Raw genomic sequence first — 57,075 nt, 5'->3', positions numbered from 1 at the left:
GTAATTCCTTGAATGCTTAGCGTGTGGTGCACCCGTTGGTGCGCCCCTCTTGGCCCGGCCAACCGGATCACGAGCCTCCCCGACTGTCGCCTCCCAAGCATCCGAGGGTTGCCCATGCGTTCGACGCATCGTCCTGGCCGGTATCCGACGACCCGAGGCACCGACGGCGATGCCGGCCCTGTCGGCATCCCGATCCGGCCCGGCACCCCGCTGCCACCCGGCACGGTGTTCCCCCGATCCGATCGCCCGGCCGCGATGGCCACCCAGGCATCGCCGTCCGGGCCGATCCGCCCCTCAAGCACCACCCCGGTTCGCCGGACGGACGCCGCCGGCCACGCCCCCCGCCACCGGTCCTGCCCGGCCAGGCCGGCCAGGCCGGCGCTCGCGATACCGCTGCCCCGACGGTTGCTGAGCGTCGCCGCCCTCACCGCCGCCACGCTGGCCATGTCCGGCACCGCCGGCGTCGCCCAGGGGGCGACCCCCGCGCCGTTGTGGCCACGCGGGGTCGACGTGGCCTCGTGGCAGCATCCGGGTGGCGGGCCGATTGACTGGAACGCGGCTCACGGCTCCGGCCTCAGCTTTGCGATCATCAAGGCCACCGAGGGGACGAACTACACCAACCCGTTCTTCGCCGCCGACCGCGCTGCCGCGACAAAGGCCGGATTCGTGGTCGGCGCCTACCACTACGCACGCCCGGCACAGTCGCTGTCGACCGCGGTGGAACAGGCCCGGCACTTCATCGCCGTCACCGGGTTGACGCGCACGGCGGGCCACCTCGCGCCCGTGCTGGATCTGGAGGACACCGGCGGACTCGATCCCCGGACGCTCGCGGCCTGGACCCGGGCGTTCCTGGAGGAAGTCGAGTCCGAGACGGGACGGATCCCCATCATCTACACCTACCGGTCGTTCTGGACCGGGAAGATGGCGGATACCCACGACTTCGTGAAGTACCCGTTCTGGTTCGCGATCTACAACGACCAGGCGACCCCCGGCTGGCTACCCGGCGGCTGGTCGAAATGGGCGCTGTGGCAGTACACCTCGGGCGGCGCGGTGCCCGGGATCGCCGGCAACGTGGACACGAACGTGCTGTGCTGCACGTCGAGCGCGCTCACCACGCAGGCGGACGGCACCCACAGCGAGATCGAGAAGTGGTACGCGGCCGCGGGGCCGGCCCGGGCCAGCCTCGGTGCCCCGGTCGGGATCGAGAATCCGGCGGGCGGCGGGGGGCGTTGGCAGCAGTACGGCAACGGCCTGGCCTTCTGGTCCGTCGCCACCGGGGTGCACGCGCTGTATGGCCCGATCTCGACGAAGTACCTCGGCACCGGCGGGTCGAACAGCTTCCTGCGCCGCCCGGTGAGTGACATCGAGATTGCCAGCGCACCCGGCGCCCAGCAGGCCCGTTTTCAGGGCGGCTGGATCTACTGGCACCCGGCGACCGGCGCCCACGAGGTCCACGGCCGGATCCTGCAGACCTACCTGACCCTCGGCGGCTCGGCGTCCAGCCTCGGCCTGCCCACGACCGACGAGTACTCGGTGCCGGGCGGACGGGAGAGCACCTTCCAGCACGGCCGGCTGCACTGGGACGCCGCCACGAACAAGATCACGACGCTGCCATCCATCGGCTGAACCCAGTAGGGGTGACGTCGGTACAGGACGGGTATCGCACCTAAGCGGCGGACGGTAGTTGTCTGACTACCGAATAGCGACCGGGCCACACGGTGCCGGTATCGACCCGCCGCGACCACGAGGTCGTGCCCCGCCCGATCCCGGTGGCCCCCTCACCGGGGCGTGGCGGTTCACCGGTTGGGCGAGGCATCGACGTCGAACGGGAGGAAGAGATGGCAGGAAATCGGGCAGTTCGCCCGCTGAGCGGATGGCTCACCTTCGCCGCCGTGATCATGTTCATCGTCGGATTCCACAACCTGATCTACGGCATCGCGGCCCTGCGCGACTACACGGTGGTCGTGAACAACCTCAACGGTGGCGCGAACGTCCTCTACGCCGACACCAACTTCTGGGGCGCGCTGTGGATCGCGATCGGCATCGTCGAGATGGCGCTCGCCTACGGTATCTACATCCGCAATGACTACGCACGGTGGGCCGGCATCGCCATCGCGGCGATCAACGCAATCGGCCAGCTCGCCTTCGTGGCGGCGTTCCCGGTGTGGTCGGTCATCATCATCGTGATCGACATCCTGGTGATCTACGCACTGTGCACCTATGACAGCGCCCACGGCCGCTTCGAGGAGCCGTACCCGGACGACCGAGCCGGCGTGGGTGAGGCCGCCGGCCGCGGCGCGGGCGTCGGCAACCGGGCCACGGAGACCGCAGGCGTCCGCCCAGGCTCCGGCGGATTCACCGGCCGAGGCGGACGGGGGGAACCGCGCGGCGGCGGACACGGCGACGAAGGGCTCCCGCCCACGGTCAACCGCTAAGACAACGGGCTGGCCGGAGCAACCGGTCAGCCCGCCGAAAGTGATACGAATCTGCATCGAAGGTGATGCGGTTCAGAGCTCTGAATCGGTCAGTCGAGCCCGCCAGGCCGCGCACCACAGAACGTAGTCGCCGAGGTGCTGGCCGGCGAACGCACTGGCGTCCCAGTCCTCGGCGGTTGCCTCGGCGGCGTCGAGCCAGAGGTACGCGACCGCCGGGCGACCATCGGCCAGGACGAGCGGGCCGGCCACATAGGCCGAGCCCTCGAAGGCGTCGAGGACCGCACGTTCCGTCGGATCGAGGCCGACGAGCACCTGGCCCGTGGCCGGCGACTCCTCCCGAGTCACCTGATCCACAACCACCCGGCGCACCAGCCCCGGGTAGAGGCGGTCACGCAGCCGGGCGGCCCGCCGTCCGAGGGCGGCGGCGGACTCCATCGGCGGCACCCGACCGATCAGCGTCGAGACCACTTCGGGGAACATCAGCGTCCCGTAGACGAACAGCAGAGGACCGGGGCCGTCCGCCGGGACCGGCGGAACCGGCGGGCGACGTTCCTCGGCAGATCGCGGCATGGGGGCACCTTGACATCCTCTCCGCCCTGATGGGTCGAGTTTCCCGGCACTAGAGTGCACCCCGTGAGCGACGACGCGGCGTTGGCCGCCCGAGTCCGGGCCGCCTCCCATCTGACCGGCACCTTCCTGCTCCGGTCGGGCAAGACGAGCACCGAGTACTTCGACAAGTATCTGTTCGAGGCCGACCCGGAGCTGCTCGCCGCGATCGTCGACGGCCTGACCGGGCTCGTGCCCGCGGGCACCGAGATCCTGGCCGGGCTCGAGCTCGGCGGCGTGCCCCTGGCCACCCTGCTCTCCCAGCGCACCGGCCTGCCCGCGCGGTTCGTGCGCAAGAAGGCCAAGGAGTACGGCACCCGGCGGATCGCCGAGGGCGGCGAGGTCACCGGCCGCCGCGTCGTCCTCGTGGAGGACGTCGTCACCTCCGGTGGCGCGGTGCTCGACGCGACGAAGGTCCTGCGCGACGACGGCGCACTCGTCGAGGACGTGCTCTGCGTGATCGACCGCAGCGAGGGCGGGCGCGAACGGCTGGCCGAGCTCGGCCTGACCCTGCGCCCGCTGCTGACCCGCGCCGAGCTGGACGCCGCCGCGGCCCGCTGAGCGGCGAGCGCCCATAGCCGCGGCGTAGCCCGGAAAGCGGTCAGTCCCGAAGCGAAGCTTCGGGACTGACCGGACGTACGAATCCCCGGGGCACGCCCGGGGATAGTGGCAGGTGATGGATTCGAACCATCGTAGGCTGAGCCGACGGTTTTACAGACCGTTCCCTTTGGCCGCTCGGGCAACCTGCCTTCGTAGAGGAGCATACCTGTCCCGCTGGACCACCGGGACGGTGGACCGCTCCTGCAAGGCGGTCGTCGATCGAATACAACGGTGAGTAGTCACCCCCCGGGGCGGGTACCGCCCCCGATGGCCACGTACGGTGGTCAACTCGACACCCTCACTCAACCGGACATCCCCGCACCGAACCGAACTGGAGGTCCGCGCACGTGGCAGACCCATCCTTCGACATCGTCAGCAAAGTCGACGAACAGGAGATAGACAACGCCGTCAACCAGACGGCCAAGGAGATCCGGACCCGCTTCGACTTCCGCGACACGGGCGCGTCAGCCGCCCTGTCCGTGGAGTCGATTCTGCTGATAGCGAACACAGATGAGCGGGTCAAGGCAGTACTCGACGTCCTGCAGGAGAAGTTCGTCAAGCGCGGCATCTCGCTCAAGGCGCTGTCGTTCGACGAGCCCAAGCCGTCGGGCAAGGAGTTCCGCCTGTCGGTGACTGTCCAGCAGGGCATCGCGGACGACAAAGCCCGCGCGATCGCGAAGAAGATCCGGACCGATGGCCCAAAGGGTGTACAAGCCCAGATTCAGGGCGACCAGCTCCGAGTCACCGGGAAGAAGCGGGACGACCTGCAGCGGGTGATCCAGCTGCTGAAGGCCGAGGACTTCGAGGTCCCGCTCCAGTTCGTCAACTATCGTTGAGGCCCGCACCTGGAAACGGCGCACCCCGCCCGATGGGGGGTTTCGGGCGGGGTGCCTGCGGCGGAACCTGGGGGGTTCGCTCCGCCGCCGTCGTGGCCGTGAGACGTTTCCGCTCCCGGCTACCGTCCCGCGAAACGCGGGCGACGGCAAAATTCTACTCCGAGTTCCCGACCGTAATATGGCTGCGTCAGAGTGGACAACACCGTGGTCGGTTGCCGGTCACCGATACGGGTTCATGCGAGCGAGCTGTTCCAAGCAGGCGATCCGCTCGTTCATGGGCGGATGGGTCGAGAACAGCCGGCCGACGCCGCCGCCGCGGAACGGATTGGCAATCATCAGCGCGGCCGCGGGGCCCAGCTTCGAGTTCTGCGGCAACGGGCGGGCAGTAGCACCCACCTCCAGCTTGCGCAGCGCGCTGGCCAGCCCGAGCGGGTCGCCGGTGAGCGTCGCGCCCGATTCGTCGGCCTGATACTCCCGGGATCGGCTGATGGAAAGCTGAATGACCGTCGCCGCCACCGGCCCCAGAATCATCAGCAACAGCAGCTCGAAGATGCCCGGCCCGTTCTCCTCGTCCCGTCCGCCGAAGATGGCCAGGAACTGGGCCATATTCGCCAGGTACACGATGACACTGGCGAGGGCACCGGCGACCGAGGCGATAAGAATGTCGCGATTGTACACATGACTGAGCTCGTGCCCGAGAACGCCGCGCAACTCGCGATCGTCCATCAGTTCCATGATGCCCTCGGTACAGCAGACCGCCGCATTGCGCGGATTGCGGCCGGTGGCGAAGGCGTTGGGCGAGCCGGTCGGGCTCAGGTACAGCCGCGGCATCGGCATGCGGGCATTGCGGGCAAGCTCCCCGACGATGGCGTAGAGCCGGGGCTGCTCTACCTGTGTGACCGGGTAGGCCCGCATTGCCTGTAGGGCGATGCGATCCGAGAAGAAGTAGGAGAAACCGTTCATCGCGAGCGCGAGCACCAAGGCGATGAGCAGTCCACCCCGCCCGAACAGCGAACCCACCAGCAGGATGGCGGCAGAGAGCACGCCCAGCAGCAGCGCGGTCTTCAGACCGTTGAGGTGGCGGTGCGGCATGGCGATCGGGTGTCCGTCCTGTCGAGCCAGTACGGCTGTTCAACGCGGGGACTCCGGGCCAACGTTCCCGGCCACCGTGTGGCCGATGCCTCCCCCGGTCATCGGCGAGCTGCCGCGGTCTCCCGAGCTCTCACCCAGCTGGCCGTCACGTCGAGCCCGACCCACATCGCCGGCACCGCCGGCACCGCCCGCACCACCGGCACCGCCCGCCCGGGGCGGATCCGCGACAGCGCCCGCACGCAGCCGGTCGGCCACGGGCGCATCGAGCAGGCCGGCCCGTTCGAGCCCACCGGTGGTATAGGCCACCAGTGCCCGGTAAACGGCCGCGACGGCGGGGTCCGCGGCATCCAGCGCCCGCAGATGGGCCTGGACGGTGCCGAGATCGCCGCGGCGGACCGGTCCCGTGGCCGCCGGCCAGCCCCGGGTGAGGGCGTTGTCCAGGGAGGCCCGCAGCAGTGGGGCGAGGGCGGCGCCCGGATCGGCGACGCCCGCCGCCGCGAGCGTTTCCCGGGCGGCCACGGTCAGGCTGGTCAGGAAATTGCCACCGAGGACCAGCGCGGCGTGATAGAGATCACGCCTACCATCTTCGATCGATAGCGGGATGCCGCCGACGTCCGCGACGAGCCGCCGCGCCAGGGCCTCGGCGACGGAGTCCGCGGTGATGCCGAACGGCACCCCGGCGAACACACCCGGGTCCCCCACCGTTCCGGGCAACGTCATGATCGGATGTAGCGCCATCCGAGCCGCGCCCACAGCCGAACCGGCGGCGAGCGCCCCCAGTCCGTGCCGGCCGCTGAGGTGCGCGAGGGTCTGCCCCGCCCGCACCGCGCCCGCGGCCACGAGCTCGGCCGTCACCGGCGCGATCGCGTCGTCCGGGACGGCGATGAGCACCGCCTCGGCCGCCCGCAGCCGCGTCACCACCTGCGGCACCGTGCCGATCCGCGCACCCGGGAACCGGCCCGCCGCACGTTCGCGGCCGACGGCCGACCTGCTACTCACCGCCACCACCGAGTGTCCCGCGGCGGCCAGGGCGAGCGCGACGGCGCTGCCGGCCCGGCCTGCTCCGACGAGCCCGATCGTCTCCCGACGATCGCCGCCGCCGGGGTCGCGCTCCGACCGATCCGGCACCGGGCGGGGGCGAGAGGCCATGGCTGCGATGCTGCTCCCCCGCCAGTCGCCAGTCGCGATGGCACCCCGGCACCATCCGGCCAGTGCCTCGCGCCCGATACGCTGCGTGGTGCGGCTCCCACCGCAGCGGCAACGGAAGATAGCGAGTCGCATACATGGAGTAATCGAAACACGTTGCGAATGTGTCTATTCGCCGACAGGCCGCTCGGCCGGAGCCATCCGAAAAGCCACTCGGAAGCGCATTGAATACGCACCGCCCACACCCATCGGCAGGCGACGCATCCCGAACCGCCCGGACACGGATGGCATCAGCCGACCGCCGGGACGGGGGCATACGTACACAGAGTTGACAGGGCATCACTCTACGCCAGGGCACCCCGAGATCAACAGATTCGGGTCTGATCGTCGGGCCACCGCGTGCGATCGGTCGGCCCGGCACGCCACACGCGTCCCATTGCTACAGCCGGTAGGCTGGTGTGGTACCCGAGGAGGTTACTGAAGGTGTCTGAGCAGGTCAGGGAGAGGGAGACCCGCCGGCTCGACCGGGTGGTCGTGCGCTTTGCGGGCGACTCCGGCGACGGTATGCAGCTCACCGGAGAGCAGTTCACCAGCGAGACGGCCACGTTCGGCAACGACCTGTCGACGCTCCCGGACTTTCCCGCCGAAATCCGCGCCCCAGCCGGTACCCCGGCCGGAGTATCCGGATTCCAACTACATTATTCCGATCACGACATCCTCACTCCGGGTGACGCACCAGACGTCCTGGTTGCGATGAATCCCGCCGCGTTGAAGGCGAATCTCAAGAATCTGCCTCCCGGTGCCAGTCTCATCGTCAACACTGATGCGTTCACGGGCGGAAACCTCAAGAAGGCGGGTTATGCGACGGACCCGTTGACCGACGGCACGCTCGACCCCTACCTGGTGCATCGGGTCCCCCTGACCTCGATGACCATCAACGCGGTGCACGCCGCGGAGGGGACCGGCTCGGTCAACAAAAAGGAGGCCGAGCGAGCGAAGAACATGTTCGCCCTCGGTCTCATGAGCTGGCTGTACCACCGGCCGACGGAGGGCACCGTCGGTTTCCTGGAGAAGAAGTTCGCGAAGCACCCGGAAATCGCCGCCGCGAACGTCGCCGCGTTCCGCGCCGGCTTCAACTACGGCGAGACGACGGAGTCCTTCACCGTCACCTACGAGGTGGCCCCGGCCCGGATGAGGTCCGGCACCTACCGGCGCATCACCGGCAACCTGGCGCTGTCCTACGGACTGGTGGCGGCCGGCGAGTTGATCGGGTTGCCGCTGTTCCTCGGGTCCTACCCGATCACCCCCGCCTCCGACATCCTGCACGAACTGAGCAAGCACAAGCGGTTCGGCGTGCGGACGTTCCAGGCGGAGGACGAGATCGCGGGGATCGGTGCCGCGTTGGGCGCCTCCTTCGGCGGCTCGCTCGGGATCACGACCACCTCAGGTCCAGGGGTCGCGCTCAAGAGCGAGACGATCGGTCTGGCGGTGAGCCTGGAGCTGCCGCTGGTCATCGTCGACATTCAGCGTGGCGGGCCGTCCACCGGGCTGCCGACCAAGACCGAGCAATCCGACCTGCTGCAGGCGATGTTCGGCCGCAACGGTGAGGCACCGGTGCCGATCGTGGCGCCCCGCTCGCCCGGGGACTGCTTCGACGCCGCGATCGAGGCTGCTCGGCTCGCGACGAAGTACCGCACGCCGGTGTTCCTGCTCTCCGACGGCTACCTCGCCAACGGCTCCGAGCCGTGGCTGCTGCCGATCCGCGAGATGCTGCCGGACCTGAAGGTCGCCTTCACCACCGAGCCCAACCACACCGGGCCGAAGGGGCCGGAGTTCTGGCCCTACCTGCGCGACCCGGAGACCCTCGCCCGGCCGTGGGCGGTTCCCGGGACGCCGGGCCTCGAGCACCGCATCGGCGGCATCGAGAAGTCCGACGGCCAGGGGAACATCTCCTACGACCCGGCCAACCACGACCGGATGGTCCGCCTGCGTGCGGCCAAGGTCGCCGGCATCGCGAACGACATCCCCCCGCTGGAGGTGGAGGATCCCTCCGGGCAGGCACGTGTGCTCCTGCTCGGCTGGGGCTCCACCTACGGCCCGATCGCAGCCGGCTGCCGGCGGGTCCGCGCCAAGGGCCTCCACGTCGCTCAGGCGCACCTGCGCCATCTCAACCCCTTCCCGGCCAACACCGGGGAAATCCTGCGGTCGTACGACAAGGTACTGATCCCCGAGATGAACCTCGGCCAGCTTCGGACGCTGATCCGGGCCGAGTTCCTTGTCGATGCGATCGGTTACAACCAGGTCCGCGGGCTGCCGTTCAAGGCGGCGGAGCTGGCCGGCGTCTTGGAGGACGTGATCAACCAGTGACCGTCACAACGAATCACACCGGAATCAGCAACCGTCTACTCGACCTGGTGCCGGTCGCCCCGGCCCAGCAGAGCCGCAAGGACTTCACCTCCGACCAGGAGGTGCGCTGGTGCCCGGGCTGCGGTGACTACGCCATCCTCGCCACCGTCCAGGGCTTCCTTCCCGAGCTCGGGATCGCCCGCGAGAACATCGCCTTCATCTCCGGGATCGGCTGCTCCTCGCGGTTCCCGTACTACCTGCAGACCTACGGGATGCACTCCATCCACGGCCGCGCGCCAGCGATCGCCACCGGCCTCGCCACCTCGCGGCCGGACCTGTCGGTCTGGGTCGTCACCGGTGACGGCGACGCGCTGTCCATCGGCGGCAATCACCTGCTGCACGCGCTGCGCCGCAACGTCAACCTCAAGATCCTCATGTTCAACAACCGGATCTATGGTCTGACCAAGGGCCAGTACTCGCCCACCTCCGAGATCGGCAAGATCACCAAGTCGACACCGTTCGGCTCGCTGGACCGGCCGTACAACCCGGTGTCGCTGGCGCTCGGTGCGGAAGCCACCTTCGTCGGGCGATCGATCGACTCGGACCGGACGCATCTGACCTCGGTGCTGCGCGCCGCAGCGGAGCACCCTGGGACCGCGTTCGTCGAGATCTTCCAGAACTGCAACATCTTCAACGACGGCGCCTTCGACACGCTCAAGGACCGATCGAGCCGCGACGACGTGACGCTGAAGCTGGCGCACGGCGAGCCGCTCGTCTTCGGCGCCGAGGGCGACAAGGCGATCCGCCGCGCGGATGACGGCAGCCTGGAGGTCGTGCCCGCGGGCAGCCCGGGGGTCCTCGTGCACGCCGCCACCGCGGCGGACCCGAGCCAGTCCTTCGCGCTGTCCCGGCTCACCGGCGACACGCACGGGGTCACGCCCATCGGGATCTTCCGCAGCGTCGACGCACCCACGTACGACGAGGCACTCAACACCCAGATCAGCGATGCTCGGGAAAAGCAGGGCGCCGGCGACCTGATGTCGCTGATCTCCGGCGGGGAGACCTGGACCATCGACTGACCCAGGTGTGGACGACCGGGTCGCCCGGCCACCGCCGGCCGGTATTCGCCGGCCGGCCTGGACGACCCGGTCCGGTCCCCGCCGGAGACTACCCGGGCCACCTCGCCAGCGGAGCGGTCCGGCCTAACAGGCGACCGGCATGAAGGCCGGGGCGCGCGCATCGGCGCCGCCCCGGCCTTTCCGCGTTCCAGGGGACCCCGGGGGCACCCGAATTCTCGTCCGGGGAGCTGCCGGGGGACCCCCGAAAGCGCCACCCACGGTCCGCCCGCCCAGCGACCCGCCTGTCCCACCAGCCCGGCGAGCCACGGCGCACCGACCCCCGGCCGAGCGCGGCCGGCATGGGGCCTCAAAGCCGGCTGCAGGCCCGGTGAGTCCGGCCCGAGCCGGCCATGGTGGGACGCGGCTCAGCCGTGAGAATACGGCGCGGACCTCCCGGCGGCGCCGTTCCGGCCACGGAACATCTCCCTCGCACCGACAATTAACTAGTTACTTCGGATAAGTCCGGTATTTGCTGCTCCGCGCAGGTCGGGTAAGGTGATGTTGCGCGTGGGGGTGCCGTGTAGCCCGGGGGGGCTCACAACACCAATGCAGCCGGAGGCGTAGTGCGGGGTCATCGAACCCTCAGCCCGCGGTCCGCGGCCAGTCCGCGTTCGTCGGTGGGCACCGTCCATGCCGCCGAGGCGGCCTGTTTGCAACTGCCCTGCTCCCGGGTGAACCGTGCCCGGCTGGCCGGGTCCGAAGCGCCGCTGCCCGCCGGAGGCAGCCGTGGGTAGCCACTCCGCCGGTCGGCATTCCCGCAGCCCCGCCCCGCGCAGCCAGGCAGCCGCGCGGATCCCACCGCGCCCCCCGTTCGCCCCACCCGGCGAGCTCGACACCCTCACCGGCCCGCTGTCGGTCAGCACCACCGCCCGCCAGGCTCGGCAATCCGCGCCGGCCTGGGACGGCCACGCCGCCGCCCGGCAGCAGCGCGACCGCGGCGAGGACCCGACCGATCCGATGCGCCGCGCGCCCGTCGGGCGGGGCTGGCCACGACACGACCGGTTGGCCGCCGACGACGGAAACACCGACGACCGGTACGACGATGACCGGTTCGACACGGACGACCAATACGATACGGATGATCGGTACGACACGAACAACCGGTACGAAGCAGACAAAAGGTACGACTCGGACGACTCGTACCGGTACGACGACGATGACCAGTACGGCGACGATGACCGGTACCGCGACGAGCGGTGGTCGGACTCCCCCGCTCACGGCGCCGTGTCCTGGGAGCGGGGTTCCCACTTCGCCGGCGCAGCTCGGGTGGTGAGCCCCTCCTCCGGGGCGTCCTTCGCCGCCAGCAGGATGCCCACCACTGGCCGGATGCCCGTCGGCCCCCGGCGCGGCCGACCGGCCCCGGCTGCTGCGCGGGACCGTCTCGCTGGCCGGGCTGTCAGCCCTCGTCGCCGGGGTGGCCTTCGGGGGCGACGGGGGGCTGGCGGCACGGCGGTCCCGAACGCCGGTAAGGCACCGCGGATCCAGTACACCGGCGGCACGGAGGCGTTCGCGTACGGCGCGGCGCAGACCCAGGCGTCGCGAGACCGCGCCCTGAGCACGCCGCCGCGGGCCGAGCTCGCGCCGAGCGCCGATCAGGCGGGTACCGGGTCGAGCGGCTCCGGTTCGTCGAGTGGCGGCAGGTCAGCCGGTCGGCCGGTCTCAGCACGGTCGCGCTGGGCCCCACCACCGCGCCGATCCCGATCATCTCGCTGATCCCACGCGACCAGCCCGCCACCGGGCCGACCGACCTGCGCTCCATCGCGCCGAGCACCGGCGCCGCGACCACGGCGGGCACCACCGCCACGTCAGCCCCGACGACCACCGCGACTCCGTCGGAATCCGCCGGCGGCGAAGCCACGAGCCCGGCGACTGCGCCGGCCGCCACCGCGTCCCCGGGCACGGGCTCGCTGCCGTTCCACCCGACCCCGATCGACGTGGAACCGCTGCTCGGTTCCTGGTTCAACGAGTCGAGTGGCGCCGCCACGACCCACGACACGTCCACGACGTCCACGGTTCCGTCGCAGCGGTCGAGCGGCACGCCGAGCGCGTCCCAGGCCGCTCACCACTGACCCACCCGCCGTCCCCGGGGCGGCCGCGCCGTCCCTCCCGGTGCGCCGCCCCGCTGCTGTCCCGGGACACGGCGTCCGCTCCCGGGCGACCGGGTGGCGGCGTGGCCGGGGAGCGCCTCAGCCGGTGCGGTCGATGACGAAGTCGGCGAGGGACTCCAGGGCCGTCTTCGCCGCGTTGTCCGGCAGCGGGGCCAGGCATTCCCGGGCACGGGTCGACCAGGCCACGAGCTCCCGGCGGGCCCGCGCCATCCCGTCGTGCGCACGCAGCAGCTCGATCGCCTCGGCGACGCCCTCATCCGGGTTCCCGCCCCCGGCGGCGAAGCCCGAGTTGATGAGCTCTCGCAGCCGCCCGGCGGCCCGGTCCTCGGCCTGCAGCGCGTAGAGGACCGGCAGGGTGGGGATGCCCTCCCGCAGGTCGGTGCCGGGGGTCTTCCCGGAGTCGGCGGGGTCGGAGGCGACGTCGATGATGTCGTCGGAGAGTTGGAAGGCCACCCCGAACAGCTCGCCGAAGGTTGCCAGGGTGTCGACGGTGACCGGGTCCGCGCCGGCGAGCATGGCGCCGAGGCGGCCGGAGGTGGCGATCAGCGAGGCGGTCTTCTCCGTGACCACTCGCAGGTAGTGCTCGACCGGGTCCTGGTCGGGCGCGGGGCCGACGGTCTCGCGGATCTGACCTTCGCACAGGGTCGCGATCGTCCGGGCCAGGATCCGGGTCGCCGCGGGGCCCAGGTCCGCGGTGATGTCGGAGGCGCGGGCGAACAGGTAGTCACCGGTGAGGATCGCGACCGTGTTCGTCCACCGGGCGTTGGCGGACGCCGCCCCCCGGCGCCGGGGGGCCTCGTCCATCACGTCGTCGTGGTACAGCGTCGACAGATGGGTGAGTTCGATCGCGACAGCCGCCGGCACCACCCCGGGGGCGTGCGGATCGGCGAAGTGTGCGGCCAGCAGCACGACGATCGGGCGGAAGCGTTTACCCCCCGCGTCGACGAGATGCCGCGAGGTCTCGGTCACGAAGGAGAACTCGCTGCGCACAGATGTGCGTAGCAGCTTCTCCACCTGACCAAGCCCATCTCGCACGGCTTTTTCCAGATCAGGATCGGTCCTGATCCCCACGACGTCCAGCCCGATAGCGCTCATACCACCGTCAGCGTACGAAGCCAGACGTCGCCGCGGTATTGGCGAGGTCCAGAAGGGGCTGTGGCGCTACTCCCAGGACAAGTGTCGCGACGGTGCCGATGCCGACCGTGCCGAAGGTCAGGGTCGGTCGGGTGACCACGACGGGCCCCTCGGCGAGCGGCTCCGAGAAGAACATCAGCACGATCACGCGCACGTAGAAGAAGGCTGCGATCGCGCTGCACACCAGGGCCACGATCACGAGCGGGGTCGCGTCGCCCTCGATCGCCGCCTGGAACACGGCGAACTTCCCGGTGAATCCGCTGGTCAGCGGGATGCCGGCGAGCGCCAGCAGGAGGAAGGAGAACGTGCCGGCCAGCAGCGGCGAGGAGCGGCCGAGCCCCCGCCACTGGGACAGGTCGCTGGCCTCGCCGTCGCCGGTGCGTACCAGCGAGACCGCGGCGAACGCGGCGATCGTGGTGAAGCCGTAGGTGACCAGGTAGAACATCGAGCCGCGCAGGCCGTCGGTGTTGGTGCCGGCGAGCCCGACGAGCAGGAAGCCGGCGTGGGCGACCGCCGAGTAGGCCAGCATCCGCTTGATGTCGCGCTGGGTCAGCGCCAGCACCGCGCCGACGACCATCGTGAGGATCGCCACGGTCCACAGCACCGGCCGCCAGTCCCAGCGCAGGCCGCCGAAGGCGACGTAGAAGACGCGCAGCAGGGCGCCGAAGGCTGCGACCTTGGTCCCGGCAGCCATGAACGCGGTCACCGGGGTCGGGGAGCCCTGGTAGACGTCGGGCGTCCACGAGTGGAACGGCGCTGCGCCGATCTTGAAGAACAGGCCGACGGCGAGCAGGCCGAGCGAGAGGTAGAGGTAGGTGTCGTTCTTCCCCACCGCACCGACCGCGTCGGCGACCTTGCCGAGCTCCACGCTGCCGGCAAACCCGTAGGCGAACGCGACCCCGTAGAGAAAAAACGCCGAGGAGAATGCTCCGAGCAGGAAATATTTCATCGCCGCCTCCTGCGAGAGCAGGCGCCGACGGCGAGCGAGCCCGGCCAGCAGGTACAGCGGCAGCGACAAAATCTCCAGCGCCACGAACATCACCAGCAGGTTGTTCGAGGCGACGAAAAGCATCATGCCGGTGACCGAGAAGACCATCAGCGGGTATGCCTCGGTCTGCATGTGCGCGGAGGTCTGCTGCGCGGTCGAGCCCTTCGAGCCGGGCGTGATCGCCGCCGAGGCGACGATCACGCCGCCGGAGGAGTCGAGCTGGCGCTCGGCCACGAGCAGCACCGACAGCAGCGCAAAGACCAGGATCGTGCCCTGCATGAACAGCGTCGGCGCGTCGATCGCCACCGCGCCCGAGGCGAGCACCGCGTGCCGGCCGTGCAGCACCGCTACCGCGACCAGCGCGGCGATGAAGCCACCGCCGGCCAGGACCGGCTGGATGACCCGGCGCGCCCGGCGAGTGGCGAAGGCGTCGACGAGCACCCCGACCAGCGCCACCACGAAAACGATGAGCAGTGGGCTCAGCGAGGAGTACTCGATCGACGGCGGCGTGATCTTCTGTGTCTGCGCCAGCAGGATGATCGGATCGGCGCTCACGAATGGCCTCCGGGCTGCGTGGCGACGGGCTGCGTGGCCCCGGGATGGGCAGCCCCGGGATGCGCGGCCGCTGGATGGGTCGGTGCCGGATCGGACTTGCCGATGTCGGCGTAGGTCGCCGTCACCGTGGGCGTAATGATGTCAAGCAGCGGCTTCGGGTACACCCCGAGGGCGACGATAAGCGCGACGATCGGGGCCACGACGAGCTTCTCGCGCAGGCTGAGATCGTGCAGGACCTTGTTATCCGGGTGGACGATCGGACCGGTCATCGTCCGCTGGTACAGGTACAGGACGTAGATCGCCGCGAGCACGATGCCGCAGGTCGCCACGATCGCCAGCGGCTTGTTCGCCGTGAACGTGCCGACCAGGACGAGGAACTCGCTGACGAAGCTGTTCGTCCCGGGCAGCGCCAGCGACGACAGCCCGGCGAGGAGGAAGACCCCGGCGAGCACCGGCGTCACCTTCGCCAGGCCGCCGTAGGCGCCGACGTCGCGGGTGCCACGGCGGGACACCAGGAAGCCGACGACCAGGAACAGCAGCCCCGTCGACAGACCGTGGTTGACCATGTAAAGCACCGCACCGGTGCCGGCCTGGCTGGTGAAGGCGAACACGCCCAGCGCGATGAAGCCGAAGTGGGCGAGCGACGTGTAGGCGACCAGGCGCTTCATATCTCGTTGCCCGATGGCCAGCAGGGCCCCGTAGAAGATGCCGACGACCGCAAGGCCCAGCACCATCGGAGCGAAGTAGTCCGCGCCGTCCGGGAACAGCGGGATGCAGTAGCGGATCAGCCCGAAGGTCCCCACCTTGTCCAGCACGCCGACGAGCAGCACCGCGCCACCGGTGGGCGACTGGGCGCCCGCGTCGGGCAGCCAGGTGTGGAACGGGAACAGCGGGGCCTTGATCGCGAATGCGACGAAGAACCCGAGGAACAGCAGCTTCTGCACCCCCGGGGTGATCTCCATCTGCCGCAGGGTGGCGAAGTCGAACGTGCCGTGCCCGAGGTTGTCGGCGGACACGACGTACAGGCCGATCACCGCGGCGAGCATGAGCAGGCCGCCGAGCAGGCTGTAGACCAGGAACTTCACCGCCGCGTAGGAGCGTTGCGCCTGCTCGGTCACCGGGCCGTAGCTGCCGATGAGGAAGTACATCGGGATCAGCATCGCTTCGAAGAACACGTAGAAGAGGAAGACGTCGGTCGCGGCGAACACGCCGATCATCCCGGCTTCCAGGGCGAGCAGCAGCGCGAAGAACGCCGGCACCGAACGGCGACCGGGCGTCTCGGCCTCCCCCCGCGTCTCGACCGGCGGGAACGTCACGGGCCGCGCCGGGGCCGGGGCGGCCAGCACGGCCGTGGTTCCGCCCGCCCCACCGCCGACGTCACCGACTGGGCCGATCCCCTCGACGTCGCCGACGGGCCCGACGTCGCCGACGGACCCACCGGGCATGCCTCGGTCGGGGGCGACCGTGGGAGCGGGGACACGGCCACCGCCCGCGCCACCGCCGTCGACCTCGTCCCACGACGACAGCACCACGACCGGCACCAGCAGCGCGGCGAGCAGCATCAGCACCAGCGAGATGCCGTCGGCCCCGACCGAGTAGGAGATGCCGAACGTGGAGATCCAGTCGTAGGACTGGCCGAACTGGAAGCCCGCCTTGTCCGGGTCGTAGGCGAAGGTCGCGATCACGGCGAGCACCAGGACCGCGAGCGTGACAGCGAGGGTGAGCTGCTTGGCGAGCGTCGCGTGGCGCCGCGGCAGGGCGGCGACGACCACCGCGGCCGCGGCCGGGACGATGAGCAGGATCGTCAACCAGGGGACCGTGTTCACGTCAGCCCGCCCTCACCAGCAGCAGTGCGCCGACCACGAGGACGGCACCTCCCAACATCGACAGAGCGTAGGACCGGACGAAGCCGGTCTGCAGGCGGCGCATCCGCCCGGACAGCCCGCCGATGGCGGCAGCGCTGCCCCGCACGAGCCCGTCGATGCCGACGAGGTCCAGCCAGACCAGGAAGCGGGTCAGGTACTGGCCGGGACGCATGGCGACGGTCTCGTTGAACGTGTTCGCGAACAGGTCGTGCCGGGCGGCGAAGGTGACCAGGCTGACCTCGGTGTCCGGCCGCGCCACGGACTCGACCGGCCGCAGCTGATAGCGCAGGTAGGCGCCGGCGAAACCGCCCGCGGTCACCACCAGGGTGAGCAGGGTGAGCACGACCGGGGAGAACGTGTGCACGCCCTCGACACCCGTCCCGGCGACCGGTTCGAGCCAGTCCTGCAACGAGTGGCCAAGGACGAACAGGCCGCCGGCGAACACCGAGCCGACGGCCAGCACGACCATCGGCCCGGTCATCGACACCGGCGACTCGTGCGGGTGCTTCGCCGCCGGCCCCTCCGACGACCACCGCGGCTTGCCGTGGAAGGTCATCAGGAACAGCCGGGTCATGTAGAACGCGGTGATGCCCGCGCCGAGCAGCGCGATCGAACCGAGCAGGTAACCGGATGTCCCGCCCTTGTCGAAGGCGGTCTCGATGATGCGGTCCTTGGTGAAGAACCCGGACAGCCCCGGGAAGCCGATGATGGCCAGGTAGCCGAGGCCGAAGGTCACCCAGGTGATCGGCATGTACCGCCACAGCCCGCCGTAGTGGCGCAGGTCCTGGTCGTCGTCCATCCCGTGGATCACCGACCCGGCGCCGAGGAACAGGCCGGCCTTGAAGAAGCCGTGGGCGACCAGGTGCATGATGCCCAGCGCGTAGCCCGCGGGCCCCAGGCCCACCGCGAGGAACATGTAGCCGATCTGACTGACGGTCGAGTAGGCCAGCACCTTCTTGATGTCGTCGTAGGCGCAGCCGATGACGCAGCCGATGAGGATCGTCGCGGCGCCGATGATGACGACGACCGTGCGCGCCGCCTGCGTCCCGTCGAAGATCGGCCCGTCCCGGACGATCAGGTACACCCCGGCGGTGACCATGGTCGCCGCGTGGATGAGCGCGGAGATCGGGGTGGGGCCTTCCATCGCGTCCGGCAGCCACGCCTGCAACGGGAACTGGCCGGACTTGCCGCACGCGCCGAGCAGGAGCAGCAGCGCGATGGCGGTCAGGGTTCCGTAACCGATGACGCCCGCGGCGGCGGCGCCGAACACGTCCGCATAGCTGGTCGAGCCGACGGTGGCGAACATGAACATGATCGCCAGGGCGAGGCCGACGTCACCGACCCGGTTCATGTAGAAGGCCTTGTTCGCCGCGGTGGCCGCGGCCGGTCGGTCCTCCCAGAACTTGATGAGCAGGTACGACGACAGGCCGACGAGCTCCCAGCCGGCGTAGAGCGACAGGAAGTTGTTGCCCAGGACGAGCAGCAGCATCGATGCCAGGAACAGGTTCATGTAGGCGAAGAACTTGCGCCTGTTCGGGTCGTGCGCCATGTAGCCGATCGAGTAGATATGGATCAGCGTGCCGACGCCGGTGATGAGCAGCACGAACACGATCGAGAGCTGGTCGACGAGCAGGCCGACGTCCACTCCGAAGCCGTTCACCGGGATCCAGGAGTACAGGTGCTGCGACAGCGCCCGGTCGTCCCCGTCCCGGCCGAGCAGGGTGGCGAACAGCACCAGGCCGAGCACAAAGCTCGCCGCCGCCGTAAGTGTCCCGATGATGTGGCCGACCCGGTCGGTGCGCCGCCCCCCGAGCAGCAGCACCGCGGCGCCGGCCAGCGGCAGCACGATGACCAGCCAGGACAGCGAGAACACCCCGGAGGCGGCGGCGTAGTGGATCGGCTGGCTGCCGGGTTCGGTCGCCGCAAGCAGAACCGGGTCGACCCTCACCGCGACCCCGCCACGGTGCGTCGTTGGCGATAAAGCGTCACTGCAGTCTCGTCCGTTCTTCCATGACCGCTCCAGGCGCCGCGGCCGCTGGGTCGCAGGTCAGTACTTCAGCAGGTTCACGTCGTCCACCGACGCCGAGCGACGGGTGCGGAAGATGCTGAGGATGATGGCCAGACCGATGACGACCTCGGCGGCGGCGACGACCATGACGAAGAACGCCATGATCTGGCCGTCGAGGGTGCCGTTGATCCGGGAGAACGTGACCAGAGTCAGGTTCACGGCGTTGAGCATGAGTTCGATCGACATGAACACGACGATCGCGTTGCGCCGGACGAGGACCCCGACGGTGCCGATGGTGAACAGCAGCGCCGAGAGGATCAGGTAGTTGGCGGGATTCACCGCTCCTCCCCCTTACCGGCGCCCGCCAGCGCCGAGCCGTTCACATCGACCGGTTCCGCTCCACCCGCGCCGCTGTCCGCCGCGGCGCCGTCCGTCGGCGCCGGGGGTACCGGTGCGCTCGGCGTGCTACCCCCCGGCCCGCCCGGTCTGTCCGGCCCGCGGGATCCCGGCGGCCCGCCGGGACCTGCCGACCCCGGCCTCCCGTCCGACATCCCGGGGGTGCCGGGAGCACCCGGGGTATCCGATGCCGCCCGACCGCCGGGGAGGTCCGTGACGCTCGACTCCTCGGTGGTCCCGGGAATGCCGGGGATGCCGCCGATGCCGGAGGCGCGACCGCCGCCGGGCAGCAGGCCGAGGGTGTCGGCCGAGTCGTGCCGGGCGAAGACGCCGGGTCCGGGCAGCGGGGTGACCCGGCGTCCGGGTTCGGTGAACCGGCGGCGCATCAACTCCCGCTGGCCGACCCGACCCCCCTCGCGCTCGCGGTGGCCGAGCACCATCGTCCCGATCGCGGCGACGACGAGCAGCGCGGAGATCGCCTCGAAAACGAAGACGTAGTTGCTGAACAGCAGCCGACCGATCGCCTGGACGTTGCCGCCCTCGTTGGCCTTGTCGAGGCCCTTGGCGCTGCCGCCGTCGATGGCCGAGCCGATCGGGAAGACCAGCAGCCCGGCGAAGCCAAGCCCGAAGATCGCCGCGCCGAGCCGCTGGCCGCGGATGGTCTCCACCAGCGAGTCCGACGAGTCGACGCCGACGAGCATGAGCACGAACAGGAACAGGACCATGATCGCGCCCGCGTAGACGATGATCTGCGCGAAGCCGAGGAACGGCGCCTGCTGGACCATGTAGAACACCGCGACGCAGAACAGGTTCGCCACCAGCAGCAGCGCGCAGTGCACGGCGCTGCGGACCAGCACCATCCCGACCGCGGCCAGCACCGCTATCGGCGCCAGGATCCAGAACACCGCGGCCTCGCCGGTGGAGGTGCTGGTGATCTCGCCCGCGGCGGCGAGCAGGGTCGCGTGGGTCATCGCGGCCGTTCCGAACCGGCGCCGTGCGCGGGCACCTCGGCGACCCGGTCGTCGGCGGTACTGCCGGCGGCGGCACTGCCGGCGGCAGTACGCTGCTCGTCGGTCACCTGCCAGGGCAGTGGGGCGTCGGGGTCACGCACGTAGTAGTCGGTCTCGTTGGAGCCGAGCCGCATCGGGTGCGGCGGCAACTCCATGCCGGCGGCGAGCGGGGCGAGCAGCTGTTCCTTGGTGAAGATCAGATCGCGACGGCTGTCGTCGGCGAGCTCGTAGTCGTTCGACATCGTCAGCGCCCGGGTCGGGCACGCCTCGATGCACAGCCCGCACAGGATGCAGCGCAGATAGTTGATCTGGTAGACGCTGCCGTACCGCTCCCCCGGCGAGTAACGCTCGGTCTCGGTGTTGTCGGCGCCCTCGACGTAGATGGCGTCGGCCGGGCAGGCCCAGGCGCACAGCTCGCAGCCGACGCACTTCTCCAGCCCGTCCGGGTGGCGGTTGAGCTGGTGACGGCCGTGGAACCGGGGCGCGGTCTCCTTCTTCTGCTCCGGGTACTGCTCCGTCGTCGGCTTCTTGAACATCGTCGAGAAGGTGACGCCGAAGCCCTTGTAGGGGTCGAAGAAGCCCATGACTCAGCTCTCCTGACGCGGAGGGGGATCCGCGGGAATGACGGTGGACGACCCGTTGGCCGAGGTGCCCGCGGGCACCGCCGGACGGTTGCGCGCACCGGCGGGTGGCGGGGGCGGCCACGGGATGCTTTCGAGGCTCGGCGCCTGCGCGAGCTTGCTGCGCTCGGCCTCCTCCAGCTCCCGCTGGTGCTTCGCGCCACCGGGATCGATAAGCGCGATGATCAGCATGACGCCGATGACCACCCCGACGCCGATCAGCCACGGCGTGCGGTCGTCGACGTCCTTCTGGTAGACGCGGAAGGTGGCGATGATCAGGACCCACAGCAGGCCGACCGGGATCAGCACCTTCCAGCCGAACGCCATGAACTGGTCGTAGCGCAGCCGGGGCAGCGTCCCGCGCAGCCAGATGAAGAAGAACAGGAACAGCAGCAGCTTCAGGACGAACCAGATCATCGGCACCCAGCCGTGGTCCAGGCCGGACAGGCCCGGGATCGGCGGCGGCTGCCAGCCGCCGAGGAACAGCGTGGTCGCGATCGCCGACACGGTGACCATGTTGATGTACTCGGCGAGGAAGAAGAACGCGAACTTGATCGAGCTGTACTCGGTGTGGAAACCGCCGACCAGTTCCCCCTCGGCCTCGGGCAGGTCGAAGGGCGTCCGGTTCGTCTCACCGACCATCGAGATGCAGTACAGGACGAACGACGGCACCAGCGCGATGTACCACCGGCCCGACTGGCTCGCCACGATCCCGGACGTCGACAGCGTGCCCGCGTACATGAACACCGCGACGAACGACAGGCCCATCGCCACCTCGTAGGAGATGATCTGGGCCGCCGAGCGCAGCGAGCCGAGCAGCGGGTAGGTCGACCCGCTCGACCAGCCGGACAGGATCAGCCCGTACACCCCGAGCGAGGCGGCGGCGAGCATGTAGAGCACGCTGACGGGCAGGTCCGCGAGCTGGAGCGTGGTGCGCTCACCGAAGATCGACACTTCCGGGCCGAACGGGATCACGGCGAAGGCCAGGAACGCCGGGATCGCCGAGAGGATCGGCGCCAGAATGAAGATCGGCTTGTCGGCGAGGGCCGGGATCAGGTCTTCCTTGAGCATCAGCTTGGCGCCGTCGGCGAGGCTCTGCAGCCAGCCCTTCGGGCCGTGCCGGTTCGGCCCGACCCGCTGCTGCATCTTCGCGACGACCTTGCGCTCGAACACGATCGAGAACAGCGTCATCAGCAGCAGGAAGGCGAAGACCGCGACGCCCTTGAGCAGGATCAGCCAGAACGGGTCGTCGCCGAAGCTGGACAGGTCCGGGTCGACCGGGGCGGCAAGCACGATCGCGGCGGTGGAGCTCATGGCCGGCCCCCGGCGGGTTCGTCGTCGACCGTGCGCGGCGCGGGTGTCACCGGCGGCGCGGCGCTCCCGGGTGGCGCGGCGGTGCCGCCGGCCGCGATCCGGACGACGACGCCGGCACGGGCGGCCAGCGAGCGGCGCACGTGCGAGCCGGGCGAGTGGGTGGGCACCCAGACGACCCGGTCGGGCATGGCGGTGAGCTCGCAGGGCAGGGTGACCGACCCGCGGCCGCTGCGCACCGTCACCAGGTCCCCGGCGGCCGCCCCGATCTCGGTGGCGGTCGCCACGGACAGGCGGACGCGGGCGGGTCGGGCGGTGCCGGCGAGGTAGGGCTCGTCGGCGAGCAGGGCGCCGTCGTCGACGAGCTGATGCCAGGTGGCGAGCACCGCCTCCCCTGGGCCGGGGACGCTGGCGGGCTCGGCGGGATCGCTCGGTGCGGGCACCCGGGTGACTGCGGCGCCGGCCCGGCCGACATCGCGCAGCTCGCGGGCGGCCGCGCCGGTGTCGGGCAGCCGCAGGTCGACGCCCATCTCGGCGGCGAGCAGGTGCAGCACGCGCACGTCGGGCAGCGCCGGGGTGTCCAGGGCCCGCTGGAAGGGCCGCAGCCGGCCCTCCCAGTCGACGAACGAGCCGGCCTTCTCCGCCACCGGCGCGACCGGCAGCACCACGTCGGCGACTTCGGCGATGGCCGAGCGCCGTATCTCGACCGACACGCAGAACGGCACGCGGGCCAGCGCCGCCAGCGCCGCGGCGGGGTCGGGCAGGTCTTCGGCGTCCACCCCGGCGACGAGGATCCCATCGAGGCGGCCGGCGGCGGCCGCGGCGAGGATGCCGGCGGTGTCGCGGCCGGGCACGCCGAGCAGCCGGCCGCCCCAGAACGCCTCGACCTCGGCGCGGGCGGCGGGGTCGGCGACCGGACGGCCGCCGGGCAGCAGCGACGGCAGCAGCCCGGCGGAGACGGCGCCGCGATCCCCGGCGCGGCGGGGCACCCAGGCGAGCGCGGCGCCGGTGGCGCCGGCGAGGCGTAGGGCGGCGGACAGCGTTCCGGGGAACTCGCCGGCCCGCTCGCCGACGAGGATCACCGCGCCGGGCGCGCGCACGGCGCGGGCCGTCGCGGCGAGCGGATCGGTGTCACCCGCCGCGGGACCGGCGTCGGCAAGCGCATCGAGGACGGCCGGCTCGGCACCGGGCTCGGTGGTGACCAGCGTCCCGGCGAGCTTGGCGAGCCCGCGGGTGACCAGCGGGGCGAGCGCGTGCACGGCGGTGGCGTGCTTGTCGGCGGCCTTACGCAGCCGCAGGAAGATGATCGGCGACTCCTCCTCCGGCTCGAAGGCGACGAGCAGCACCGCCGGCGCCGCCTCCAGGTCGGCGTAGGTCACCCCGATGCCGGTGCCGGCGACCGCGTGACCGAGGAACTGCTCCTCCTCCGCCGAGTGCGGCCGGGCGCGGAAGTCCACGTCGTTGGAGGCGAGCGCCACCCGGGTGAACTTGGCGTAGGCGTAGGCGTCCTCGCGGGTCAGCCGGCCGCCGGCGAGCACCCCGACGCCGTGCCGGTCGCGGCATTCGGCCAGGCCTCGGGCGGCGTACTCCAGCGCCTCGGACCAGGTTGCCTCGACGAGCTGCCCGGTGTCGTCGTCGCGGATCAGCGGGGTGGTCAGGCGGTCGGCGGACCGGGCGTAGGTGAACGCGAAGCAGCCCTTGTCGCAGTTCCACTCCTCGTTGACCGCCGGGTCGTCGCCGGCGAGGCGGCGCATCACCTTCCCGCGCCGGTGGTCGGTGCGCAGGCTGCATCCCGAGGCGCAGTGCTCGCACGCCGTCGGCGTCGAGACCAGGTCGAACGGGCGGGCGCGGAACCGGTAGGCGGCGCTGGTGAGCGCGCCGACCGGGCAGATCTGCACCGTGTTGCCGGAGAAGTAGGACGAGAACGGCTGCCCATCGCTGACCGCGACCTGCTCGGCGGCGCCGCGCTCGAACAGCTCGATGAACGGGTCCCCGGCGATCTGCGCGGAGAACCGGGTGCAGCGGGCGCACAGCACGCAGCGTTCCCGGTCGAGCAGAATCTCGGTGGAGATCGCCAGCGGCTTCGGGTAGGCCCGCTTGGCCTCCTTGAACCGGGAGACGGCGCCGCCGTTGGCCATCGACTGGTTCTGCAGCGGGCACTCGCCGCCCTTGTCGCAGATCGGGCAGTCCAGCGGGTGGTTGAGCAGCAGGAACTCGATGTTGCCGGCCTGGGCCTTGCGGGACACCGGCGAGGTGAGCTGGGTCTTGACGACCATGTCGGCGGTGACGGTCGTCGTGCAGGCGGCGACGGGCTTGCGCTGGCCCTCCACCTCGACGATGCACTGCCGGCAGGCGCCGACCGGGTCGAGCAGCGGATGGTCGCAGAACCGCGGGATCTCGATCCCGAGCAGCTCCGCCGCCCGGATGATCAGCGTGCCCTTGGGGACGCTGACCGGCAACCCGTCGATGGTGAGGGGGACGAGATCCGTGGCGGCCGGCGCGGCCGGCTGGGATGGGGCGACGGTCATGGTCAGTGCGCTCCCGCGTAGGCGCCTGGGGTGGTGGTGGCCGAGCCGTTGCCGGCCGCGGCGTTGGGGGTGAGGTCCGGCTTCGTGGTCACCGCGCTCACCGGGATGAACTCGTCCCGGAAGTACTTGATCCCCGAGACGATCGGGGAGGTGGCCCCGTCGGCCAGCGCGCAGAACGCCCGGCCGAAGATGTTGTCGCAGGCGTCGACGAGGGTGTCGACGTCCTCGGCGTCGCCCTGGCCCCGTTCCAGCCGGGACAGGATCTGCACCAGCCAGCTCGTGCCCTCCCGGCACGGGGTGCACTTGCCGCACGACTCGTGGGCGTAGAACTGGGTGAGCCGGCGGACGACCCGGAGCATGTCCGTCGTGTCATCCATGATCATCAGTGCCGCGGTGCCGAGTAGCGATCCGGCTTCCTGCATGCCCTCGAAGTCCAGCGGGGCGTCGAGGTGCTCCGCGGTGAGCATCGGGGTGGATGACCCGCCCGGTGTCCAGGCCTTGAGCGCGCGCCCACCGCGCACCCCGCCGGCCAGCTCCAACAACTCGCGCAGGGTGGTGCCCATCGGGACCTCGTACTGGCCGGGCCGGGTCACGTGGCCGGACAGGCTGAAGATCTTCGGGCCCGGGGCGCGTTCCCGGCCCATCGTGCGGAACCAGTCGACGCCGTAGTTGACGATGTAGGGCACGGTCGCGATCGTCTCGACGTTGTTCACGACCGTCGGGGACACGTACAGCCCGTGCGTCGCCGGGAACGGCGGGCGCAGCCGCGGCTGGCCGCGCCGGCCCTCCAGCGAGTCAAGCAGGGCCGTCTCCTCGCCGCAGATGTAGGCGCCGGCGCCGGAGTGCACGACGAGCTCGAGGTCGAAGCCGCTGCCGAGGATGTCGCGGCCGAGGTAGCCGGCGGCGTACGCCTCGGCGACCGCGGCGCGCAGCCAGCGGCCGGCGTGGATCAGCTCGCCGCGCAGGTAGATGAACGCCCGGCTGGCCCGCACCGCGTACGCCGCGATGATGATGCCCTCGATGAGTGAGTGCGGGTCGGCCTTCATCAGCGGGGCGTCCTTGCAGGTGCCGGGCTCGCTCTCGTCGGCGTTGATGACGAGGTAGTGCGGCCGGCCGTCGCCCTGCGGGATAAAGCCCCACTTCATCCCGGTGGGGAAGCCTGCGCCGCCGCGCCCGCGCAGCCCCGAGTCCTTGATGAGCTTGATCAGGTCGTCGGGATCGCCGGCCAGCGCGGTGCGCAGCGCGACGTAACCGTCGAGCCGACGGTAGGTGTCGATCGTCCACGACTCCGGAGTGTTCCAGCGCCGGGTGAGGACCGGGGTGACAGGCATCGATCAGTTCCCCTTCCGCTCGGAGGAGGCCGGAACCGGAGCCGGAGGTGCCGCCGGAGCCGGAGGTGCCGTGGCCGGGGCGGCGGGGCCGGTGCCCCGGCCCGCGGTGGGCGCCGTGGCGGCTACCAGCGGCGCGGGGGCCTGGTCGGCCCGCCAGCCGGTGGCCTCGGCGAGCAGCAGCCCGGCGACCGACGGCTCGCCGACGCCCGGTCCCGCGACGCCCGCCGGGCGCGGGTCGGCGAACCCTGCGAGCTGGCGGGACGTCTCGGCGAACGAACACAGCGGCCCGCCACGGGTCGGCGCGGGGCGCTCGCCGGCCTGCAGGCCCTCGACGATCGCCTGCGCCGAGTCGGGGTCGACCTGGTCGTAGAACTCGTAGTTCACCGTCATCACCGGCGCGTAGTCGCAGGCGGCGAGGCACTCGGCGTGTTCGAGGGTGATCGAGCCGTCCGAGGTCGTCTCGTCGTGGCCGATGCCGAGGCGCTCGGCGACCCGGGCGTAGACTTCGTCGCCGCCGAGCAGCGCGCAGGACAGGTTCGTGCAGACCGAGACGAGGTAGTCGCCGACGGGCCGCCGCTTGTACATCGTGTAGAAGGTCGCGACCGCGCCGACCTCCGCCTGGGTGAGGCCGAGCGTGTCCGCGCAGAACGACACCCCCTCGGTCGTCACGCAGCCCTGCTCCGCCTGCACCAGGTGCAGCAGCGGCAGCAGCGCGGAACGGGACCGACCGGCGGGGTACCGCGCAATGATCTCGGCCGCGGCGGCGTGGGTCTCGGGCGAGAAGGCCATCACCGATCAACTCCCCCCAGCACCGGGTCCACCGAAGCGACCCCGACGATCACATCCGCCACCTGGCCGCCCTCGGTCAGTGCCGGGACGGCCTGCAGGTTGACGAAGCTTGGGTCACGGACATGGACGCGGAACGGTCTCGTGCCGCCGTCGCTGACCACGTGGTAGCCCAGCTCGCCGCGGGGCGACTCGATCTGCGTGTAGACCTGGCCGGGCGGCACCCGGAAACCCTCGGTGACCAGCTTGAAGTGGTGGATGAGGGCCTCCATCGAGGTCCCCATGATGCTGCGGATGTACGCCAGCGAGTTGCCCATCCCGTCGGCGCCGATCGACAGCTGGGCCGGCCAGGCGATCTTCTTGTCGGCGACCATGACCGGGCCCGGCCGCAGTCGGTCCAGGCACTGCTCGACGATCTTCAGAGACTCACCCATCTCCTCCAGCCGCACCAGGTAGCGGGCGAAGGAGTCCGCCTCCAGCGCGGTCGGCACGTCGAACTCGTAGGTCTCGTAGCCGCAGTAGGGCATGGTCTTGCGCAGGTCCCAGGCGAGGCCCGCGGCACGCAGCACCGGCCCGGTGACACCCAGCGCGATGCAGCCGGCGGCGTCGAGGACGTTGACGTCGACCATCCGCGCCTTCCAGATCGGCTGGCCCGTCAGCAGCCGGTGGTACTCGCGGATCCGCTTCGGCATGTCGGCGAGGAACTCCCGGATGGCCCGCTCCGCGCCGTCCGGAAGGTCCTGGGCCAGGCCGCCGGGGCGGATGAAGGCGTGGTTCATCCGCAGCCCGGTGATGAGCTCCAGCAGGTCGAGGACCTTCTCCCGCTCCCGAAATCCGAAGATCATCGCGGTGGTGGCGCCGAGCTCCATGCCGCCGGTGGCCAGCCACACCAGGTGCGAGGCGATGCGCTGCAGCTCCATCACCAGCACCCGGATCACGGTGGCCCGCTCGGGGATGTCGTCGGTGATGCCAAGCAGCTTCTCCACGGACAGGCAGTAGGCCGCCTCGTTGTACAGCGGAGACAGGTAGTCCGCGCGGGTGAGGAAGGTGACCGCCTGAGTCCAGGTACGGTATTCGCAGCTCTTCTCGATCCCGGTGTGCAGGTAGCCAATGACGAGCCGGGTCTCGGTGACCGTCTCGCCCTCGATCTCCAGCACGATGCGCAGCACTCCGTGCGTGGAGGGGTGCTGCGGCCCCATGTTGACGACGATGCGCTCGGCGTCCTGTTCACCGGCGCCGAGGATCTCCTCCCAGTCGCCGCCGGTGACGGTGTAGACCCGCCCGGAGGCGGACTCAGTGAACCCGGCCTCGTACGCCGAGGACCCGTCGGTGGGCTGGGCGGTGCCGTCGGTGGGCTGGGCGGTCGATGTGTGCGGGGTCGACGTGCTGCTGGGCGTCATAGCGAACCTCGGATGTCGCCTCGGGGATGCAGGCGGCCGGTCAGGGCCGGGTGTGTGATCACGAGTAGCTCCGGCGCTCGTCCGGCGGCGGGACCGTGGCGCCCTTGTAGTCGACCGGGATGCCACCCAGCGGGTAATCCTTGCGCTGCGGGTGCCCGATCCAGTCGTCCGGCATCATGATCCGGGTCAGCCCGGGATGGCCGGTGTAGACGATGCCGAACAGGTCGTAGGCCTCCCGCTCGTGCCAGTCTGCGGTGGGCCACACCGAGGTCAGGCTCGGCAACGTGGGATCGGCGTCGGCGACGGAGACCTCCAGGCGCAGCCGGCGGCGGTAGGTCATCGAGGTCAGGTGGACCACCGAGTGCAGCCGGCGGCCGGTGGCGTCGTCCGGGTAGTCCACTCCGGAAAGTGACGACAGCAGCTCGAAGCGCAGCCCCGGATCGTCACGCAGGGTCTGCGCCAGCGCCGGCAGACCCTCGCGGCGCACGTGCAGGGTCAGCTCGCCGCGGTCGACGACGGCCCGCTCGACGGCGTCGCCGAGCTGCGGGAAGACGCGTTCGAGCGCGTCATACACCGCGTCGGCGTCCGGATCACCGAACGGCCGCTCGCTGGCGGCCAGCACCGGGGCCGGGGCGACGAGGCGGCCGAACCCGGAGGTGTCGCCGGACCCGCCGGCGCCGAATGCGTCGTGGCGCCGTCCCGGTCGCAGACCGTTGCCGTCGCCGCCCACCAGCTCGCCGACGCCGTTCGCGGCAGACCCGTGCTCGTCGAACGTGCCGCCATTCGCGCCCCGGCCGGCGGAGGAGGTGCCCTCGGAGGGCGTGCCGGCGGGAGCTTTGCCGTCAGGGGGCGTGCCGTCAGGGGGTGTCATCGGTCGCTCCGATGTCGGCGATGCTCGGGCCGGGGCCGTGGGCCCGCGACTCGTCGACGGGCTTGGCGTCGACGGGGATCCGCTTGGTCCGGCCGAACACCGACGACGGGGCGATCGCGGCGGGCCGGCGGGTGTCCAGGGCGGGTTCAACGGCGCCGCGATCCGTGGGGACCGGCGCGCCAGCCGGGATCCGGAAGTGCTTGCGGTCGTTGACGGACAGGGTGCGGGTGTCGAGCTCACCGGCGGGCAGCCCGGCGCGGGCGGTGGCGACGTCGATCGGCTTCGGGTACGGCGACGAGCCGGACTCGGTGTGCAGGGTCCTGCCGGTGACCGGGCCGGCGAGGATCTTCTCGTGCAGCTTGAGGATGGCGTCCATCAGCATCTCCGGCCGCGGCGGGCAGCCGGGCAGGTACATGTCGACGGGGACGATGTGGTCGACACCCTGCACGATCGCGTAGTTGTTGAACATGCCGCCGCTACTGGCGCAGACCCCCATCGACAACACCCACTTGGGCTCGGGCATCTGGTCGTAGATCTGCCGCAGCACGGGCGCCATCTTCTGACTCACCCGGCCGGCGACGATCATCAGGTCGGCCTGGCGGGGGCTGGCCCGGAAGACCTCCATGCCGAACCGGGACAGGTCGTAGCGGCCGGCGCCGGTGGACATCATCTCGATCGCACAGCAGGCCAGCCCGAAGGTCGCCGGCCACAGCGACGACCGCCGGGACCAGTTGGCGAGCTTCTCGACGCTGCCGAGGAGCACACCACCGGGTAGCTTCTCCTCTAGTCCCATTCCAGACCTCCACGACGCCACTCGTAGGCGTACGCGACGAAGATCGTCGCCATGAACAGTGCCATCGCACCGAGGCCGAAAACCGCGAGGCTGTCGAAGGCGACCGCCCACGGGAACAAGAAGATGATCTCGATGTCGAAGACGATGAAAAGCATCGCGGTGTTGTAGTACTTCACCGGGAAGCGCTGCGGTCCGGCCGGAGCCGGAGAGGGTTCGATCCCGCACTCGTAGGCGTCGATCTTCGCACGGTTGAACCGGCGGGGGCCGATGACCGCGCCCGCCGCGACGGAACCGACCGCGAACAGGCTCGCGATCGCCAGCAGAACGAGGATCGGCACGTAGTTCGAGAGCATGCCGAACTCCTCTCCTTCGAAAGAGTGTTACCGGATGTTATGAGGAAGGCTTTCCGGTGAACGGACCGCGAACGATCCGCGCTCGGTGTTCGTCACGTCTATCGCCACTGGTCACGGCGCCCGGAAGCGGGGCGCCCTCATCTAATCCCGGCCCGGATCCCCCGGCCTGGTGGTACTTCGCCGCCTCGACTGCACCTTCCCGCCGGCTCCCCCCGAGAGCCGAACCGATGGCGGGTCGTGCCCACAGTCCTGTCCGCAAAGAAGGTGGCGGGCCGGGCGTGCCGCGACGGCTGGTCAAACTCCGCCCCGACGCCGGCCCACCAGCACCGACGCCGCCATGTTCGATATACCGTAAAGCCGTCGATCCGGTCCATGCGGCACGCCGCCGGATCGACCCGAATAACACGTCAGGCCGCGGGAGCGAGCCGGGTCATTGCGTTGATCAACCGGTCCATCGCATCCCCTCCCCGGGGGTCGGTGAGATTTGCCATGATCTTGAGAACGAAACGCATGAGCATCGGCCGTGGCAGCCCGTACTTCGTCCCGAGCGCCATTATGGTCGGATTCCCGATGAGCTGGACGAAGTATCGGCCAAGAGTGTAATACCCGCCGTACTGGGTGCGGATTATCGCCGGGTAGTGTCCGAGGGCGCGTTCCCGGGCGGGCCCCTCGGCACGGGCGAGGGCCTGCACGGCGACCTCGGCAGCGTACCGGCCCGACTCCAGCGCGTAGGCGATGCCCTCGCCGTTGAACGGGTTGACCATGCCGCCGGCGTCGCCGACGAGCAGCACGCCGTCGCGGTAGTGCGGGGTGCGGTTGAAGCCCATGGGCAGGGCGCTGCCGCGCACCGGACCGATCGCGTTGTCCTCGGTGAACCCCCACTCGGGCGGCAGCGCGCCGAGCCAGCGGCGCAGCAGGTCGGCGTAGTTGGTGTGCTGAAAGGCGTCGGTGGTGTTCAGCAGACCGAGACCGACGTTGCTGGTGCCGTCGCCGACGCCGAAGATCCAGCCGTAGCCGGGAAGCAGGCAGCTCTCGCGCGGCCGGCCCTCCCACAGCTCGAGATGGGACTCGAGATGGTCGTCGTTGGTGAGCGGGCTGCGGTAGTAGCGACGGACCGCGACGCCGAGCGGACGGTCCTCGCGGCGACGGATGCCGAGCGCCAACGCGATCCGGGCGCTGTTACCGTCCGCAGCGATAATCAGCGGCGCGCGATAGGTCACCGGCTCCCGGTCGGGCCCGGTGCGCGCCAGGACGCCGACGACCCGGCCGGTGCGCTCGTCGATCAGCGGGCCGGTGACGGCCGTGCCCTCCTGCAGCCGGGCGCCGGCCTTCACCGCGTGCCGGACGAGCAGGTCGTCGAAGTCCAGCCGGGGGCGGACGAGGCCGTAGCCTGGCCAGCTGGCCAGGTCCGGCCAGGGCAGCTCCATCCGCACGCCACCGCCGACGATGCGCAGGCCCTTGTTGCGCGCCCAGCCGGCGGCGGGCGAGGTGTCGATGCCCATCTCGACGAGGCTGCGCACGGCGCGCGGAGTCAGCCCGTCGCCGCAGACCTTCTCGCGCGGGAAGGTCGTCTTCTCGACCAACAGGACGTCCAACCCGGTGCTGGCCAGGTGGTAGGCGGCGGACGAACCACCGGGGCCGGCGCCGACCACGATGACGTCAGCGTCGGTCGTCGACCCACCGCCCGCGCCGTCAGTCCTTGTCGTCGCCATGGCCACCCATTGCTCCGGATCTGCTCGACCACCCGTCCCGGGAGCACTCCCGGCCGGAACCCTCCGCTTGAGTGCTCGTGAAATTCTTCACGAGCGTCCTCGGCGAGTGTAGGCCCTACGCTGGCCAATCGCACCAACCAGGATGCTCTGAAGACCGGACGAGTCGACTTCGCGCACTCAATGACCACCGTGAGCGACCGTTTCCACCTCCCGGCCCGCGCGGACCCGCCGCAGCGTTCTGACGCAACTTCTAGACGAGCGTATAATGCCGACCCCTCTCCTTGCATGACTGCTGGTCGCGCGCATGGCACCCACTTCCGCCCCTCCGGCGTGTCACGCATCGCAATTCGGTCACTACATGCAGCCCACGGTCGGAAATGGCCCATGGCACCTTCTTCCCACCGGGTGGGATCACCGCCAGTGCGGGGTAGTTCCCCGCTGGCCGCCCGAAACGCGGCGCTCGTCCGCGGGCGGCGGCTGCTTCGGACCGGTGCCACCGGCCCGCGCGGGGCACCTCCGGACCAGACCGCGCCGCCCGAACGGGCGGTCTCGACCGGCCCAGGTGGGCGACCCCCAGCCGGAAGGGACCACCCCGACCTGGCGGCCACGACATTCCGACCCGATCCGGCCCGATCTGACTGACCCGACCTAACCTGACCCGACCCGCGCAACCGCCAGCCCGAGCGCATGCCGCCTCGACTACGCCGTGTCATCTAACCCCGAAAAGCCGCAAAGTTTCCTAAATCCGACCAATAGCATCAGACGTGTCGGCACGGGCGCGCCACGATCGACTCAGCCCCGTGCCCAACCACTGCAATCCCGCACGAACCCGGCTATCCAGCACGAACCCGGCTATCCGCCGCGACATTGTTCCGAATCGAGAGATCCGATGACCGAAGAGACCGTCGTCCTCCCCACCGCCGATGGGCCTGCCCCGGCGACGCTCGCCGAACCCGCCGGACCCGCGCGCGGCGGCGTCATCATCCTGCACGAGGCGTTCGGCCTCACCGAACATGTGCAGGGACTGTGTAGCCGCTTCGCCCTGGCCGGCTGGCGGGCGATCGCGCCCGACCTGTTCCACCGCGTCGGCTCGCCGGTCTTCGCCTACGACGACGTCGCCTCGGCGATCAAAGTAGTCGAGGACCTTGACGGCACGGACCTGCTGGACGACGTCGACGCCGCGCCGTCCCCTCCTCGCCGAGGAGGGGACGGCGCTGGACCGCTGCGCCGTCGTCGGCTTCTGCCTGGGCGGGAGCATCGCCTTCCAGGCCGCGGTGGCCCGCCCGTTCGGCGCGGCGATCACGTTCTACGGCGACGGGATCCGCACCCGGAGCTTCGGTGAGCCGAGCCCGTTGGAGATCGCCGGGCGGCTGCAGGCGCCGTGGCTCGGCCTGTACGGCGACCAGGACCCGAGCATCCCCGTCGAGGACGTCGAGGCGCTGCGGGTCGCGACGTCCGCGGCCCCCGTGCCCACCGAGATCATCCGCTATCCCGAGGCCGGGCACGGCTTCCACAACGACGCCCGCCCCGCGTCCCACCACCCGGCATCGGCCCGCGATGCCTGGTCACGCACCCTGACCTGGGTCGAGTCGCACCTACCCGGCTGAGCTAGGGCCACGGCCGGCGTCGATCAGTCGGGGACGTGGCCGCGGTGGAGGACGACGACGCCGCCGGTGAGGTTACGCCAGGTGACGCGCGACCAGCCGGCCTCGCGCAGCAGGTCGGCGAGCACGGCCTGGGCGGGCCACGCCCGGATCGACTCGGCCAGGTAGACGTAGGAGTCCGGACTGCTGCTAACCGTGCGCGCCACCTTCGGCAGCGCCCGCATCAGGTACTCGAGGTAGACGGTCCGCCAGGGCCCCCACACCGGCCGGGAGAACTCGCAGACGACGAGCGAGCCGCCCGGCCGAGTGACGCGACGTAGCTCACTGAGGCAGCGCACGGTGTCGGCGACGTTACGGAGCCCGAACGAGATCGTCGTGCGGTCGAAGACAGCGTCGGGGAAGGGCAGGTGCAGCCCGTCCCCGGCGGTCAGCACCACCCGCGGCCCGGTGGCCAGGGGCTTCTCGGCGAGGCGGCGCTGGCCGGCGCGCAGCATGCCGAGGGAGAAGTCGCAGGCGACGACGTCCGCACCGGCCTCGGCAAAGGCCCGCGAGGAGGTGGCCGTGCCGGCGGCGAGGTCGAGGACCCGCAGGCCCGGACGCAGGTCGAGGGCGGCGGCGGTGGCCCGCCGCCACGTCCGGTCGAGGCCGCCGGAGAGCACGGCGTTCGTCAGGTCGTAGCGCCCGGCCACGCCGTCGAACATCGCCGCGACCTCCTGCGGCCGCTTGTCCAGCCTCGCCCTGCTCACCGCGCGCCCTCCCGTCGTCGACCCCGATCCACACCGTGCCGATCCACACCCTGCCGATCCACCGTGCCGATCTACGCCGTGCCGATCTACGCCGTGCCGATCCACACCCTGCCGATCAGTCATCGGCCGGTCCCCCGTCGGGGGGCCCGCTGCCGAACTGGGCGAGGGCCGTCTGGGCGGCGGCACGGGCCGCGTTCTCCGCGTCGTCCCAGTCGGTGGCCGCACCGAGGCTGCGCAGCCGGTCGCGGGTCGCCTCGTCGCACAGCGCCCCGGCGACGCCGGCCGCGTACAGGTCGCGGGCGCGGGCGCCGATCCCGGCGGCGACGGCGTGCTCGACGCCGAGATCGGTGCCGAACATCGCCGGGTCGTCGGTGGCCAGTGAACAGGCCACCCCGGCGGCCTGCAACGCGAGCAACGGATGGTCACGCAGTCGGGGCACCGAGCTGGTCCGCAGGTTCGACACCGGGCACACGTCGAGCACGATCCCCTCGTCGGCCAGGCGGCGCAGCAGCACCGGGTCCTCGACCGCGCGGATGCCGTGGCGGATCCGCCGGGCGCCGAGCGCGTCGAGCGCGCCGCGGATGGACGCCGGGCCGTCGGTCTCCCCCGCGTGCGGCACCGCGGCGAGCCCGGCGTCCGCGGCCAGGGCGAACGCGGGCGCGAACGGCTCCGGCGGATGGCCGACCTCCGGGCCGCCGAGCCCGAGGCCGACGACGCCACGCTCGGCGAAACGCGCCGCCCAGCGGGCCACCTCGGTGGCCGCCTCGACGGGCAGCACCCGGTCGATGTCCGGGGTCAGGCGCACCTCGACGCCGTAGCGCTCCCGGGCCTCGGCCGCCCCGTCGGCGTAGCCGTTGAAGATCTCCTCGACGCGGACGCCGCGCTGGACGCGGAACCAGGGCGAAAAGATGCCCTCCAGGTAGACGGCCCCGTGCGCGGCCGCCTCGGCGGCGTAGTCGACGACGATCTGGCGGAAGTCGGCCTCGGTCCGCATCACGTGCGTCGTCATGACCCAGACCTGGATGAAATGGTTGAAGTCGCGGAAGCGGTACAGCTCCGTGAGGCCTTCGACCGTCCGCGACGGCAACGCCTCCTCGTTACGCCGCGCCATCTCCAGCAGCGTCGCCGGGCGGACCGTCCCCTCCAGGTGGACATGCAGCTCGATCTTCGGCCCAGTCGCCGCCGGGACCAGGGCCGGAGACTCGGCGGACTCGCTCATCGGGCCAATCTATGGCGTCCCGTCCGTGGCGGCGCAGGCCGGACCCGTTTGGAGAGCGGGGCGTCGACGGGAAGCCTGCCGACACCCCGGATCGTAGCGGGATCAAGATCGCCGGCCTCGAAGCGGGCGTTCCTGATCGTCCGCCAGAAGGCGCCGGCCGGAAACCTCGAAGCAGCCGGCTCAGGTGGCCGAGACAAGCGGTAGGACGGTGGAGGAGAAGTGCGAGGCAACGCGGTCATCGGTCGGGTCCTGCGCCGGGTCGCGGTGGACGACGAGATGTCGGTAGAGGGTGTCGCGCTGCGCGGGAATGCGGCCGGCGGTACGGATCAGGGAGATGAGCTCGGAGCGGTTGGTGCGGTGACGGGCGCCGGCGGAGGAGACGACGTTCTCCTCCAGCATCACCGAACCGAGGTCGTCGGCGCCCATGTGCAGGGTGAGCTGGCCGACCTCCTCGCCGGTCGTCAGCCACGAGCCCTGCAGGTGGGCGATGTTGTCGAAGAACAGCCGGGCGACGGCGACGAGGCGCAGGTACTCCAGCCTCGTGGCCTGGGTGCGCCCGCCGAGATGGTTGTTCTCCGGCTGGTACGTCCACGGGATGAACGAGCGGAAGCCGCCGGTGCGATCCTGCACATCCCGGATCATTCGCAGGTGCTCGATGCGCTCGGCGTTCGTCTCTCCGGTGCCTATCATGAACGTGGCGGTCGATTCCAGGCCGAGGGTGTGCGCGGTCTCCATCACCGACAGCCAGACGTGGCCGGGCTCCTTGAGCGGGGCGATGGCGTGCCGGGGGCGTTCGGTGAGGATCTCCGCGCCGGCGCCAGCGAAGCTGTCCAGGCCCGCATCGCGCAGCCGGGTGATGACCTCGGGGAAGGTCAGGCCGGACGTGCGGGCGATGTGCACGACCTCGCTGGCGCCCAGCGAATGCAGGGCGAGCTGCGGGTAGGCCGCCTTGATCGCGCCGAACACCTGCTCGTACCACTCGATGCCGAAGTCGGGATTGTGGCCACCCTGCAGCATGATCTGGGTGGCCCCGAGCTCCACGGCCTCGCCGCACTTGGCGACGATGTCGTCGACATCGCGGACCCAGCCCTCAGCGTGCTTCGGCGCCCGGTAGAACGCGCAGAACCGGCAGGCCGTCACGCAGATGTTCGTGTAGTTGATGTTACGGTCGATGATGTAGGTGGCGATGCCGTCGGGATACCGGCGGCGGCGCACCGTGTCTGCCGCCTTGCCGAGTGCGTGCAGGGGGGCCCGGGTGTAGAGGAGCAGTGCCTCCTTGGGCGAGATGCGGCCGCCCTCGGCGGCCCGGTCCAGGATCGACCGGATCTCACCGTCACCGCCGCCGTCGCCCCGACCCACCGCAGTTTCGCCGTCGGCATCCACAAGGCTCATGCCGCGATGGTACGACCTGGGTCCCGGTGCCGGGCCGCGTCGCCTGAGGCCGACACCGGGACGTCCGGGGTCGAACGGCCGGACGATCAGTAGCCGGAACGACCACCGGCGTCGGCCGGACCGGAACCCGGGACTTCCGCGTCGTACTCACTGGACGGCCGCTCGCCGTAACCGCCGGACCCGGTCGGGCGCTCGCCGTGGCCGGAGTCGGCCCCGGAGTCAGCCCCGGAGCCGGCGGAGGGGCGCTCACCGTAGCCGTGCTCCGCGTCGTGGCCGCCCGGATGACCCGGGGTCGCGCCGGTGGCCGGGCCGCCGGCGGGCGGGGGGCTACCCGGGGCATCGTGATGACCGGGGCTCCGCGTGCGGCTAGTGAACTTCTGCTGCACCTGCTTGATCTTGGCCCGGTTCTCGGACTTGTTGGCCGCGGCCTTGGCCTTGGCCTTGTCGACCATCTCTCGGGTCTTCGAGCTGTGCAGGAATTCATTGATCTTGCTTGAGATATTCGCCATGAGGTCGGTGTACCTATCCGGCGGCAGGTTTACCCATGCCGGTCGTCCATTCGGTGCACCGTCACCCCGAACCACCCGCGGAACCCTCGAAGGTGTCCTTCGCCTGATTCCACAGGCTGTCCACCTGGTCGCCCACGCCGTTCTTGACCGAGGTGGCTGCCTTGTCCCAAAGCCGGCTGCGCTGCTCGTCGACCATGGACGCGATCTGGTCCGCCGCGGAGAGCAGGAGCAGGACGACCAGGACGACCAGGACGACCAGGATCGTCCGTTTGAAGGGGATTCGCAGCCGGAACCGGCGGCGCGGGCGCCGCGACGCAGGGGGATCATTGGGTTCAGGCGCCCGGCCGCGGTGCTCGAGGCGCTCGGCAACCTGCCGCGGCGCCGGTTGCGGGCGCGCCGCGTCAGCACGGTCGGCTGCTCGCCGACCCTCGGGCCGCACCGGCTGGTACGGCTGGGCCGGCGGATACGGCTGGGCGGCCTGGGGGTACGGCTGGGCCCGCTGGTAAGGCTGGGCCGGCGGGTACGGGCGAGCGGTCTGGCGAGGTGACGGGGACGGGGACGCCGCGGGCGGATAGGGAGACGGCGGCGAGCGGCGGCCGTCCGCGGGGCCCACGGGCGGCGGCTCGGCACGGCGGTCGCGGGCGGCGGGACCGGGCGTGGCCGGGGCGGGCGGCTGCTCGTCCTCGTACTGGACGAATCCGGCGCGCCGCCGCCGGCGCGCCGGCGCCCCCTGGCCACCGGCGGCGCCCGGACCACCGAAAGCAACGTCGCCGGCGCGGTCAGCCTCGTCGAAGCCTCCACCGCGGGGGGCGCGCCCGTCGGCGCCCAGGTCGGCCAACGCCGGCGGCGGCACGGGCGGCCCGGATGGAGGCGGAAGGTCGGTCGGCTCATCCCACCATCGTTCTCCCGCCGGCGGGGCGTCGTCCTCCCGCCAGCGGCGCTGATCACCGGCGCCGGCGACGCGGGTCCGCTGCGGCCGGTCGGCGTCGGCTCGCCGGGGGCCGGGCGCGGCGGAGTCGGCGGCCACCCCGGTCGAGCCGTCCCTGGCCGTCGAGCCGTCCCTGGCCGTCGAATCGGCCCTGGCCGTCGAATCGTCATAGCGCTTGGTCCGGAAGGCGGCCGCGCCCGCCGCGGCGCCTACCCCAGCCGCCCCGGCGGCGGCTGCGGCCGCGCTGCGGCTGCGCGGCCAGGTGCCGTCGAGGAGGGCGGTGGCCGCTACCCGGGTGTCCCCGCCGGGCGGCGTCTCCTCGCCGAGCAGGGTCAGTAGCAGCCGCTCGCTCGTGGGCCGGGCCCGCGAGTCGCGGGCGAGCGCGGAGCGGACGACGGGTTGCAGCTGCACCGGCACGTCCCGCAGGTTGGGCCGCCCCGTCTGGATTTTCTCCGACATCTCCAGGTAGGTGCCGTCGCCGTAGGGATGGGCGCCGACGGCGGCGTAGGCGATGAGCAGCCCCCAGGCGAAAACGTCGACCGCCGGGCCGATCGACGAGCCCTCCATCTGCTCGGGCGCCATCCAGCCGACCGAGCCCAGGACGAAGCCGGTCTGGGTCCGGCCCTGCGCCGCGTCGAGCGCCCGGGCGATCCCGAAGTCGATGACCCGGGGACCCGAGAACGACAGCATGACGTTGCTCGGCTTGAGGTCCCGGTGGACGATGCCGGCCTTGTGGATCGCGGTCAGCGCGCTGGCCACGCCGATCGCCACGCCCTGCAGCGTCGACATCGGCAGCGGCCCGGACCGGTTGACGACGTCGTCGAGGCGGACGCCGTCGATGTACTCCGTGACCAGGTAGGGGCGACGGACAGCAGGGTCGGCGTCGAGGACCTGCGCGGTGCAGAACGGGGCGACCCGGCGCGCCACGGCGACCTCGTCCCGGAACCGTTCGCGGAAATCGGGGTCGGCGGCCAGGTCCGAGCGGATCACCTTGATCGCGACGAGGGCTCCGGCGGTGTCGCGGGCGAGGTACACCGTGCCCATGCCGCCCGAGCCGAGCCGGCGCTCGACCCGGTAGGCGCCGATGACGGTCGGGTCGTCGGGGTGCAGCGCCTCACCTCGGGTGCCGTCCCGGCCCGTCGCTCGATCCGCCACCGCTCTCCCGCCCGTGTCCGCTCTGTCCCCACCGACGCTCGGTCCGGCGCGGCAACCGCGGTGCCTGCCACCTCACGCTAGCCTTCACCGAGCGCGACCTGGGGAACTCTGTCCGCCATCCGACGATCGCATCGGCATGCCTTTTCTCCAGCAGCTTCTCCAGCAGCGTTTCTGGAATCTTGCCTGAACGACCGATATCACCGGCAACGAAACATGTGACGGAGAAACGATACAAGCGCAATGCCGCACTCCGTTGGCCGGGACGGCTCCGCGCGGCGATCACAGGCACGGCGATCACAGGCACGGCGCCCGACGACGCCGCAGCCCGGCGCCCCGGCACCGACCAGCCGGGGACGCCCACCAGCGAAGCTGACGGCATGCCGACCAGATCTCCGGCAGGATGAGATGACGGAGAGTCCAGTGGCACCGACCGAACATTCCCAGTCCGACCGGTCGGGCCGCGAGGTGCGGGGAGCTGCCCATGGTCACGCAGTCGGTCCAGGCGGACGACGGCACCACCGTCCGGCCAGGTGCCACGGCGGGCGGCGACGTCGACACCAGCGTGGACATGCTGATCGTCGGCGCCGGCCCCGCAGGGCTCTACGGCGCCTACTACGCGGGCTTCCGGGGCATGTCGGTCGCGCTGATGGATTCGTTGCCCGAGGCGGGTGGTCAGGTCACCGCGATGTATCCGGAGAAGATCATCTACGATGTGGCCGGCTTCCCCGCCATCCGCGGCCGCGAGCTGGTCGACGCCCTCGTCACCCAGGCGGCCCAGTTCGACCCGATGTACCTGCTCGACCAGCAGGCCGCCGAGCTCGCCCACGAACCGGATGCGGTCGTGGTGACCAGCAGCCAGGGCCACCGAGTCCGCGCCAGGGTCGTCGTGATCACCGGTGGTCTCGGCACGTTCACTCCTCGGCCGCTGCCGACCGGCACCGGCCATCTCGGCCGCGGCCTGGTCTACTTCGTGCCGAAGTTGGACGCCTACGCCGGCCAGGACGTCATCGTGGTGGGCGGTGGGGACAGCGCCTTCGACTGGGCGCTCGCCCTGGAGCCGATCGCCCGCTCGGTCACCCTGGTGCACCGTCGCGACCGGTTCCGCGCGCACGCGGCGACGATCGGTCGGGTCGAGGCGTCGAGCGTGGAGATCCTCACCTTCTCCGAGGTCGCCGCCATCCACGGGAAGGAGCGGATCGAGAAGGTCGAGCTCGTGCACACCCGCACCAGGGACCGGCACGTCCGCCCGGCGCAGGCGGTGGTCGCCGCGCTCGGCTTCACCGCCGATCTCGGGCCGCTGACCCGCTGGGGGCTCTCCATGGCCCGGCGGCACATCGCGGTCGACTCGGCGATGTTCACCGGCGTCGACCGAATCTTCGCGGCCGGGGACATCACCGAGTACCCCGGCAAGGTCCGCCTGATCGCCACCGGCTTCGGCGAGGTCGCGACCGCCGTCAACAACGCCGCGCCTGTCGTCGACCCCGCGGCGAAGGTCTTCCCTGGGCACAGCTCCGACGACGGCACCACCGTCTGACCGGCCGACGGGCCCCGGCCCGGCTCGCGCCCGCAGGCCGCCGGTCGGCACGTCCGCCGCCCGGTCCCGCCCGCCTGCGACCGGCGGCCGCGGTCGGGTATCCGGCGCACACTGGTGCTATGCGCGGTCTTCTCGTTATCGGCCACGGTTCACGACGGGACGAGGCCAACGCCACGGTCCGCGAGCTGGCTCGCCGCCTGGCGACCGAACCCCGCCAGGACGATGACGGCTGCGCCGCCCGCCCGCCCCACTCGACCGCCCTGCCCAGCCTGGCCGGCCCGGCCGGCCCGCGGCCGTGGGGCGCCGTCGAGGCGGCGTTCCTCGAGGTCAGCCGGCCCGACATCGGCGAGGGCTACGCCAACCTCGCGGGCGCGGGCTGCACCGAGATCGTCGTCTACCCGTTCTTCCTCTTCGGTGGCAACCACACCCGCCGCGACCTCCCCGCCGCCTTGGACGAGGCGCGCGAGCGGCATCCGACGACCCGCTGGATCCTCTCCGAGCCCCTCGGCCTGCACCCCTGCGTCGTCGAGGCCGTACGGGCACGGCTCGACGACACTCTGCGCGAGCTCGTCGACGCCGCCAAGCACCCCACCAGCTGACCTTCTCAGAAGACGGTGGCGGCGCGGCTGACGGCGACGAAGTCGGCGACGGCGGCGGCGAGCGGACGCACCCCCGGCTCGGCCGGCACGATGTCCACCCGCATTCCGGCGGCCTCGCAGGCCTGGGCGCTGCGCCGGCCCATCGCCGCGACGAGCAGGTCCGGGGGCAGCGGCCCATACAGCTCGGCGGTGCTGCGGGCGGCCGTCGAGGAGGCGAACGCCGCGACGTCGAAGTCGCCGTGACGCAGCTCGTCGGCGATCCGCGGATCCGGGTCGGCGGTCACGTCGGTCAGCAGCGGCACCCGGCACGGCGTCCAGGGGCCGTCCGCCGGCAGGTCGGCGGCGCCGACGACGAGCACCCCCGGCTCCGGCGCGAGCTCATCCAGCGTGCTGGCGGCCAGGCCCAGCGCGTCGAGGGCGTCGGTGACGTCGGGGCGGGTGGCCACCAGGATCAGCCCGGCCAGGGCGCGCACATCGGTGCCGGCCCGGCGCAGCAGGGCGACCACCGCGGCGACCTCGTCCGGGTCGGCGAGGACGAGTCCCGCGGCTGCGGGCAGCGCGGCGAGCAGCTCCGCGCCGGCGTGGTCGAGCGGGGCCGGGCGGGCCACGACCGTCTCGACCGCGTCGGCGCCGAGCTGTCGCAGCCGGCGGGCCAGCAGGCCCGGCCGGGTGCGGGTGCGGGTGCGGGCGACCAGGATGCGCACTCCGGCCAGCGGCGGCGCATCGGTGGCCGGGGCGTCGTTGCGGGCGGCGACCTCACCGACGACGATCACCGCCGGTGACCGCACTCCCGCGGCGATCGCGTCGATGGCCAGGGCGTCGAGCGTGGTGCGCAGGACACGTTGGGCTGGGGTGGCGCCCCGCTCGATCACCGCGACCGGGGTGGCCTCCGGGCGGCCGCCGGCGAGCAGGGCGTCGGCGATGTCCATCAGCCGCGCCACCCCCATGAGGATGACGATCGTCGCCCGAGAGGCGGCGAGGCCCGCCCAGTCGACGGTCGAGTCGGGGTGCCCTGGCGGCAGGTGCCCGGAGACGACGGCGAGCTCCTGCGCCAGGTCGCGGTGGGTGACCGGAATGCCGGCGAGCGCCGGCACGGCCAACGCCGAGGTGACGCCGGGGACGACGGCGAAGGTCACGCCCGCCTCGGCGCACGCCTGGGCTTCCTCGCTGCCGCGGCCGAGGAGGTAGGGATCACCGCCCTTGAGCCGCACGACCCGGGCACCTGCGCGGGCCCGGTCGACGAGAATCGCGTTGATCTCCTCCTGGGCCCAGGAGCGGGCCGTCGGGCTCTTGCCGACATGGATGATCTCCGCGTCGGGCGACGCGGCGTCGAGCAGGACGGCGGCGGCGAGCCGGTCGACCACGACCACGTCGGCGGTCGCGAGCAGCTCACGACCACGCACGGTTAATAGCCCGGGATCGCCCGGACCAGCGCCGACCAGCCAGACCTCACCTGCGATTCGCCTGTCCGTCACGGCGTGCACCGTACCTGTTCAGCTACGTCCGGCGAGCGATCACGCGGGCGGCGCCACACCGGCGCCACCCGGGCACCGGTGTGGGCCGTGCCGGTGCGACCAACCGGCAACGGGTCGTCCGCCCGGTCAGTGGATGCCGCACTCCGTCTTGTTCGTGCCGGTCCAGCGGCCGTCGCGGCCGGCGCCCCGGCGGGTGCACGGCCAGCAACCGACGGATTCGTAGCCGTCGGAGAGCAGCGGGTTGACGATGACGTCGTGCTCGGCGACGTACCGGTCGACGTCCTCGTCGGTCCAGGCCGCCAGCGGGTGGATCTTCACCTTGCCGCGGCGCGCGTCCCAGTCGACGACCTTCAGGCTCGCCCGGCCGGCGGACTCGGCGCGCCGCGACCCGGCGGCCCAGGCGCGGTATGGCGCCAGCGCCCGGTCCAGCGGCACCACCTTGCGCATCCGGCAGCACAGGTCGGGGTCGATCTTGTAGAGGTCCTGACCGTGGACGGCGTCCTGGCCGACGACGGTTAGCTGCGGGCTGACGCTGATCAGCGGCAGGTCGTAGGTCGCGGCCACCGCGTCGCGGGTACCGACCGTCTCGGCGAAGTGGTATCCGGTGTCGATGAAGACCACGGGCACGTCGGAGCGGATTCGGGCGAGCATGTCGACCAGGATCGCCTCGGCCATGGACGCAGCGACCACCAGCTTCATCCCGAACTCCTCGGCCGCCCAGCCGAGGATCTCCTCCGCCGGCGCGCCTTCGAGCTCCTCCCCGGCCCGCAACGCCCGGCTCTGCAACGCGGCATCCATCAGGTCGTCTCCTCGTCGTCGCGCGCGGCGCCTGGCCGTGCCGTCTGGTCTCCCGTTGCGGCCGTCTGGTTCCCGGCTGCGGCCGCCTGGTCTCCCGTCGCGCCGGACGTCCCCGCCGGCGTGAAGCCGACCGAGCCAGCGGCGACCACCAGCGCGGTGAGGCTCAGCCGAAAGCCGCGCCGGCAGGACCGGCACGCCCAGTGCCCGTGCCCGGAACCGGCTCCGTCCGCCGCCAATTCGGGGACGATGTCCTCCTCGCCGCAGTACGGGCAGTAGAAGGGCACCGCGCGATCACTGCCGGCCATCGGCGCCCCTGGCCGCCGAGCCCGCCGCGGCCAGCGATGCCTCGTCGGCCCGCTGCGCCCAGTCGGCGAAGCTCTCCCCGTCTGCGCGCTCACCCCGGTAGGTCTCCAGCAGGCCGACGACGTAGTCGAGCAGCCCGTCCGCGGTGACCTTCAGGCCGCGTGACTTGCGGCCCAGCCGCGACCGGGTGCCCAGGTGGCCGCCGAGGTGGACCTGGAAGCCCTCGACCATCTCGCCGGCGTCGTCGGGGACCAGCGAGCCCTTGAGCCCGATGTCGGCGACCTGGAAGCGGGCGCAGGCGTTCGGGCAGCCGTTGACGTTGATCCCGATCGGCTCGTCGAAGTCGGGCAGGCGACGCTCCAGCTCCTCGATGAGATCGCGGGCATTGCCCTTGGTCTCGACGATGGCCAGCTTGCAGAACTCGATCCCGGTACAGGCCATCGTGCCGCGCCGGAACACGCTCGGCCGCACGACCAGGTCCAGCGCCGCGAGCTCGGTCTCCAGCGGTGCCACGGCCTCGTCGGCCACGTCGAGGATGACCAGCTTTTGGGTCGTCGTCGCGCGGATGCGGCCCTGCCCGTACCGGTCGGCGAGGTCGGCCACGGCGCGCAGCGTCGTCCCGGACAGCCGGCCCGCGCTCGGGGCGAAGCCCACTGCGTTGCGGCCGTCGCGCTGGCGGTGCACGCCGACGTGGTCGCGGCCCTCGTTGCGCGGGGGCGGCGGCGGCGGCCCGTCCGGCAGCGCGGCCGTCAGGTACTCCTTCTCCAGGGTGGCCCGCACCCACTCGGCGCCCATGTCCGCGACGAGGAACTTCAGCCGGGCCCGGGTGCGCAGGCGGCGGTAGCCGTAGTCGCGGAACAGCGAGGCGACGCCGTGCCAGACCTCGGCGACCCGCTGCGGCGGCACGAACGCCCCGAGCCGCACGCCGAGCTTCGGGTTCGTCGACAGGCCGCCACCGACCCACAGGTCGTAGCCCACGCCGAGCTCCGGGTGGACGACGCCGACGAACGCGATGTCGTTGATCTCGTGCAACGTGCAGTGGTCCACGCAGCCGGAGATCGCGGTCTTGAACTTGCGGGGCAGGTTCGCCAGCGTCGGGTCGCCGACGAAGCGCTCGACCACCTCGTCGATCGCGGCCGACCCGTCGATGACCTCGTCGCCGTCGACGCCCGCCACCGGACAGCCGAGGATGACCCGCGGGGTGTCACCGCACGCCTCGGCGGTCGTCATCCCGGCGTTCTCGAGCGCGCCCCAGATCGCCGGCACGTCCTCGATGCGGATCCAGTGCAGCTGGATGTTCTGCCTGTCGGTGACGTCGGCGACGTCCCGGCCGAACCGGGTGGAGATCTCCGCGATGACCCGAAGCTGGTCGGCGGTCATCCGCCCGCCGTCGAGCCGGATCCGCTGCATGAAGTAGGAGTCGTCGAGCTCCTCCGGTTCGAGGATCGCCGTGCGGCCACCGGAGATCCCCGGCCGGCGCTGCGTGTACAGACCCCACCAGCGGAACCGGCCGCGCAGGTCCTGGGGGTCGATTCCATCGAAACCGGTGTGCGGGTAGAGGTTCAGGATGCGGTCGCGCACCTCCAGCCCGCCTTGGTCCTTCTTCATGCGCTCGTTGGCGTTGAGCGGCTCGGAGTAGCCCAACGCCCACTGACCCGCCCCCTTGGGACGGGACGGGCGCGCGGAACGGGCAGGATGGGCAGGAGAAGTCATCAGATCTCTCGATGCGCGGGTGAGCGCGACGCCGTCGAAGTGGCGCCGCGAACGGGAACGTCAGCGGGAGCGGCGACAGCCGGCGCTGGAGACCCGCAGCAGGTCGACGTGTAGGCGCGCGACGAGCATCGGCTCAATCACGAGACACGGGGCTGCGGGGGACGACGCGAACCCGCGCCGGGGCGAGACGCGGACCAGGTCCACCGCTCGCGCAACCGGCGCCCCGAGGGTGAGGGCGCGCGCAACCACAACCTCATGTTTACACAGAAGTGATGCCGATGGGCGGGTTGCGTGTCCCACGACCACACCATCGACGAGCATCACTCCGCAAAGTGCCCCAAATCGGGCGACGATCGACGGCCGGCTCGCCTTTCCGACACCGTCTCCACAACTCTACCGCATCGATGGGGAAAATGAACAACGCAATCGGTATCGAAGCCGGCGCAACGGCCGAAGCGGTGGAACGGCGCCGAGAGGTCGGCGATGCGCCTCAGCTGGAACGAGGGGCGGCGCAGAGGCGGCGGAGCTGATCGACCAGCGGGCCGGTGGCCAGGCCCTTTTCCAGCAGGGCGTCCGCGCCCAGGGCGAGCACTCGGTCGAGCAGTGCGTCCTCGGAGAAGCCGGTGAAGATGACCACGGTCGCCTGCGGCACGACCCGCCGGATCCGTGGCAGCGCGCCGATGCCGTCGAGCACCGGCATCGCGAGATCGAGCAGCACCAAGTCCGGCGCCGTGCGAATGACCTCCTCGATCGCCTCGGCGCCGTTGGCGGCGGCGCCGACGACCACGAAGTCGGGTTCGGTGCCCAGCAGCAGGCAGAGCAGTTCGCGCACGCCGTCCGCGTCGTCGACGACCACCACCCGGCGCGGGACGACGGCTGCCTCGGCGGCGCCCGCACCGTTACGAGCGGCGGCGCCCTCGGGCCGCGCGCCATCCGGGATCGCGGTCCGCGTGGCCGGCCGGCCGGTCTGTGCACCCGCGCCGCGGCCGGCCTCTCGGCCTGGCTCGGGGCGGGAGTTCACCCCGGCGGAGCGCCGAGCCGCGGTGACAGCGTCGTCTCGGTCGAGCCCGACGGCGTCGGCGCCCACCGAACGGCCGGTATCCACCATTCTTTTGTACGCGCCCCACCCGACCCCGCGCATCGTCATTGAGGATGGTTTCCGGGGATGACCCATGCCGGTCATCCCGGCGATACCCGCAGACCGTGGCGAAGTGCCGCAGGCCCGGCGTGGCAGTGATAGCCCACCTTGCGGGAAAAGCCAACTGGAGACGATCTTTCGGTGATTCCGTGGCTTTCCGGCCGGACTTCCTCGGCAACACTCCCGTTTCCCAACAAAAACCCAAGAAGGCAGGCATAATCCCGCGACAGGGCCGTCGCGCCCAATCGACCCGCCAAGCAGAACGTAGTAGATCGTAAACGAAGAGAGATATCACTCAGTTGAATATCGCTTTTAGTGACAGAGAGTAATAATCATAACCCCCCACGTATGGGACCTTTGACCTCTAGTCAATCGGGGTGCGCCATGGAGTAATCTGATCACTACCGGTGAATCCTGCCGGCTCTCGAGAGGGGCACGAGAGGCGGCGCACGACGACTGTCCTCCCTCGGTGGGAGGCGACCTCTGCCACGCGGAAGGACCTCACAGATGCGGCAACGGAGCCGAGGCCGACAGGGCACGGCGACCGCTGAAGACCTGCTCCCCGCGGAGATCCGTCGGCGCCGCTGTGAACGCGTTCTCTCCCGGGACGAGCTGGCCCGGCGCACCGGCTACAGCCGCCAGTACATCTCCCAGTTGGAGCAGCCCAGTCGCGGGATTCCCTCACGGCCGGAATCGCCGCCGTCGACGTGATGCTGGAGGCCGGCGGCGCTCTGATCGACCTGCGCGAGGCGGCCGTGGCCGCGCGGGCCAAGCGCCTGCGCCGCTCGCCCGATCCGGAATGGGAGTCCCGCCGTCGGGTGTCGGCCCTGCTCGACCAACGCCGGTCCGACCACGAGCTGAACTATCTGGATCGGCTGGTCGCCGACCTCATCGTCAAGGCCGACCTGCTCGACCCGCCGGACGTCACCGCCCGGATCCTCGCCCAGCAGAGCGTGGTCGACAACCTGCTTCGCACTCCGCTGCTCCCGCATCAGCAGTTCCGGTTGTTCATGCTTGCCGGCCACCTGGCCGGGCTGCTTGCCATCTCCCTGGTCGACGTCGACGAGCTCGTGGGCGCGAACACCTGCTGCCTGGAGGCGGCGGTGTGCACGAGGGGCTGCGAGCCTGGACCCTCGCCGTCCACGAGCTCATCGATGCCGCCGCTGCGCGGGGGTGCTCCGCCAACGCCGGCCGGCAGCCGCAGGCCGCGGATCGCACACCGCCGAGCCTGGCTCCCCCGGTGGGCGCGGGCTCGCCGGCCGAGCACGGCCCGCAACCGGATGGTTCGGCCGCCTTCGAACCCGCCATCCCCGGTGGGGACGGCGACGCCTCGCTCGACGAGATGCTGATCGCGCCCGGCGGACGGGACACGCCGCCCCGGCTGATCGCGCTCGTGAAGGGCCGCATCGCCCGTTTCGCGACCGCGAACGCGAACGCCCACCGAACCGTCCCGCCGGCGGGCATCTCCCACGCGTTCCAGCCGCCGGTCTGACCCTGCGCGAGCCCGCGCCCGGTCCAGCACCGCCGCGGACCGGGCCGGCCGTCAGACCTCGGCGAAGGTCATCGCCCGCAGCGGGGGGACATCGCCGCGGCGGGCGGCCTTCTCCGCGAAGGCTCGGATGCCCGCCTGCTGCCGCTCCCCCAGCCGGAAGTCGAGGGTGGTGAAGTAGCGGGCCAGCGTCGCCGGGTCGAACACCTCGAAGCGGGCCGCCCGCGTCGCCACCTGGTCGACGTCGCGCAGCGCAAGATCCAGCCCGGAGCGGAACGCGTCGTGGACCTCCTTCACCGTCCCCGGGTGCCGCTGCGCGAACGACTTCCGGGCGGCCCACACCGCGAAGACCATCGGCAGCCCGCTCCACTCCCGCCAGGCCGCGCTCAGGTCGATCAGGCCGAGGGGATGCCCCGTGCCGCCGCGTTCGGCGTCGTAGGTCGCCCGCAACGCCACATCTCCGATGACCACCGCGGCGTCGGCCTCCCGCAGCATCGACGGCAGGTCGGGCGGCATCGTCAGGTAGGTCGGCCGCAGGCCGTGGCGTTCCTCCAGCAGCATCCGGGCCAGCAGCACGCTGGTCCGCGAGGTCGAGCCGAGCGCGACGGTACGGACGTCGTCGAGCGGTACCGCCGAGCTCAGCACGACGGACAGCACCGGCCCGTCGGCCCCGACCGCGAGATCAGGCAGGACGACGAGATCATCGGCGTGTCGGAGGTATTCGACCAGGCTGATCGGGCCGATGTCGAGCTCGCCCGCCACGAGGGCCTCGTTGAGCCGGTCGGGGGTGTCCTTCGTCAGCTCGATGTCGAGCAGCGCACCCGAGTGGACCAGCCCCCAGTACAGCGGCAGGCAGTTGAGGAACTGGATGTGCCCGACCCGCGGCCGGGCCTCGGCGCCCGCGGATGCGGTCAACGCCGGCCACCGTGACGGTTCTCCATCACGGCGACGACCGCGCGGCGCTGCCGCAGCGCCAGCGGGTAGCTCATCAGACCACTGACGACCAGCGCCAGCACGAAGGCCAGGAAACCGCCCGCCCCGAGCAGCAGGACTACGGCGAGCACCACCCCGAAGAGCACCGCACGGAGGGCGAAATACCGCAGATTGATGCCGAGCAGGCCGCGCTCCCTGGCGGCCGGGGCTCCCGGCGACGCGACCGTGACTCCCGGCGGCGCAGCCGCCGCCCGCCTCGGGCGCACGGTGAGGCGCTTGCGCAGTTCCATCAGGACCCCCGCTTCTTCGTCGGCACCCGCTTCTTCGTCGGCACCCAGCCGAGCCTGCGCAGCACGGTAGGGAAGAACCCCAGCCCGAGGAAGACGACGAGCAGGCCGAGCATGCTCGCGCCGCCGATCGGCAGACCGGCCCAGTCGAGCACCACGTAGACCGCCACGCCCGGAACCAGGATCACCAGGAAGGCAAGCACGAAGATCGATCCGATGCCCGGCGCCCCGGGAGGCCGGACCCGCGGTTGGGCGGCGGACGCGGTGTTCACGGCCGGGGCGGCCGCGGGCGTGGGCTGACCCGCCGCGCGGGACGGCGTCGGCTCGTCATCATTGGCCATCGAACCCCGCCTCAGGCGTCGATCGAGGTCGGGATCTCGCGGCGAGCCGGATCAGGACCGTCGTAGCCGCGGATCTCCCGGTAACGGGTGTCCCGCTCGACTGGCCGGAAACCGGCGTCGCGGATGATGGCCAACAGGTCCTCACGCGTCATCGTGTTGGGCGTACCGAAGCGGTCCGCGTCGTGGGTGATCTTGTATTCGACGACCGAGCCGTCCAGGTCATCGGCGCCGAAGTTCAGCGCGAGCTGCGCCGTGGTCAGCCCGTGCATCACCCAGAAGCACTTGACGTGATCGATGTTGTCGAACAACAGCCGGGAGACGGCGAACGTCTTCAGCGCCTCCGCGCCGGTCGCCATCGGCTGGTTCATCAGCCGGTTGCGCGGGTCGCCGGAGGCGTCGTGCTGGAAGCGCAACGGGATGAACACCGCGAAGCCGCCCGTCTCGTCCTGCAGCTCACGTAGCCGCAGGACGTGATCCACCCGGTGGCGCGGTTCCTCGATGTGCCCGTAGAGCATGGTGCAGGGGGTGCGCAGGCCCTTGGCATGGGCGAGGCGGTGGATGCGCGACCAGTCCTCCCAGTGGGTGTTGTGGTCGACGATCCGCTGCCGGATCTCCCAGTCGAAGATCTCCGCGCCGCCGCCGGTGAGGGAATCCAGGCCCGCGTCGATGAGCTCGGCGAGAATCTCGTCGGCGGGCAGGCCGCTGATCTTTTCGAACCAGTGGATCTCGGTGGCGGTGAACGCCTTGAGCGCCACGCCGGGCAGCGCCTTGCGCAGCTCCCGCAGCGAGCGCGGGTAGTAGCGCCAGGGCAGCGTCGGGTGCAGGCCGTTGACGATGTGCAGCTCGGTGATGCCGGCCGGCTCCATCTCCTTCGCGAGCCGGACGGCCTCCTCGATCCGCATCGTGTAGGCGTCGGCCTCACCGGGCTTGCGCTGGAACGAGCAGTAGGCGCAGGACGCCGAGCAGACGTTGGTCAGGTTCAGGTGCCGGTTGACGTTGAAGAAGGTCCGGTCACCGTTCTTCCTGGTCCGGACCTCGTGGGCGAGGCCGCCGAGCCAGGCGAGATCGTCGCTGGCGTACAGCGCCTCCCCGTCGGCGCGGCTCAGCCGCTCGCCGTCGGAAACCTTGGCCTCGATCTCCCGTTTGAGCCCAGCATCCATGCCATCCAGATTAGCCCGCAACACCGTCACACCCGCCCGGGCCGGCCAGGCTGACCCGTCACAACTGGCCGGACCTGTCCGCGTCCGGTCACGCGCTCCCGCCCTTGCCCTTGCCGGCGCCCGGCGGCGGTGGCCCGGCCGCGCCCCTGGCCGCGGCGGCACGCTGGGCCGCTCGGCGCTGCATCCGCCCCAGTGGCCAGGTCAGCAGGCCGGCGACCGCGAAACCGATCAGCACCGAGAGCAGCAGATTCACCCCGACCACCGCGAGCACCACCGTGATCACCACGAGGGCGGCCAGCCGGATCAGAAAGTACGGAAGCTGCACCCGCAGGTCGACGTCCTGCATCGGGGGCCGCTCCCGGCGCCCGGCCCGGCCCGCGTCGCCGGACTGGCCGCCGCCCGCCGAACGGCCGTCGCCCACTGGCCGGTCGGGGCCGCCCGTCCCGGCCGCCTTCGATCGGCCGGAACCGCGTCCCCGCCCCTTCGCCGTCCCGCGCCCGTTCGTCGCTATGTCGCCCTCGATCCGCCGAGCTCCGCCGGGCGGTGGCTGTGATCCACCGCCCCGGCCCTGGGTCGTTGCCGCCCACTCTGCCCGCCCAGGCACCGCCCCTGCCAGAGGGATCCTGGAACCGGTCGATCGAGAACGAGACGCCGTCGCCTCCCGGCCCCGGCCCACAATCGCCACGGAGACGCGCAGCAGGCCAGGTCAGACGGCGGTGGCATCACCGGACGCAGCTTGGAGAGCACGCCCGGAGGTCTTGACGATCTCCCCGAGATCCCGGACTGCCGGCAGCTCGGGCCAGCGCGCATCCAGCTGCCGCCACATCTCTCCGGCCCGCTGCACCACTCCGCGGGTCGGCCTGCCCTCCACGGCGAGAAGAGCCTGCTGCGTCGCGTCGGCAGCGCGTTCCGGATCCGGCTCTGGGCGCCGCAGATAGGTCCGGGCGAGCGCGGTGTAGTTTCCGCCGATCTGAACGTAATGATCCGGCCCGGCGGCGATTTCCAGCTCCAGACTGGTCTTGGCATGCGGCTCGGCCTCGACGCCGTTGCCGAGATGAGCGAGCGCGATGGCAAGAAAGCTGTGGACAAATGCGGCTTCGCCTGGGTTCGGACCCGGCATGATCGCACCGTCCCAGACATGTTCCTGCATGTCGGCCAAGGTGGCGTAAGCGTCGTCGGGGCGGTGAGCGAGGACGGCAGCGCGGGCTTCGCAGCCGGCGAGGATGGGGCGGGCGAACGGATGGGCGCCTTCCCGGGCCTGCGCGGCGATGTCCGCGGCCTCCCCGTAGGAGCCGCTGAAGTAGGCGACGCTGGAACGGATCGCCGCGACGGAGCCGGCCAGCAGCGAGACGTCGGAGCGACGCGGCGAACTGGCGGGTAGCAGGTCCTTCGCCTGGGCGGCGTGCTGGCTGGCGACCGTGAGAAGGCCGCGTGCCGTGTCGTCATCGCCCAGATCGAACGCGAGGGTGCCCAGATAGAAGGCATACTGCCCCGCGACGAGGGTGAGCCGGGCGCGGACCCGAGGGGAAACCCGGCGGTCGAGCACCTTCTCGATCTTCTGCCATTCGGGTCCCATGGCGTCCATCAGATCGCCATGGGGGGTGGTCCGGTACACGGCGGCAATTCTGTTGATCTGTGCTTCGGCCTGGTCCAGGCTGAGGGGGTCGGGATCTGCCGCCGCGATGCTGCGAGAGAGGTCCGCTGCCGAGCGCGCGCATGGCATTGGATCAAGCGATCTGTCGGAGATCGTTTCCGTAGTCGAAGATGATCCGCATCCGAGCGCCCAACGCCCGGGCGTAACGGCTCAGCGTTGCGACCTCGTTCACGTCAAGATCTCCGTTCTCGATCTGACTCACCCGGCCCGGCGAGACGCCCATCAGGTCGGCCACCTGACGCTGCGTCAGGCCCAGCCGCTTCCGCTCCTCAGCAAGATGGAAGGCGCTGACCCATGCCTCGGTGCGCGCCCGCTCGGCAGCGAGCGCCTCGTCATCCCCGTCATGCAGTTCGGCGCGGATGTCGTCCCAGTCGTGGAACTCGGTCATGAGCCTTCCCGCCGTTTCCTCTCGAAGGCCAGCCACCCGTCGTAGGCGATCTCTGCCGCAGGAATAGCAGTCTTGTACCACCGCGACCAGTCGCCAGCCTTGTTCCCCGCGACCAACAGCACGGCCTGCGACCATGGATCGAAGGCAAAGATCACTCGAATCGCGACGTCACGGCCCGACCGCGGCCGCAGCTCAGTGGACGGATCCCACACTAGTCGGTGGACGCGGCGGAGCTCCACTACGCGCGGCCGGGCCGGGTCAGGTCTGTCGGGCGCGGCCGAGCTCCCCGGTCCAGCGCTGGAACAGGGCGTGGTCGACCCCGGCCGCGTCGAGTACCCGGCCGGCGACGAAGTCGACAAGGTCAGCGGCGGTGCGCGCGCCGGCGTAGAAGCCGGGGCTGGCCGGGGCGACCACCGCCCCGGCGTCGTGCAGGGTCAGCATGTGGCGCAGCGTCGCACCCGTGTACGGCATCTCCCGCGGCACGACGACGAGGCTGCGGCCCTCCTTGAGGGTCACGTCGGCGGATCGTTGCAGCAGGTCCTTGGACAGGCCGAGGGCGATCCCGGCGAGGCACGCGGTGCTCGCCGGAACGACGATCATGCCACGGGTCCGGTAGGAGCCGCTGCTCGTCGGGGCGGCGAGGTTGCCGGGTGCGTGCACCGCGACGAGCGTCTCCACCGTGGTGGCCAGCGTGGCCGGCGGGGCGGGTACGGCGGGTACGGCGGGTGGGGCAGGTAGGGCGGGACGCGCTGATCGAGACGTACCGGCCGAATCGGGAACGGGCCCGCCGAGAGGTGCGGACAGCCAGCTTTCCAGCGGTTGCTTCCAGGCGGCGTCGTGCCAGGCGATGCCGGTCTCGTCGAGCAGGGTCAGCCGCGCCGCCCGGGACAGCACCAGATCGACCGGCAGCCCGGCTGCGAGCAGGCCGCGCAGCACGGCGGCCGCATACGGCGTCCCGCTGGCGCCGCTCACGCCCACCACCCAGGGAACCCGATCGCCCCCGGCGCCTGCTGGCGGGTCGTGCGTCACAGTGACGGGCCTCACGGTGGGGCTCAGGCGGACAGGCCGCGGCTGATCAGGTCGGCGAGGGCGAAGGCGAACAGGGCGATGCCGACGAAGCCGTTCGCGGTGAGGAAGGCGCGATTGACCCGGGAGAGGTCCTTCGGCGAGACGATCACGTGCTCGTAGCTGAACGCCGCCGCCGTGACCGCGAGGCCGGCCCACCACCAGGCGCCGTTGTTCTCCATCAGCCCGTAGGCGACGAACAGCGCGAAGGTGACGACGTGGGTGACGGTGGAGCCGAGCAGGGCGCCGCGGATCCCGAAGCGGGCCGGCACGGACCGCACGCCGATGCGGCGGTCGATCTCGGCGTCCTGGCAGGCGTAGATGAGGTCGAAGCCACCGATCCAGGCGCCGACCGCGAGGCCGAGCACGAACGCGGCCCATGACCAGTGGTCGGTCACCGCGATCCAGGCCCCGATCGGTGCGACGGCCTGCACGATGCCGAGCACGGCGTGCGGGAAGTCGGTGAAGCGCTTGGCATACGGGTAAATCACCAGGGGCGCCACCGCGATCGGGGCGAGCGCGAGGCACAGCCAGGACAGCGTGGCGGCCGCGGCGAGGAACACACCGAGGGCGACGACGGAGCCGACCACCGCGGTGCGCACCGACACGGCTCCGGTGACGAGCTCCCGGCCCGCCGTACGCGGGTTGCGGGCGTCGATCGCGCGGTCGATGATCCGGTTCGCGGCCATCGCGAAGGTACGCGCGGCGACCATGGCGATGGTGACGAGCCCGAGATCGGCCCAGTGCGCCGAGCCCGACGCGGCGAACGACCCCGCCAGGGCGGCGATGTAGGCGAAGGGCAGCGCGAAGACCGAGTGCTCGATGACGACGAGCCGCAGGAACGCCCGCACGTGCCCGACCGCGTGCTCCTGGCCGCCGCCACCTCCCCCGGGCCTGGTGGCGCCACCCGACGCGCCCGGCAGAAACGCTGCGTCACTCACCGCGAGCACCCACCCACTGCCTCTCCTGCCTATCCGGAAGCATTGGCGTCCGATTTATCCCTCTGGACAGGCGAGGAGAGGTGGTCACAGGCCGTACTCCTTCCAGCGGCGGGTCACCTGTGCGCGGACGGCGTCGTCCATGACGATCTGTTCGGGCCAGCCGCCCTCGCGGCGGTAGCCCTCGGTCGGTAGCTTGCGGGTCGCGTCCACCCCGACCTTGCCACCCCAGAACTGCTCGTACGAGGCGTGGTCGAGATGGTCGACGGGGCCGATGGTGGTGATCAGGTCATGGGCGTAGTCGACGTTGCCGAACGCCCGCCAGGCCACCTCGGCGTAGTCGTGGACGTCACAGTCGGCGTCGACCACCACGATCAGCTTCGACAACGACAGCAGCCCGGCGCCCCAGACCGCGTTCATCACCTTCTGCGCATGCTTGGGGAAGCGCTTGTCGATGGAGACGATGCAGCAGTTGTGGAAGACGCCGGCCTCGGGCAGGTCGTAGTCGACGATCTCGGGGATCATCATCTTGGTCAGGGGGCGGAAGATGCGTTCGGTCGCCTTGCCCATCGGCCCATCCTCCTGCGGGGGGCGGCCGACAACGATCGTCTGGAAGATCGGATCGCGCTGCATCGTCATGACGTCGACGTGCAGCGCCGGGAACGGCTCGACCGGCGTGTAGAAGCCGGTGTGGTCGCCGAAGGGGCCCTCCGGCAGCCGCGCGCCCGGCTCCAGCCAGCCCTCCAGCACGATCTGGGCGTTCGCCGGCACCCGCAGCGGAACGGACAGGCAGTCGACCATCTCCACCCGCTCGCCGCGCAGGTAGCCGGCGAACAGGTACTCGTCGATGTCGGCGGGCAGCGGCGCCGAGGCGGCGTACGTCACCGCCGGGTCGCAGCCGAACGCGATCGCCACGGGCAACCGCTCCCCGCGCCGCTCGGCGACGGCGTGGTGGGCGTTAGAGTCCTTGTGGATCTGCCAGTGCATGCCGACGGTGCGCGCGTCGTGCCGTTGCAGCCGGTACATCCCGAGGTTGCGCGCCCCGGTCTCCGGGTGGCGGGTGTGGGTGAGGCCGAGGTTGAGGAAGGCGCCGCCGTCGTTCGGCCAGGCGTGCACGCCGGGCAGCCGGAACAGGTCGACGTCCGGCCCTTTGAGCACGATGTCCTGGCACGGCGCGGTACGGACCCGCCGGGGCGGGATGGACGTGAGCGAGGCGGCCTTGCCCAGCGTGTCGCGCAGCCCGGACAGGCCGGTCGGCAGCTCCGGGCGCAGGAGGGCGGCGAGCCGGTCGCCGATCTCGTCGAGGCGGTCGACCCCGAGCGCGGCAGCCATCCGGGCCTCGGTGCCGAAAACGTTGATGGCCAGTGGCATGTCCGCCCCGACGGGGGACTCGAACAGCAGCGCCGGCCCGCGCTCCCGGACCACCCGGGTCACGATCTCGGTGACCTCCAGATGGGGGTCGACGGGCACGGAGATCCGCCGTAGTTCCTTGCGCCGTTCGAGATGAGCGAGGAACGCTCGTAGATCCGCCCAGGCCATGCCTCCATCCTGGCAGCCGATGCGGCCGGCCGTCCGGCGTCCCACCGTCGGTCACCGCGAAACCCCACGGAGTTACGCCGTGCCGTGGTGACAGTGAGCGGACGCGCGCCGACGGCGGACGATGGCGGACCGGCCGGACGCGGACCCGGGCCGGAGGGCACACTAGTAGGGCTTTGTTAGGTGTCGTTGAGTTGTGGTTTCAAGCGATCTGGTGACGGAT

General features: G+C 71.2%; 52 protein-coding genes, 1 tRNA gene and 1 pseudogene. 12 read left to right on the top strand and 42 right to left on the bottom strand.

From position 1 onward, the window contains the following. The first annotated feature begins 114 nt into the window (after positions 1–114). Complete coding sequence (locus G6R25_RS01040; protein WP_163551291.1) at positions 115–1,626, top strand: GH25 family lysozyme; 1,512 nt, start codon at positions 115–117, stop codon at positions 1,624–1,626. A gap of 212 nt (positions 1,627–1,838) precedes the next feature. Then, positions 1,839–2,435: a DUF7144 family membrane protein gene (locus G6R25_RS01035; RefSeq protein ID WP_163551290.1), complete on the top strand. Its 597-nt coding sequence runs from the start codon at positions 1,839–1,841 to the stop codon at positions 2,433–2,435. Positions 2,436–2,507: 72 nt separating this feature from the next. Here the strand turns inward: G6R25_RS01035 and G6R25_RS01030 are convergent, their stop codons facing one another. Further along, positions 2,508–3,005 (bottom strand): gamma-glutamylcyclotransferase family protein, encoded by a 498-nt coding sequence (locus G6R25_RS01030; RefSeq protein ID WP_163551289.1) that lies wholly within the window; start codon positions 3,003–3,005, stop codon positions 2,508–2,510. A gap of 63 nt (positions 3,006–3,068) precedes the next feature. Between G6R25_RS01030 and pyrE the strand changes: the two genes are divergently transcribed. Then, positions 3,069–3,602 carry an orotate phosphoribosyltransferase gene (gene pyrE, locus G6R25_RS01025; RefSeq protein WP_163551288.1) on the top strand — a complete coding sequence of 178 codons (534 nt, stop codon included), beginning with the start codon at positions 3,069–3,071 and terminating at the stop codon, positions 3,600–3,602. Between the two features lie 106 nt (positions 3,603–3,708). On the opposite strand, the gene G6R25_RS01020 is transcribed toward pyrE, so the two are convergent. Further along, positions 3,709–3,790: transfer RNA gene (locus G6R25_RS01020), tRNA-Tyr, on the bottom strand. A gap of 198 nt (positions 3,791–3,988) precedes the next feature. On the opposite strand from G6R25_RS01020, the gene G6R25_RS01015 reads away from it, so the two are divergent. Then, positions 3,989–4,477: a YajQ family cyclic di-GMP-binding protein gene (locus G6R25_RS01015; RefSeq protein ID WP_163551287.1), complete on the top strand. Its 489-nt coding sequence runs from the start codon at positions 3,989–3,991 to the stop codon at positions 4,475–4,477. Between the two features lie 219 nt (positions 4,478–4,696). On the opposite strand, the gene htpX is transcribed toward G6R25_RS01015, so the two are convergent. After that, positions 4,697–5,569: a zinc metalloprotease HtpX gene (gene htpX / locus G6R25_RS01010; protein ID WP_163551286.1), complete on the bottom strand. Its 873-nt coding sequence runs from the start codon at positions 5,567–5,569 to the stop codon at positions 4,697–4,699. A gap of 39 nt (positions 5,570–5,608) precedes the next feature. Further along, on the bottom strand, positions 5,609–6,718 hold the full coding sequence (locus G6R25_RS01005) for a Rossmann-like and DUF2520 domain-containing protein (protein ID WP_163551285.1): 1,110 nt from the start codon (positions 6,716–6,718) through the stop codon (positions 5,609–5,611). Positions 6,719–7,198: 480 nt separating this feature from the next. Here G6R25_RS01005 and G6R25_RS01000 point away from each other — a divergent pair, with 480 nt between their 5' ends. The 3 genes from G6R25_RS01000 (at position 7,199) to G6R25_RS24865 (ending at position 11,892) form a co-directional block, all read left to right on the top strand. After that, positions 7,199–9,082, top strand: a complete 1,884-nt coding sequence (locus G6R25_RS01000) for a 2-oxoacid:acceptor oxidoreductase subunit alpha (RefSeq protein WP_163551284.1) — start codon at positions 7,199–7,201, stop codon at positions 9,080–9,082. Then, positions 9,079–10,140, top strand: a complete 1,062-nt coding sequence (locus G6R25_RS00995) for a 2-oxoacid:ferredoxin oxidoreductase subunit beta (RefSeq protein ID WP_163551283.1) — start codon at positions 9,079–9,081, stop codon at positions 10,138–10,140. The genes G6R25_RS01000 and G6R25_RS00995 overlap by 4 nt, the downstream gene beginning before the upstream one ends. Before the next feature lie 765 nt (positions 10,141–10,905). After that, positions 10,906–11,892: a hypothetical protein gene (locus tag G6R25_RS24865; protein WP_205446767.1), complete on the top strand. Its 987-nt coding sequence runs from the start codon at positions 10,906–10,908 to the stop codon at positions 11,890–11,892. Between the two features lie 473 nt (positions 11,893–12,365). Here the strand turns inward: G6R25_RS24865 and G6R25_RS00985 are convergent, their stop codons facing one another. The 16 genes from G6R25_RS00985 to G6R25_RS00910 all read right to left on the bottom strand — a co-directional run bounded on the left by G6R25_RS00985 (position 12,366) and on the right by G6R25_RS00910 (position 31,948). Continuing rightward, positions 12,366–13,382 carry a polyprenyl synthetase family protein gene (locus G6R25_RS00985; RefSeq protein WP_163551282.1) on the bottom strand — a complete coding sequence of 339 codons (1,017 nt, stop codon included), beginning with the start codon at positions 13,380–13,382 and terminating at the stop codon, positions 12,366–12,368. A gap of 7 nt (positions 13,383–13,389) precedes the next feature. Continuing rightward, a complete protein-coding gene (gene nuoN / locus G6R25_RS00980; protein WP_163551281.1) occupies positions 13,390–14,964 on the bottom strand; it encodes an NADH-quinone oxidoreductase subunit NuoN in 1,575 nt (524 codons plus the stop codon). Then, positions 14,961–16,790, bottom strand: coding sequence for an NADH-quinone oxidoreductase subunit M (locus G6R25_RS00975; protein ID WP_163551280.1), 1,830 nt, complete (start codon positions 16,788–16,790; stop codon positions 14,961–14,963). Before G6R25_RS00975 ends, nuoN begins: the two co-directional genes overlap by 4 nt. Before the next feature lies 1 nt (position 16,791). Then, on the bottom strand, positions 16,792–18,777 hold the full coding sequence (nuoL, locus tag G6R25_RS00970; protein ID WP_163551279.1) for an NADH-quinone oxidoreductase subunit L: 1,986 nt from the start codon (positions 18,775–18,777) through the stop codon (positions 16,792–16,794). A gap of 99 nt (positions 18,778–18,876) precedes the next feature. Then, the gene (gene nuoK / locus G6R25_RS00965; RefSeq protein WP_044885129.1) at positions 18,877–19,176 is read right to left on the bottom strand and encodes an NADH-quinone oxidoreductase subunit NuoK; all 300 of its coding nucleotides are present in this window, start codon (positions 19,174–19,176) and stop codon (positions 18,877–18,879) included. Then, complete coding sequence (locus tag G6R25_RS00960) at positions 19,173–20,204, bottom strand: NADH-quinone oxidoreductase subunit J (RefSeq protein WP_163551278.1); 1,032 nt, start codon at positions 20,202–20,204, stop codon at positions 19,173–19,175. Before G6R25_RS00960 ends, nuoK begins: the two co-directional genes overlap by 4 nt. Next, positions 20,201–20,827, bottom strand: coding sequence for an NADH-quinone oxidoreductase subunit NuoI (gene nuoI / locus G6R25_RS00955; protein WP_163551277.1), 627 nt, complete (start codon positions 20,825–20,827; stop codon positions 20,201–20,203). Before nuoI ends, G6R25_RS00960 begins: the two co-directional genes overlap by 4 nt. 3 nt (positions 20,828–20,830) lie before the next feature. Further along, the gene (gene nuoH, locus G6R25_RS00950) at positions 20,831–22,177 is read right to left on the bottom strand and encodes an NADH-quinone oxidoreductase subunit NuoH (RefSeq protein WP_163551276.1); all 1,347 of its coding nucleotides are present in this window, start codon (positions 22,175–22,177) and stop codon (positions 20,831–20,833) included. After that, a complete protein-coding gene (locus G6R25_RS00945) occupies positions 22,174–24,702 on the bottom strand; it encodes an NADH-quinone oxidoreductase subunit G (protein WP_163551275.1) in 2,529 nt (842 codons plus the stop codon). The genes nuoH and G6R25_RS00945 overlap by 4 nt, the downstream gene beginning before the upstream one ends. A gap of 2 nt (positions 24,703–24,704) precedes the next feature. Beyond that, complete coding sequence (nuoF, locus tag G6R25_RS00940) at positions 24,705–26,033, bottom strand: NADH-quinone oxidoreductase subunit NuoF (RefSeq protein ID WP_163551274.1); 1,329 nt, start codon at positions 26,031–26,033, stop codon at positions 24,705–24,707. Between the two features lie 3 nt (positions 26,034–26,036). Then, positions 26,037–26,822, bottom strand: a complete 786-nt coding sequence (gene nuoE / locus G6R25_RS00935; protein WP_163551303.1) for an NADH-quinone oxidoreductase subunit NuoE — start codon at positions 26,820–26,822, stop codon at positions 26,037–26,039. After that, the gene (locus G6R25_RS00930; protein ID WP_163551273.1) at positions 26,822–28,219 is read right to left on the bottom strand and encodes an NADH-quinone oxidoreductase subunit D; all 1,398 of its coding nucleotides are present in this window, start codon (positions 28,217–28,219) and stop codon (positions 26,822–26,824) included. Before G6R25_RS00930 ends, nuoE begins: the two co-directional genes overlap by 1 nt. A 58-nt stretch (positions 28,220–28,277) precedes the next feature. Beyond that, positions 28,278–29,090: an NADH-quinone oxidoreductase subunit C gene (locus tag G6R25_RS00925; RefSeq protein ID WP_235947046.1), complete on the bottom strand. Its 813-nt coding sequence runs from the start codon at positions 29,088–29,090 to the stop codon at positions 28,278–28,280. Next, positions 29,077–29,883 carry a NuoB/complex I 20 kDa subunit family protein gene (locus G6R25_RS30010; protein ID WP_163551272.1) on the bottom strand — a complete coding sequence of 269 codons (807 nt, stop codon included), beginning with the start codon at positions 29,881–29,883 and terminating at the stop codon, positions 29,077–29,079. Before G6R25_RS30010 ends, G6R25_RS00925 begins: the two co-directional genes overlap by 14 nt. Beyond that, positions 29,874–30,236 (bottom strand): NADH-quinone oxidoreductase subunit A, encoded by a 363-nt coding sequence (locus G6R25_RS00915; protein ID WP_136447586.1) that lies wholly within the window; start codon positions 30,234–30,236, stop codon positions 29,874–29,876. The genes G6R25_RS30010 and G6R25_RS00915 overlap by 10 nt, the downstream gene beginning before the upstream one ends. A 407-nt stretch (positions 30,237–30,643) precedes the next feature. Further along, positions 30,644–31,948, bottom strand: a complete 1,305-nt coding sequence (locus tag G6R25_RS00910; protein ID WP_205446766.1) for a geranylgeranyl reductase family protein — start codon at positions 31,946–31,948, stop codon at positions 30,644–30,646. Positions 31,949–32,837: 889 nt separating this feature from the next. Here G6R25_RS00910 and G6R25_RS31155 point away from each other — a divergent pair. After that, the gene (locus G6R25_RS31155; protein WP_268904070.1) at positions 32,838–33,290 is read left to right on the top strand and encodes a dienelactone hydrolase family protein; all 453 of its coding nucleotides are present in this window, start codon (positions 32,838–32,840) and stop codon (positions 33,288–33,290) included. Beyond that, positions 33,193–33,555 carry a dienelactone hydrolase family protein gene (locus G6R25_RS31150; RefSeq protein ID WP_268904071.1) on the top strand — a complete coding sequence of 121 codons (363 nt, stop codon included), beginning with the start codon at positions 33,193–33,195 and terminating at the stop codon, positions 33,553–33,555. The genes G6R25_RS31155 and G6R25_RS31150 overlap by 98 nt, the downstream gene beginning before the upstream one ends. A gap of 23 nt (positions 33,556–33,578) precedes the next feature. Here the strand turns inward: G6R25_RS31150 and G6R25_RS00900 are convergent, their stop codons facing one another. The 5 genes from G6R25_RS00900 to G6R25_RS00880 all read right to left on the bottom strand — a co-directional run bounded on the left by G6R25_RS00900 (position 33,579) and on the right by G6R25_RS00880 (position 39,501). Next, the gene (locus G6R25_RS00900; protein ID WP_163551270.1) at positions 33,579–34,298 is read right to left on the bottom strand and encodes a demethylmenaquinone methyltransferase; all 720 of its coding nucleotides are present in this window, start codon (positions 34,296–34,298) and stop codon (positions 33,579–33,581) included. A 115-nt stretch (positions 34,299–34,413) separates the two neighbouring features. Further along, entirely contained in the window at positions 34,414–35,517 is a 1,104-nt protein-coding gene (gene add, locus G6R25_RS00895; RefSeq protein WP_163551269.1) for an adenosine deaminase, read from the bottom strand. A gap of 180 nt (positions 35,518–35,697) precedes the next feature. Next, entirely contained in the window at positions 35,698–36,909 is a 1,212-nt protein-coding gene (gene mqnC, locus G6R25_RS00890) for a cyclic dehypoxanthinyl futalosine synthase (protein WP_163551268.1), read from the bottom strand. Between the two features lie 86 nt (positions 36,910–36,995). Beyond that, positions 36,996–37,418, bottom strand: coding sequence for a hypothetical protein (locus tag G6R25_RS00885; RefSeq protein ID WP_163551267.1), 423 nt, complete (start codon positions 37,416–37,418; stop codon positions 36,996–36,998). 61 nt (positions 37,419–37,479) lie between these two features. Then, positions 37,480–39,501 carry a serine/threonine-protein kinase gene (locus G6R25_RS00880; RefSeq protein ID WP_163551266.1) on the bottom strand — a complete coding sequence of 674 codons (2,022 nt, stop codon included), beginning with the start codon at positions 39,499–39,501 and terminating at the stop codon, positions 37,480–37,482. Between the two features lie 481 nt (positions 39,502–39,982). On the opposite strand from G6R25_RS00880, the gene G6R25_RS00875 reads away from it, so the two are divergent. After that, positions 39,983–41,035, top strand: a complete 1,053-nt coding sequence (locus G6R25_RS00875) for an NAD(P)/FAD-dependent oxidoreductase (protein WP_235947043.1) — start codon at positions 39,983–39,985, stop codon at positions 41,033–41,035. A 119-nt stretch (positions 41,036–41,154) separates the two neighbouring features. Then, complete coding sequence (locus tag G6R25_RS00870; protein WP_163551265.1) at positions 41,155–41,634, top strand: sirohydrochlorin chelatase; 480 nt, start codon at positions 41,155–41,157, stop codon at positions 41,632–41,634. A gap of 5 nt (positions 41,635–41,639) precedes the next feature. Here G6R25_RS00870 and cobA read toward each other — a convergent pair whose 3' ends face one another. The 6 genes from cobA to G6R25_RS00840 form a co-directional block, all read right to left on the bottom strand. Beyond that, positions 41,640–43,109: a uroporphyrinogen-III C-methyltransferase gene (gene cobA / locus G6R25_RS00865; RefSeq protein ID WP_336500087.1), complete on the bottom strand. Its 1,470-nt coding sequence runs from the start codon at positions 43,107–43,109 to the stop codon at positions 41,640–41,642. Between the two features lie 126 nt (positions 43,110–43,235). Further along, complete coding sequence (locus tag G6R25_RS00860; RefSeq protein WP_163551263.1) at positions 43,236–43,907, bottom strand: phosphoadenylyl-sulfate reductase; 672 nt, start codon at positions 43,905–43,907, stop codon at positions 43,236–43,238. After that, positions 43,907–44,212, bottom strand: a complete 306-nt coding sequence (locus G6R25_RS00855; protein ID WP_163551262.1) for an Insertion element protein — start codon at positions 44,210–44,212, stop codon at positions 43,907–43,909. The genes G6R25_RS00860 and G6R25_RS00855 overlap by 1 nt, the downstream gene beginning before the upstream one ends. Then, positions 44,199–45,923 (bottom strand): nitrite/sulfite reductase, encoded by a 1,725-nt coding sequence (locus tag G6R25_RS00850; protein ID WP_163551261.1) that lies wholly within the window; start codon positions 45,921–45,923, stop codon positions 44,199–44,201. The genes G6R25_RS00855 and G6R25_RS00850 overlap by 14 nt, the downstream gene beginning before the upstream one ends. A gap of 60 nt (positions 45,924–45,983) precedes the next feature. Continuing rightward, positions 45,984–46,172: a putative leader peptide gene (locus G6R25_RS00845; RefSeq protein ID WP_136447476.1), complete on the bottom strand. Its 189-nt coding sequence runs from the start codon at positions 46,170–46,172 to the stop codon at positions 45,984–45,986. A 241-nt stretch (positions 46,173–46,413) separates the two neighbouring features. Then, entirely contained in the window at positions 46,414–47,070 is a 657-nt protein-coding gene (locus G6R25_RS00840; RefSeq protein WP_136447475.1) for a response regulator, read from the bottom strand. Between the two features lie 498 nt (positions 47,071–47,568). Here G6R25_RS00840 and G6R25_RS00835 point away from each other — a divergent pair. Further along, a pseudogene (locus tag G6R25_RS00835) lies at positions 47,569–48,553 on the top strand (helix-turn-helix domain-containing protein). A 51-nt stretch (positions 48,554–48,604) separates the two neighbouring features. On the opposite strand, the gene G6R25_RS00830 reads toward G6R25_RS00835, so the two are convergent. The 11 genes from G6R25_RS00830 to G6R25_RS00780 form a co-directional block, all read right to left on the bottom strand. Further along, positions 48,605–49,465, bottom strand: coding sequence for a menaquinone biosynthetic enzyme MqnA/MqnD family protein (locus G6R25_RS00830; RefSeq protein ID WP_163551260.1), 861 nt, complete (start codon positions 49,463–49,465; stop codon positions 48,605–48,607). After that, the gene (locus G6R25_RS00825) at positions 49,462–49,773 is read right to left on the bottom strand and encodes a DUF4229 domain-containing protein (RefSeq protein ID WP_136448191.1); all 312 of its coding nucleotides are present in this window, start codon (positions 49,771–49,773) and stop codon (positions 49,462–49,464) included. The genes G6R25_RS00830 and G6R25_RS00825 overlap by 4 nt, the downstream gene beginning before the upstream one ends. Next, positions 49,773–50,111, bottom strand: a complete 339-nt coding sequence (locus G6R25_RS00820) for a hypothetical protein (protein WP_163551259.1) — start codon at positions 50,109–50,111, stop codon at positions 49,773–49,775. Before G6R25_RS00820 ends, G6R25_RS00825 begins: the two co-directional genes overlap by 1 nt. 11 nt (positions 50,112–50,122) lie before the next feature. Next, a complete protein-coding gene (mqnE, locus tag G6R25_RS00815) occupies positions 50,123–51,271 on the bottom strand; it encodes an aminofutalosine synthase MqnE (protein WP_163551258.1) in 1,149 nt (382 codons plus the stop codon). 88 nt (positions 51,272–51,359) lie between these two features. Continuing rightward, positions 51,360–51,692, bottom strand: a complete 333-nt coding sequence (locus G6R25_RS00810) for a hypothetical protein (RefSeq protein ID WP_235947040.1) — start codon at positions 51,690–51,692, stop codon at positions 51,360–51,362. Positions 51,693–51,977: 285 nt separating this feature from the next. After that, on the bottom strand, positions 51,978–52,856 hold the full coding sequence (locus tag G6R25_RS00805; RefSeq protein ID WP_205446764.1) for a tetratricopeptide repeat protein: 879 nt from the start codon (positions 52,854–52,856) through the stop codon (positions 51,978–51,980). Positions 52,857–52,998: 142 nt separating this feature from the next. Continuing rightward, positions 52,999–53,313, bottom strand: a complete 315-nt coding sequence (locus G6R25_RS00800; RefSeq protein WP_136448195.1) for a transcriptional regulator — start codon at positions 53,311–53,313, stop codon at positions 52,999–53,001. Continuing rightward, positions 53,310–53,525 carry a type II toxin-antitoxin system RelE/ParE family toxin gene (locus G6R25_RS00795; RefSeq protein ID WP_336500086.1) on the bottom strand — a complete coding sequence of 72 codons (216 nt, stop codon included), beginning with the start codon at positions 53,523–53,525 and terminating at the stop codon, positions 53,310–53,312. Before G6R25_RS00795 ends, G6R25_RS00800 begins: the two co-directional genes overlap by 4 nt. Positions 53,526–53,571: 46 nt before the next feature. Continuing rightward, complete coding sequence (locus G6R25_RS00790) at positions 53,572–54,357, bottom strand: UbiX family flavin prenyltransferase (protein ID WP_235947038.1); 786 nt, start codon at positions 54,355–54,357, stop codon at positions 53,572–53,574. 8 nt (positions 54,358–54,365) lie between these two features. Further along, a complete protein-coding gene (gene mqnP, locus G6R25_RS00785) occupies positions 54,366–55,319 on the bottom strand; it encodes a menaquinone biosynthesis prenyltransferase MqnP (RefSeq protein ID WP_163551256.1) in 954 nt (317 codons plus the stop codon). Positions 55,320–55,403: 84 nt separating this feature from the next. Then, positions 55,404–56,855, bottom strand: coding sequence for a menaquinone biosynthesis decarboxylase (locus G6R25_RS00780; RefSeq protein WP_163551255.1), 1,452 nt, complete (start codon positions 56,853–56,855; stop codon positions 55,404–55,406). Between the last annotated feature and the right edge of the window lie 220 nt (positions 56,856–57,075).

The organism is Candidatus Frankia alpina, assembly GCF_902806485.1.
In the GTDB taxonomy this organism is placed as follows: domain Bacteria; phylum Actinomycetota; class Actinomycetes; order Frankiales; family Frankiaceae; genus Frankia; species Frankia alpina.
The sequence above is the reverse complement of the archived record's forward strand: the minus strand, read 5'-3'. Positions and strand labels throughout refer to the sequence as shown.

Bases quoted from the DNA above. Each gene is read 5' to 3' on its own strand.
- G6R25_RS01040 (WP_163551291.1), top strand. From the start codon at position 115: ATGCGTTCGACGCATCGTCCTGGCCGGTATCCGACGACCCGAGGCACC.
- G6R25_RS00860 (WP_163551263.1), bottom strand. From the start codon at position 43,907: ATGGATGCCGCGTTGCAGAGCCGGGCGTTGCGGGCCGGGGAGGAGCTC.
- mqnC (WP_163551268.1), bottom strand. From the start codon at position 36,909: ATGAGCCTTGTGGATGCCGACGGCGAAACTGCGGTGGGTCGGGGCGAC.
- G6R25_RS00870 (WP_163551265.1), top strand. From the start codon at position 41,155: ATGCGCGGTCTTCTCGTTATCGGCCACGGTTCACGACGGGACGAGGCC.
- G6R25_RS00910 (WP_205446766.1), bottom strand. From the start codon at position 31,948: ATGGCGACGACAAGGACTGACGGCGCGGGCGGTGGGTCGACGACCGAC.
- G6R25_RS00875 (WP_235947043.1), top strand. From the start codon at position 39,983: ATGGTCACGCAGTCGGTCCAGGCGGACGACGGCACCACCGTCCGGCCA.
- G6R25_RS00930 (WP_163551273.1), bottom strand. From the start codon at position 28,219: ATGACGCCCAGCAGCACGTCGACCCCGCACACATCGACCGCCCAGCCC.
- add (WP_163551269.1), bottom strand. From the start codon at position 35,517: ATGAGCGAGTCCGCCGAGTCTCCGGCCCTGGTCCCGGCGGCGACTGGG.
- G6R25_RS00960 (WP_163551278.1), bottom strand. From the start codon at position 20,204: ATGACCCACGCGACCCTGCTCGCCGCCGCGGGCGAGATCACCAGCACC.
- G6R25_RS00805 (WP_205446764.1), bottom strand. From the start codon at position 52,856: ATGGACGCCATGGGACCCGAATGGCAGAAGATCGAGAAGGTGCTCGAC.
- G6R25_RS00885 (WP_163551267.1), bottom strand. From the start codon at position 37,418: ATGGCGAATATCTCAAGCAAGATCAATGAATTCCTGCACAGCTCGAAG.
- G6R25_RS00850 (WP_163551261.1), bottom strand. From the start codon at position 45,923: ATGACTTCTCCTGCCCATCCTGCCCGTTCCGCGCGCCCGTCCCGTCCC.
- G6R25_RS00945 (WP_163551275.1), bottom strand. From the start codon at position 24,702: ATGACCGTCGCCCCATCCCAGCCGGCCGCGCCGGCCGCCACGGATCTC.
- G6R25_RS01005 (WP_163551285.1), bottom strand. From the start codon at position 6,718: ATGGCCTCTCGCCCCCGCCCGGTGCCGGATCGGTCGGAGCGCGACCCC.
- G6R25_RS00820 (WP_163551259.1), bottom strand. From the start codon at position 50,111: ATGGCCAATGATGACGAGCCGACGCCGTCCCGCGCGGCGGGTCAGCCC.
- G6R25_RS00915 (WP_136447586.1), bottom strand. From the start codon at position 30,236: ATGCTCTCGAACTACGTGCCGATCCTCGTTCTGCTGGCGATCGCGAGC.
- G6R25_RS00800 (WP_136448195.1), bottom strand. From the start codon at position 53,313: ATGACCGAGTTCCACGACTGGGACGACATCCGCGCCGAACTGCATGAC.
- G6R25_RS00825 (WP_136448191.1), bottom strand. From the start codon at position 49,773: ATGGAACTGCGCAAGCGCCTCACCGTGCGCCCGAGGCGGGCGGCGGCT.
- G6R25_RS00840 (WP_136447475.1), bottom strand. From the start codon at position 47,070: ATGACGATGCGCGGGGTCGGGTGGGGCGCGTACAAAAGAATGGTGGAT.
- G6R25_RS00780 (WP_163551255.1), bottom strand. From the start codon at position 56,855: ATGGCCTGGGCGGATCTACGAGCGTTCCTCGCTCATCTCGAACGGCGC.
- G6R25_RS31155 (WP_268904070.1), top strand. From the start codon at position 32,838: ATGACCGAAGAGACCGTCGTCCTCCCCACCGCCGATGGGCCTGCCCCG.
- G6R25_RS01035 (WP_163551290.1), top strand. From the start codon at position 1,839: ATGGCAGGAAATCGGGCAGTTCGCCCGCTGAGCGGATGGCTCACCTTC.
- nuoF (WP_163551274.1), bottom strand. From the start codon at position 26,033: ATGCCTGTCACCCCGGTCCTCACCCGGCGCTGGAACACTCCGGAGTCG.
- nuoH (WP_163551276.1), bottom strand. From the start codon at position 22,177: ATGAGCTCCACCGCCGCGATCGTGCTTGCCGCCCCGGTCGACCCGGAC.
- htpX (WP_163551286.1), bottom strand. From the start codon at position 5,569: ATGCCGCACCGCCACCTCAACGGTCTGAAGACCGCGCTGCTGCTGGGC.
- nuoI (WP_163551277.1), bottom strand. From the start codon at position 20,827: ATGGGCTTCTTCGACCCCTACAAGGGCTTCGGCGTCACCTTCTCGACG.
- G6R25_RS00925 (WP_235947046.1), bottom strand. From the start codon at position 29,090: ATGACACCCCCTGACGGCACGCCCCCTGACGGCAAAGCTCCCGCCGGC.
- G6R25_RS30010 (WP_163551272.1), bottom strand. From the start codon at position 29,883: ATGGGACTAGAGGAGAAGCTACCCGGTGGTGTGCTCCTCGGCAGCGTC.
- nuoE (WP_163551303.1), bottom strand. From the start codon at position 26,822: ATGGCCTTCTCGCCCGAGACCCACGCCGCCGCGGCCGAGATCATTGCG.
- G6R25_RS00985 (WP_163551282.1), bottom strand. From the start codon at position 13,382: ATGAGCGCTATCGGGCTGGACGTCGTGGGGATCAGGACCGATCCTGAT.
- mqnE (WP_163551258.1), bottom strand. From the start codon at position 51,271: ATGGATGCTGGGCTCAAACGGGAGATCGAGGCCAAGGTTTCCGACGGC.
- G6R25_RS00855 (WP_163551262.1), bottom strand. From the start codon at position 44,212: ATGGCCGGCAGTGATCGCGCGGTGCCCTTCTACTGCCCGTACTGCGGC.
- G6R25_RS01030 (WP_163551289.1), bottom strand. From the start codon at position 3,005: ATGCCGCGATCTGCCGAGGAACGTCGCCCGCCGGTTCCGCCGGTCCCG.